The following is a 41,878-nucleotide window of genomic DNA, read 5'->3' as shown; positions in this document are numbered from 1 at the left end:
TTTTCGCATCTTATCGGAGCGCTACCGTAACCGTCGCAGGCGATTTGGGCTACGGTTCAACTTGATCGCAGGCTTGCTGAACTATGAGCTTGCTCATCCAATTTGATTCGTGCAGGAGGTCTATTGATCGATGACTGAGATATCCAAGCGTCGAACCCGACACCATGCACTGAGGGCTGGATGTGTTCTGAGTGTAGTACTTCTATTAGCTCCAGTTGCAGTTTGCGCTCCGCGCAACTCCGTAGGAACCGCAAAATATCGTCCCCCCAAAACGCCTTCTGCACCCAGAGACACAGGGACAAATACCACTCGTGGAGGCAGTTGTAGTAGTGAGTCCATTGGATTGACTCCGCTCGCTCCCCTGAGCCATGTAGGGCGAACGATTTCTCTACGCCCCACATTTATCTGGTTTGTGCCCGATCGACAACCTTATCTGCTGCAATTTCGACTGTTCCGCAACAACGGACAACTGTTATACCGAACTCAGATGCGGAGTCAATCTGGACTCATGCAGTTTTCTCTACCGAAAGAGCAGCCTGAGTTAGAGGTTGGACAATCTTACGTTTGGCAAGTCGCATTGATTTGCGATCCGAACACACCATCGCTCAATGTGGTCGCAACGGCAAAAGTTGAGATCGTTCAACTAACAGCAGCATTGCGATCGCAACTGGAGACTGTTCAGAATCCACAACAGCGCAGTGAGCGATATGCAGAGTCGGGGCTGTGGTATGACGCGATCGCAGAAGCCCGAAAAAGTTCTCGACCTGCGGTACTGAATTTGCTGAATTCTCTTGCTAGTTCGGAAGCTCGATCGCAAAAAAGCTGGAGCGATCGCCTCAAGCAGATCGAAGCAGCTATTACGGTCTCCGCGAATTAGCGCTAACGAGGCTACCAATTTTTCCCACTCCACACTTTAAAGGTGAAAAAATTGCAAAAGGGAAAAAATTGCGATCGCTGCTCACAGACGAATCGATTCCCAGGGGTCAATCTGCATCGCTTAAACAACTAAGAACAATAACAATAGTTACAGCGTCTTATCTTCATCAGAGAAATCCATGCCCCCCACTCAGATTGCTGCTCGTTTCCTACTCTTGATCGCTCTGCTCAGTAGTTTTCCCGCTGCGCTGTCGATGCCTCCGCGTGTTCTCGCTCAAACAACGATCAGTGATTCTAGAAAGACACAAGCAGATCAGTTACGCAAACAAGGCAATCAACTTTTCGCTGTTTCCCGATTCAACGAAGCACTCAATGTGTATCAGCAGGCGTTGAAACTGTATCAGCAGATTGAAGATCGAAGAGGCGAAGGCGCGTCACTCAGCGGCATCGGAGCGGTCTACTTGAGCCTTGGACAGTACCCGAAAGCATTGGTCTCTTATCAGCAGGCATTGAAGGTTCAGCAAACGATGCGCGATCGCAGAGGCGAAAGCCTAACGCTCATCGGTATGGGAACGCTCTACTGGAGTCTTGGGCAGTATTCAAAGGCATTAGGCTCTTATCAGCAGGCATTGAAGATTCAGCAAACGGTGCAAGATCGAAGAGGTGAAGGAGGAGCGCTGACTGGCATAGGAACGCTCTACTGGCAACTTGGACAGTACCCAAAGGCATTAGATTTCCTTCAGCAAGCATTGCAGATTCAGCGAACTGTGCAGGATCGACCAAGCGAAGGCACGACACTCAGCAGCATCGGATTAGTCTACTTGAGTCTTGGACAGGACTCGAAAGCATTAGATTTCCTTCAGCAAGCATTGCAGGTTCAGCGAACGATGCAGGATCGCAGAGGCGAAGGTGCAACGCTCAGCAACATCGCAGCAGTCTATCAAGGACTTGGACAGGACTCGAAAGCATTAGATTTCCGTCAGCAAGCACTGCAAATTCACCGAACTGTGCGGGATCGACTAAGCGAAGGCGCAACACTCAGCGGTATCGGAAGGGGCTACAGTAACATTGGACAGTACCCGAAGGCATTGGATTTCTATCAGCAGGCGTTGCAGATTCAGCGAACTGTGCGGGATCGATCAGGCGAAGGAAAAACGCTTAGCATTATGGGAGCGCTCTTAATTAAATTGAAACAGTATCGTGCCGCAGAACAGTCTCTCTACCAAGCGATCGCTGCTTATGAACAGCTTCGACCTGGACTCCAAGATCCCGACAAAATTAGTCTGAACGAAACTCAAAGAAATCCCTACGACTGGCTGCAAATTGCGCTCGTTGCTCAAAACAAAACGACGGCTGCGCTTGAAGTTGCAGAGCGCGGACGGACTCGTGCTCTCGTCGAATTACTCGCAACTCGACTAGCAGGCAATCCTAATGAGGTTCAAACAATTCAACGTCTAAGTCAACCTCCCACTATTGCCCAAATTCAGCGGGTTGCTAAACAACAGAACGCCACGCTAGTAGAGTATTCAGTGCTTGGGAAAGAGTTATACATTTGGCTTGTTCGTCCCACCGGACAGATTCAGTTCCGCAAAACGCCATACCAATTCTCAAGGGTAGAACTGCAAGAGTTAGTGTCTGTCACTCGTGGCGAACTCCAGCGTGGTGCTCGTCGCTCTAGCACTCCTCTCCCCCAAACGAACAACGATCGATTGAACCGATTTGGCAGCTATCAACTCCGAAAGTTGCACCAATTGTTAATTGAACCGATCGCAGATTTACTCCCCAAAAATCCCAACGATCGCGTCATCTTCATCCCCCAAAACGAACTCTTTTTAGTCCCCTTCCCTGCTCTCATGGATGCCAAAGGGAACTATCTGATCGAGCAGCACACTCTCCTCAGTGCCCCCTCGATTCAAGTCTTGAGCCTCACCCAGCAAAACCAACAACGCCTCAATTCCCGCCGCGATCGCACTGCCTTAGTTGTCGGCAATCCCACCTTACCGAAGCTATCCGAAGTCAATCTCAGTCCTTTACCCGCAGCCGAACAAGAAGCCCGAACGATCGCCCAGTTGTTCAGAACCACACCCATGATTGGGTCTGCTGCTACCGAAGCCGCAGTGGTCAAACAGATGCCACAAGCCCGATTCATTCATCTAGCAACGCATGGTTTACTGACGCGCAACAACGGCGAAGCACCTGGCGCGATCGTCCTTGCTCCGAATCGCCCCAATCAGGTCGATGATGGCTTACTCACCCCGACTGAAATTCTTGGGATGAATCTGACCGCAGAACTCGTCGTCTTAAGTGCTTGTGATACGGCTCAAGGAGATGTCACGAGCGATGGCATCGTTGGCTTATCGCGATCGCTGGTTGCAGCAGGAGTACCGAGTGTAGTGGTGAGCTTATGGAGCATTAGCGATGTGTCTACCTCAGTGTTGATGAGCGAGTTTTATCGCAATTTGCAGAACACTCAACGAAACGATCGTGCTAGGGCACTCCGACAAGCAATGCTAACGACGATGAAGCATCCAGACTTTGCTTCTCCTTACTATTGGGCAGCTTTTACGCTGATTGGCGAAGCGGACTAAACCGCGAACTTCAACTTTCTAGGAGGATATCAATATGCTTAAAACACTTGGAATCGTTGTACCTGTTGTCGTTGCTGGAGTAGGACTCGGCAAAGTGATCAAGGAACCGCTCAACAATCTCATGGGAACGACTGTTGATGCACCCTCGCCTCGATCGACTCCCTCACTTCCCCCTGTCGCTGTGCCGCCGACTGGTGTTCTTGAAAACTACGCCACTAGCACAGCAAGTAACACGAAAGAAACTGCTTCCTCCATAGATGCAGGTTCAGGAAAACTGAGAATCTATTCTGCTCCTTCCAAAGCGCCAGATGGATCTGGATTTCACAAAGAATGCCCTGAAACAGAGAATAGCGCGCTGCTTAAAAAGCAGCATTACTTTGTCAGAGTCGTAGAGTGGAACTCAAATCAGATGGTGCTGACCGCATTTATCCGAGCGGGTGAAAAAGTAGACCTGAAGCTTCCATCTGACAGCTATAAGATTCGATATGCTACGGGAATTGAATGGTATGGAGAAAAACATTTATTTGGGGAAGAAACTCGCTACACTCAGCTCATGGAGAAAGACTCATCGGAACAACCGCTCAAGGTCAAGCTTTCACAACAGAATTGGGACATTGCCTTGTTTCCCTGCGGCGCAGAAGGCAATATGACTCAGGAGCCGATCGACCCAGATCAGTTCTAAAAGAACACGGTTGCTATTGAGTCCTGTTGCACCTTCCGGCAATTCAGCTTGCGCTCATCGACCAATCGAGTCTGTATGTAAAGCGAATAGTTTTTGAGCACCACTTACCTACGATCGGAGAAGAACTGAACAATATTGTCGGAAAGTAATCATGATAATAGAAAAGCAATTTTGCAAAAACCCGATTAGAAGCTTGGTATCTGTAGTTTCAGCAGTTTCTCTTGCATGATGTTTGTAAAGGAGAGTAATCGATGAAATCACTATCTATGCTTGTGACCGCCCTAAATACGTTAGCGGTTTCTCTAGGATTGACCTACTCGGCGCTTGCCCTTGATCCAGAAGTTCTCTATCAACGATCGAGTCCTGCGGTCGTCTCGATCGAGGTTCCAAAGGTCGGTAGTGGAAGCGGATTTATTGCCAATGCTCAAGGGATGATTTTGACAAACAGTCATGTGGTTGGAACGAGCCGACAAGTCATTGTTCGGTTAGCAGATGGATCGACTTACCCAGGAGTGGTTGTGTCTCGCAATCCTCAGGTAGACTTAGCACTCATCCAAATCCGTTCCAAGCGGCGGCTTCCAAGTTTGAGATTTCAACCCGTCCCGCCTAAAGTTGGGCAGAGAGCTTTTGCGATCGGTAATCCGAGAGGCTTAACGCGAACCCTCAGTGATGGAATCGTCAGCCGCATCGATCAATCGGGTCAGATTCAATTCACTGCAACCTCTAGCTTCGGAGGATCTGGCGGACCTTTGCTTGATGATGAGGGCAATGTCATTGGCGTTGTGCGAGGAGGATACCCTGGAACAAATCTCAATTTTGCGATCCCGATCGCGGCTGTCAATCGTCTTCCAGGACGACGAAGCACTGTTGCTCAACAGCGTCAACAGGTTCAAAACTATTTCCTGGCAAGCAATCTTCAAATTCGACAGGGTAACTATCAAAAAGCATTGGCAATTTTGAACGAAGCAATTCGGCGCTATCCAAACGATGAAGGTTTGTACTCCAATCGAGGTGCAGTGAAAAGTATGATGAGAGATTATCAAGGTGCACTGAATGACTATGTGCGGTCAATTCAGCTTAGACCAACCTCGCTCACGTACTCGAATCAAGCTAGAATCTATGCTGTGCTAAAACAACCTCAACAGGCACTGAAAGCGCTAACTGAGGCGATTAGGATCAATCGAGAATGGGGTGAGGGCAATCTTGGTGAGGGATTTTACGATCGTGGTCGAGTTTACAGTCAACTCGGTAATTCCAAGGCTGCGATCGCGGACTTTAAACAGGCGGCAAGGTTCTTCTCTCGAATGAGCAACGTAGAACGATACCGAGCCGCAGTCGATCAAATTACGCTGCTCAACGCTGAATAGTTCTAATTTTGATAGCTTCACGAAGATTGAGAAGTTTCTTGTCTAGGCGACGGTAAGTTTTACGAATCCTGTTGAGCCATGAATGAGGTACTCGCAATCGTAACGGAGCAACGATCGGAAGATACAACCAGTAGTAAGCACGTTTGAAGTGATCCCACTTCGCACAATAATCAGGGTGCAGAAAGTCCGAAACATCGACAACTAATCCCTGTCCCTCTGCCATCATCACATTGCGGGCATGAACATCATGGGGAAATAATCCTTGGCTTTGAGCATAGATCAGTGCCCGATCGATATCTCGAATCACAGAAGGCGGAATTCGTTTGCCATAGTGCAGACAATCATAGAGTGTCATCCCATACAGTCGTTTCAGCACTAACAGATTCTCATGAGCATAGAAACATTCTGAAAACGCTGGATGCGAACCTAAGCGACGGTACACTTCCTGTTCTTCGTCAAATCCAGGGCGATTTGAGGCATAAATCTTGACGACTTGCTCTGGAAAATCAGGGTGAGTGAACACTGCCGCATAGTTCCCTGTGCCCAATACTTGCCAAGGAGAAGGAACATGAGTAACTTCCACGGGATCGTGAGGATCGACGCTATGAATTTCAACAGAAGGCAGGAGCGCTTGATAGATCTGTTCGAGCAGTAAATCGATCGAATGATCCCAGGTTCGCTGCCAAACGAATTGACGGTCTGAGGAATGCGTCATAGACGGACATGCTGAAGTCGCTAAGTACTACAACTCAGCATTCCATGTTTCCGGGTTTTCAGAACAATAATGCTTTGGCGGTAAACCCTACTCGTCGCGTCCGTGGACTTGAGCAGGCGGACTGGTTGCTTCGATCGCGCTAAACGATTCCAAAATTTTGTAAGTATGCGATGCTCCTTTCGGCACGACCCAAGAATCGCCTGACTCAAGCAGAATCATTTGTCCCTCAAGATGCAATTCTGCTTTACCGCTCAGCACATATCCAACTGTTTCATACTCGCGCTGAGTGGGTGGTTTCGCATCCCCTGGCGACTCATTCTCCCAAAGGCGCATCGAAACGGTCTTTCCAGAGGCGAGATACTTTTGTCCCATCTCTCCGATCGGTGAAGATCCAGAATCGACTTTTTGAACAGTGGTGTCGGACATGTGCGGTTTCCTCATTCGCGGCGGCAATGTTTTCAAGTTAGTTCTGGCTAGGAGAAAGTCCCTCTGACTGTAGGCGGATTGTGAAAGGTGCGATCGACGAATCTTTCTGTCGATCGAAGCAATAAAGAGAAGTGTTTGATAGAACCAGGAAGTCTCGCCTTTCAGTCATATCACTATGGTAAAGATCGGTTATCACGCTTCCCACGAGCAATTCAAACCCAGTGAACTACTCCGATACGTACAATTCGCAGAACAAGCAGGATTCAATGCCGCTTTATCTTCGGATCATTTTCATCCTTGGGGCGAGATGCAAGGACAAAGTGGATTTGCTTGGTCTTGGTTAGGAGCAGCCATGCAAGCGACTCCAACGCTGAATTATCGAATTGTGAATGCACCTGGACAGCGATATCACCCGACAATCATTGCTCAAGCTGCTGCGACTCTTGCCGAAATGTTTCCCAGTCGATTCTGGATCACAGTTGGGAGCGGACAGAATTTGAACGAACATATCACGGGCGAGAAGTGGTTGGCGAAACGCGATCGTAATTCTCGCCTGAAAGAGTGTGTAGAAATCATGCGGGCACTTTGGGCGGGTGAAACTGTGACTCACAGAGGATTTGTCACGGTTGAAGATGCGAAACTCTACAGTCGTCCTGAAGTGCAACCTTTGATCATTGGAGCGGCAGTCACCGCAGAAACAGCCGAATGGCTTGGGAGTTGGGCGGATGGGTTGATTACGACTTCGCGACCTCCAGAAGAACTTAAGAAAGTTGTGGATGCGTTTCGACGGGGTGGCGGTGACGGAAAACCGATGCTGTTGAAAGTGCAATTGGGATACGATCGAGATTCGGAGACTGCACTGCAAAAAGCGCATGAACAATGGCGAAATAACATTTTCAAAAATTCGGTGATGACTGAGTTAAGAATGCCTCAGCAATTTGATTCAGTGGGGGAAACTGTCACTCCTGAGGCTCTTACTGAGTCGGTTCGCGTTTCATCTGAGCCAGAGCAACATCTTGAATGGTTGCAGCAAGATATTGAGCTTGGATTTGATGAATTGCTGCTGCATAATGTTACTCGCGACCAAGAGCAATTTATTGAAGTATTTGGAGAGAAAGTCTTGCCTGCGCTGATGTCGAATTAAGATTTTCAGGAACCTCGATCTCTTTAGCTGTGGTGCATTAGATGTTTCCTAAGTTTCTTCCTGCTTCAGTCAATCAGATCGAAGATAGGAACGCGATCGCACTTCTCCAAAAAATTGAACGGCAAATCATTGATCAAGTCGCAACGGCTTATGTTCATTCGGCACGATCGAATACAACTCCGATCGTGCTAATCCCCGGATTCGATAGCTCAGTGTTAGAGTTCAGACGATTGTTTCCCCATCTCGCCGCTCAGAATGAGACTTGGACGATCGATCCGTTAGGGTTTGGATTTACCGAAACAATTTCAACCGTTGAACCCCGATCAATTCGGCAACATCTTCTAAAAGTCATTCAAACCTTGATTGCTCAACCTATCGTGTTAATCGGTGCATCATTGGGAGGTGCAATCTCGATCGATTTTGCGCTGCATCATCCAGAATGGGTGCGATCGCTGGTCTTGATCGATAGTGTGGGATTCTCTGGAAGTTTTCCCGTCGGTCAATGGCTTCCAGAATCATTGTTAGCATTAGGAGCCGATTGGCTGCATTTTCGGAAACAAGCGGCTCTGAGTGCAGCACCTTGGATTAATCGATCGCTCATTGACACGATTCGCTGTTCGTTACTTCATCAAGAAATGGCGGGATGGAAAAACGCGATCGTTTCTTTTTCTCAAAGCGGCGGATATGAAGAGTTATCGATCGACCAAATTCAACAACCGACTTTAATTATTTGGGGAAAGCGGGATGATATTTTGGGCATAAAAGACGCGACTCGATTTCAAAGCGCGATCGCTGGAAGTGAACTAATTTGGGCTGAAAATTCCGGTCACGTCCCGCATTTTGACGAACCGGAATTTGTAGCAGCGCAGATTTTGAAATTCATCCATTCAAAATAATTTCCGCCGCTTCTGCAAGATTCGCTACTCGAAAATGCGGCTCTCGTGTGTCATTCAAAATCCATTCCGTCTCATTGCCGTTTTCAATCAGAATCGATCGACATCCTGCCGTTCTCCCCGCTTCCACATCATTCAAAATATCGCCAATCATCCACGATCGAGCTAAATCAATCTCATGCTCTTTCGCCGCTTTCAGCAACATTCCTGCTTTCGGCTTCCGGCACTCACACTCGATCCGATATTCAGCAAGTTTCCCCTGCGGATGATGGGGACAGTGGTAAAAACCATCCAATCGAATCGGACTGAGCAATTCTTGTAAGCGCTGCTCGACCCCAATCAGAGCCGATTCAGGAAAATAGCCGCGAGCCACTCCGGACTGATTTGATACGACGATGAGTTTAAAACCACGATCGCGTAATTTCCCCAACGCCACCTCAGCAAAATCGGAAAGCGTAATCTTGCTCGGCTCCACATTGTAGGGAATATCAGGGATTAGCGTCCCATCTTTATCGAGAAACACAGCCGGAACCATGAACAAACTCCAAAAAAATTCTGCGAAAGTTACCGATTTGCCCGTGAAGTTTTTAAACTATAAGGAAGCTGCCCGATTTGCATATCTGACGTGGCTCCGAACCCTACTTTAAAGGGAAAATGAGCCAAACCTACTGCAAACTCAGCGGTGTGGGCTAACGTATAAAGCAACGGCAACTGAACCTCTAAGAAACGCCAGAAGGAAAGAACTATGGGATTATTTGACCGCATCAGCCGCGTTGTCCGCTCCAACGTGAATGACATGGTAAGCAAGGCAGAAGATCCAGAAAAGATTCTGGAACAAGCTGTCATCGATATGCAGGAAGATTTGGTGCAGCTTCGTCAAGCCGTGGCGCAAGCGATCGCGTCTCAAAAACGCACCCAACAGCAGTACAATCAAGCACAAACTGAATCGAATAACTGGCAGCAACGGGCACAATTGGCACTGACGAAGGGCGACGAAACTCTGGCACGTGAAGCGCTGACCCGCAAGAAAACCCACACCGAGACGGCAACCGCGCTCAAAACGCAACTGGATACCCAATCCAGCCAGGTAGACACGCTCAAGCGCAGCCTCATCGCTCTTGAGGGTAAGATCTCGGAAGCCAAGACCAAGAAGGATATGCTCAAAGCACGTGCGAGTGCAGCGAAGGCACAAGAGCAACTTCAAGGGATGGTGAACAATATGGGAACCAGTACTGCGATGGCAGCCTTCGAGCGGATGGAGGATAAAGTCTTACAGCTTGAAGCGCGATCGCAAGCCGCAGCAGAATTGGCAGGAGCCGATCTCGAAGCGCAGTTTCGATCATTAGAGTCGGGCGATGTGGATCTGGAACTCGAAGCGATGAAGCAGCAAATGTTGGCAGGTTCGGCGCAACCGCAACAGACCTTACCGGGAACGGCAGCACCGCAATCGCAGACGACGCAGGCTCCGAAAGATGCCGCGATCGATTCGGAACTCGAAGATCTCAAGAAGCAGTTGGATAATCTGTAGGTCGGATGATAAAAAGCGCGATCGTGCTTCTTGATGAGAGAGTGCGATCGCGCTTTTTTGTGAATCGTTTAGATCGAGGCAGATTCGATAATCTTGATAGTGACGTTTCCGCCTTCGACTGCTCGAATAAACAAATCGTAACCGTACAGAAGACTCATCCCAACGAGCGGATCAGTCTCCGCTTCATTTACGGGGATGTTTCGATATTGCCCATCCCAAATGATGGTTGCGACATAAACCTCAAACGTGACTTCACTGCCATCGCCCAATGTTCCACGATCGATACCCGTCCAAGGCAAATCCAGAGCAACAATGATTTCACGCGGTAAGCTTAAAAAACCTGTATACCCTGTATCAATCACAGCATTAATCAATTGGGTTTGACGGTTTGCGTTGCGGATGACCAGCGAAATTGTTGCTTCACAGCTTAAATTGACGACACCTTGCATCATACGGACTTTCTCAAACTCCGCGCACCAAAACGATGCACAGCACGATGACCAATGCGAACGATCCAAGGTTGGGCATCAGGAATCCGCTCGAATAAGCGATCGGTAGCGGTCAAAATTTCGTCTGCAACCTCAAACGCTCCGGTTTCAATGTCGATTGCAACAATTTTGCCGTGATTGCCTTCCTCAACTTGAGGGCGTACTTGAGTTTCATAGATCTCGTCGCCTCGTCGAGCAAATTCTTCTTTCGGATAGCGAGGTTGTCGAGCAGTCATAGGCTTGATTCCGTTTACAGTGCTTGCCTCTCATTTTACTTCGGGCAATTGCTCAACCTCTAATTCCGTAAAAGCGAGATCGCATTTCTCGATAAGGAATAACGCGATCGCGCTTTTTGGGTTCCAATTCTTAGGCGGAGGCAGACTCAACCGGAGTCGATCGCTGGGGTCGTTTACGGGCTGATTTTTTGACGTAGCCGACCGCTTCCGCTTCATTGCTGTCGTCGCCATATTGAGCCAGTACCGATTTTTTCATGCTCAGAACAGCGTTATGAAAATCCCATTCGGCTTGTTGAGCCGTATCAAGTAGAGCGCGGTATTGCGCTTTGGCTTGGATTTCCGCTTCTTGTGCGATTCGCATTTTTTCTTCGAGTTCGCACATGAATGAAATTCTGGCTTCGGGACGAAACGCGACGTAATTCTCGAAGCCTTTTGCGCCTCGAAGTGCTTTGATGTCGTCTTGAAGGACGGCTTCTCGTAGTCGTTTAGTCGTATCTACAGAGGGCATTAGTTTGCTCCTTAAGTTTTGTCTCTTCAATATTCCCGGTAGAAGCCAAACAGGGACAGCGATCGCGATTCTTAACTGCGGAATCGAGAAATCAAGTCGGGAACTGAGAAATCAAAGCGGGAATAGAAGAATCTGGTTGGGAATGCAGGAATCTTGGTGGGAATCGAATTACGGAAGAACGATCGCGAAAACGGAACTAGACAACTGCTCAACATCCTACTAAGCTGCCTAGCTCCGGTTGATTTTCGGAAACTGTTGCCAGCATCGCAGGACGACGACTGGACTCCTCATGCACACCTTGTCAATCTCTCACTGACAAGTTCTGGCGATTAGAAGTACTGGGGCAAGAAAGAGCGAGGCGAAACCCAATCCAGTAGTCAGAATAGCCGCGCCTGAACACGTTGCGAAACGCAGAACGACAGAGCCACGGATAGTTGAACCAGGAGCCGCCACGCAGTACTCTTGCAGCATTTTCTTGATCGCTCTCGGTTTCCCATATGCGACCATCAGCAGGCGCGTTTTCGTAGCTCTCATGCCAAGAGTCTGCACACCATTCCCAGACATTTCCGTGCATCTGATACAAACCAAACGCATTCAGTGAGAAACTCTCTACGTCGATCGTCTGCCCCCGGTAAGTTCCTTTCGCAGCATTCGCATAAGTTTGATTGCCGTCATAATTCACCAATTCAGGCGTAATCGTTTCCCCGAAATGAAAAGGTGTCTTTGTTCCAGCCCGACAAGCATATTCCCATTCCGCTTCGCTGGGTAAGCGATATTGATTTCCAGTTTTACGAGACAAGCGATCGCAACACTCGATCGCATCATCCCAAGTCACACACTCAACAGGTCGATTTACCCCTTTGAAATTAGAAGGATCTGGTTTGAGATCACGATTAATTTTTGGCAGAGTCGAGATCGCCGTCCATTGCGCCTGAGTGACGGCAAACTTGCCCATGTAAAACGGCTCGATCGTCACTTGATGCCGAGGTTTTTCGTTATCTCTTGCTTCTAATTCTCCCTCTGCGGCTCCCATCCAAAACGTTCCACCTGGAATCGAAACCATATTGAGAAAAACGCCTTTTGCCAGTTCTTCTCTGAGATAGCTTGCTTGATCTGGACGACGATCGATTTCTTTTCCTCGATCGTTCACCGTAATAATTTCAAAGCTGAAGGTTGGCAACGATGGCTGTGATGGAACAACGATCGCTGGTTCTGGAGGTGCGATCGCAGATAAAACGCTTTTGACGATCGCCGCTGCATCCTCGTTGCTGAGTTTTAAGGTTTGCTGTAATCGATCGAGTCGCGCCTGAATTTCAGGTGTCACAGCTTGAATTTTCAGATCAATCACAGCTTTGCGGAAAATCTTGAACGGACGAGCAATTTCATTTTCGATTTGCGTTGCTCGATCGACTGGAAGTTCCAAACTTTCCTGTAATCCATTGAGAATGACTCGGCTAATATCCGAAATTTCCCCGCCATCCTGCTTTAGACAAAACAAGACTTCATCACGATACTGCTCCTCCCCCTTCCCCGATTGCTTAATCTCGGTCGTAATCGCTTCTGTTTCTCGAATACTTTGAGCATCAAGGCTTTCGGCTTCCGCTGGTGCGGTTTCTGGCGTTGTCGTCTCTGCGCGTTGGTTTAATAAAGCAGTGACAGCCCCACGAATTCCACGCACCACATCCAAAAAAGCTTCGTCTCGATCGCTCCAAGTGACGATCGGTTTCGCATTCTTCGGTAACGCCTGTAATGCCGCAAAGGGTTCATCATGCCAATCCGCATGGCGCAAAATCACCGGAATCACACAAGCTTTCCCCGTGTTATGACGCTCCATTGCTTGATTGAGTTCTGTGACTGAACAATAGTCAGAATTGAGAAAATCTGGACTAATCAGCAGCAGAATGATATCCGCCAAATTGAGATTGTCATCAATATCTTGCGCCCATTTTGCGCCCGCGACAATTCTGCGATCGTGCCAAGACTCAATCACCTTTTTGCGCTGCAACGTCGCCAAATGAGCCGCTAACTGATCACGCAGTTCCTCATCTCGATGCGAGTACGAGAAAAATAACTTTATCGATCGTGACATTCAAACGATTTTTTGGTGGGGGAATTGACTGTATTGTAATCGTCCTTCTGTTTAAACTGTTACGCGACCTTATCCCAACTCAATGCTCGGATTGAATCGGATGGTCTCTACAAGAATCGTTACAATTAGAGAAAGCGTATCGGAATTGGAACAAGATTTTTCATGGCAGACCAGTTAATTCGAGCCACTGCCGCTGAGGGTGGAATCCGGGCAGTCGGAGTGATCACGACCCGTCTCACTGAAGAAGCAAGACAGCGCCACAAATTATCCTATGTTGCGACCGCTGCACTTGGTAGAACGATGTCCGCTGGACTCTTGCTGGCATCCAGTATGAAGCGATCGGAATCTCGCGTGAATATCCGCATCCGAGGCAATGGACCAATGGGCGGATTAATGGTTGATGCAGGCACAGATGGAACGGTGCGCGGATATGTAGATAATCCTGATGTCGAATTGCCCCCGAATGCGAAAGGAAAGCTCGATGTTGGAGGTGCGATCGGAACCGATGGATATGTTTACGTCGTTCGCGATGTTGGCTACGGATACCCGTATAGCTCCACTGTAGAACTCGTTTCAGGCGAAATTGGGGACGATATCACAAACTATTTGGTGACTTCAGAACAAACGCCCTCTGCCTTATTCTTAGGTGTATTTGTTGATCCGAATGGAGTACAAGCATCAGGCGGTCTCTTGATTCAAATTCTGCCGAAAGCTGCGAGTGATCCAGCATTGGTTGAACTTCTAGAGTCTCGGTTATCAACGCTTCAAGGATTTACGCCCTTGCTCCAAGCGGGTAAAACATTGCCGAGCATTTTCGAGGAATTACTCGGAGATTTGGGATTAGAAATCTTTCCGTCTCAGATCGTGCGCTTCCACTGTGGATGTTCATTCGATCGAGTTCTTGGTGCGCTCAAACTTCTAGGAGAAGCCGAACTGCAAGACATGATCGAAACCGACAAAGGCGCAGAAGCAACTTGCCACTTCTGTGGAGAGGTCTATAAAGCAAACATCGACCAACTCGAACAGTTGATCGATGAATTAAAAGAAGCACAATAATTGGCTTTACTGTAATTGGCTTTACTGTGGGCGGCTCGAAACGGGTTGCCCAGTCTGTTCAGCGTACATCGCTCGAAGCACCAAAGCCGGATCGACCCACTGACTGGAATATTTCAATCCCCAGTGCAAGTGTGGACCCGTAGTTCGTCCGGTCATTCCAACGCGACCAATTCGATCGCCTGCCCCGATCGTTTGACCTTCGTAAATTTTGACATCGCCCGATCGAATAAACTTCCCTTGACCGTCGCGACCCGCTGATCCCTGCATGTGGCAATAGACATGCTCCCAGTCACCCGATTGAATCACGACCGAGGTTCCGCAAGCGCTACCGTCGGACACTTCAACCACTCTTCCCGCCCACCAGTTGCGGATATAGCTCCCTTCTGGGGCTGCCAAGTCCAACCCGCGATGAAACTCTCTCGTATATCCCCCATCTGGTGATGTCCGATAGCCAAACGGAGAAGTATAGCCCTGGAAGTTCTCCACTGGGAAGGATGCCCCCCGCCAAGCGCTTCCGGTAGCCTGTAAATTAGCTTCGATCGCGAGTAATCCGTGCTGTCCCCAAGAAAGCGCGATCGCACCCAGTATCCCAAGCGCCATCACGACCAAAAATCGCTTCAGGGTAAAGCGCGATCGAATCACGAATGACCTCCATAATTGCCGCATTCAGTTCTCCTTGTGTGTGAAGAGTGTTGGCAGACGCAAACCTACTAAACTCACACCGAACTCTGGGAGCGACACTCAGAGCGCAGTGCGGTTAGTCACTGGTATTTAATCACAAAATTTCTTTATAGACTTCGTGATTTCCTGCAAAACTACTTGAAATCTTTCCGTTATATTACGGTTGCCTCACGAAAACTTTATATTTCGCCAGGTAAGTTACGCAGTCGTAAAACAGCTTAAACCGTTCTACGGGGCTGGAATTCTGTAGCTTCATGGACTTGTACGGAGTTCTATCTAGAGCAAATTTGTAAAAGTTTTGTAAGTCTTTCTGAATTCTTACGGACTTAGAGAAATCCTAGCCCAATTGTTTGCATTTGAACTGTTCGTGTGTTATCTTTATTCTCATAAGGTACGAATCCAAACAATCACATCCCAAGGAGGTTTTTATGTTGACTCTTCGTAAAGCGAACGATCGTGGACATGCAGATCACGGATGGCTGAACTCGTATCACACTTTTTCTTTTGCAAGCTATTATGATCCGGCGCACATGGGATTCCGCAAACTGCGCGTGATTAATGAAGATCGGGTTGCTGGCGGCGGCGGATTTGCGCCCCATTCGCACCGAGACATGGAAATCATTTCTTATGTCCTGGAAGGAGGATTAGAACACCAAGACAGCATGGGCAATCAATCCGTCATTCGTCCCGGTGAAGTTCAGCGCATGACCGCAGGAACCGGAGTCACCCACAGCGAATACAACGCTTCCAAAACCGATACGGCTCACTTTCTGCAAATCTGGGTGCTGCCAGAGCGATCGAACTTAACGCCTGGATATGAGCAGAAGTTCTACACCCCAGAAGAGAAGCAAGGAAAACTCCGTTTAATCGCCTCGCAAGATGGACGGGACGGCTCTGTGACAGTGCATCAAGATCTGAGTCTGTATGCAACGGTGTTAGGCAACGGTGAAAAGGTCACGCATGACATTGCTCCGCAGCGTCACCTGTGGGTACAAATTGCGCGAGGAAGCGCGATCGTAAACGGTGAAGTTTTGAGTGCTGGAGATGCTGCCGCGATCGAGGCAGAACCCGCCTTAGAACTGATTGGACAAGAAGATGCAGAGATTCTTGTGTTTGATCTCGCTTAACATTTGTGCGAATGGCATCTGGAATTAGTACACAGATGCCATTTTTTTATCAAGGTTACAGTTTGTGAAAAATCTGAGGTGAATTATTAGAATTTTCGTCTTAATTCCTAACAGTTTAACGACTAAAACTGAGAAAATCCCACCTAAGTTGTATGCCACTGGTTATACATTAGAACAGTGGTTTTACGACTATGTTTAAAAGAGCCTAAAATTGACTATCTCCGTATGGATTTCTAATAGTGGTCGCTTACAAAACTGTACGGCGTATCGACATATTCCTATGCAATTCTGATATTTTCTAAACACTGTGGGAGTTCTTTGATATGACAAATGACATTCGGATCACGCTAATTGAAGATCACGACTTAACTAGAGTCGGTATGAAAACAGCGTTGCAGCAAAGACCCGGTTTCCAAGTTGTCGGAGAAGCGGCAAATGGAACGGATGGTTTAAAGATGCTGACGAACCTCAGACCGGATGTCGCGATCGTAGATATTGGATTACCGGATATCGATGGCATTGAACTCACTCGCAGATTTCGGCAGGCACAAGCCGAGATGGAAGATCAGCCCAACACAAAAGTTTTAATCTTAACGCTACAAGATCAAGAAGATACGGTTCTAGCAGCATTCGCGGCGGGTGCAGACTCTTACTGCATGAAAGATGTTAGTTTAGATCAACTTGTCGATGCGTTACGTGTAACCAAAGAAGGCAACTCATGGATTGATCCTGCGATCGCACGTGTGGTACTGCGTCAGACTCAATCCGCTGCGCCTCGAATGGATGCTATCTCTGAAGCGCAACAAGTGGCGATTACTGCGACTGAACCAGAATACAACCAAATCATTGAAGCGTATCCGTTGACTGAGCGGGAGTTAGAAGTGCTGCAATTGATTGTAGATGGATGTAGCAATGCCGCGATCGCAGAAAAACTCTATATTACAGTGGGAACCGTCAAAACTCACGTTCGGAACATTTTGAATAAGCTGTGTGCCGACGATCGAACACAGGCAGCGGTCAGAGCATTGCGATCGGGTCTGGTGGGTTAGTGATTGGATAGAATTCGCAGTTAGATTTTACAGAGTTTGCGAACTTGTGGATTTTAGCGAATTTGTTTACCCGCTATCTCGCCCGGAAATGAATCTCCGGGCTAATGGAGGGAACCCCTCTAAAGAGGGCTGAAACTACTGTCCGAGGGGGCTTCAGCCTCCTTTCCCCCATTAGCCCGGAGCGTTTACCTCCGGGCGGACTCAATCGCAGTGACAAATGTTCATCGGCGCAAAATTTTGGACGGACTCGGCTTTGCTTAACTGCGAATTCTGTCTTGTGAGCGTACTTTACCGTACTCTAACTATTATCCCTACCTTGATCAAACTCGTGCTGTTGTTTTGACAGATCTCTCAGTTGTCGCCATGCTTTGTCAAACGCATCTCGAACCACCGTATCCAACTCAGCATGGCGGCTTTGATTGTTCATCGTGCTTTCTGCCGCAAGTTCATGATTTGGAGGAACCGTGATATCGAGCCGAACTCGGTAAGGAGAGCGATCGCGGGGACGATCCTGCTCTTTTTCCAGCACGATATGACAACTATTGATATGGTCGCAGGCGCGTTCTAGCTTCGCGATCTTTTCCTGGATCAAAGTCTCGATCGCATTCGATTTTTCAATTCCGCGATAAGTAATCTCTGGTGGAATTTTCACAGTAACTTTCTCCCGTCTCTGATTGTTAGTGCCATGCTCTAGTACAACAATTTCAGCAGCAGCTTTAAAGATACGTGAGGTAGATTTTAGCTGTGATCATTTGCACTGAAATAAGCCCTTTGAGACATTCATCGTTGATCTGTTGCATTCAGAATAAGCTCAGTGAAGTCAAAAGGAACAAGACAATGGCACAACAGCAAAAAGTAGGACGACCCAATGATCAAAAAGCGGATGAGTGGCAACAGGATCTCAATCCGAATCCGATGGCAGGTCAAAATCATGGGCTTCAGCAATCCGATGCAGTCAATGACTACCTAACGGCAGAACAGATCAAGGAGCTTCACAGCTATCTGGAAGACTACACGACGGATGAACTAACGCAAATCGTGATTCTGCCTGAAGGTTCTCGTCTAGAGCAAGGTGCAAAGTACATTGACCTGAAAGACCCGGAGCGTAAGGAAATTACTGTAATGGGAAATATGGAGGCAACCTCGAATAACTGGTACGTGCCAAAGAGTGAAATTGAGTATCCGCTGTGGAATCGCTTGAGAGGCGTAGACAATCCAGAACGAACCGATACGGGCAATTAAAGCAAAAACCCCTTTATTTCTACGATCGATAAAGGGGGTTCTAATGCTAAAGCCTACTGTATGTACACAAGTTGTTTTCGCTTCGGTTGAATCGGCTAAAGCCCCCTAAATCCCCCAAATTTGAGAGGCTTTGAAGGTATAACTTAGATCTTGCACCACTCTCAATAAGCTAGATTGAACAATGATTTCAAGCCCATAGTTCAAGCCCATAGTTCAAGCCCATAGTTCAAGCCCATAGTTCAAGCCCATAGTGTGCAGCGAGATCAAACGAGCAACGCTGCGATCGCGGCTCCTAAAAATGCAACTCCCGCATAAACTGTTAACGAGGAACTACCAAACAGAAACAAGCGAATAACAATCGCAAAAGTCAACTGCTTCAACAACAGCGTGGGTATTCTCTTGAGGAGGTTTCTAGAATTCTGGCAAGGGACTATGTGGAGCAGATAAAGCGGGATGAGCCTGAGCAGTTTATTGCAATTGGGTATTTAGGAAACACGCTATTTCGACCGAGGAACTTGAGCAGAAAATTGCAGCAGATGAAGAAGTGATCGATCGCTATTTTGATCCTGAGATTACACGAGTGGGCACTCCCCGCTTGATGACTTCGCGCAGAGGGCAGGAGGAGAGAGGCAGCGATTTAGAGATTCCTGACTTGATGCTGAATGAGCTTGATCAGATGGCGATCGAACTCAATATCAGTCGGGATGCGGTGATCAAGATGATGCTGAGACGTGCCCTAGATGAACACTATCTGGCGAAGCGATCGACAGTCTGACACAATCGCACTTTCGCAATGGAGATGCTGTGATTGATGCAGTGCAGGAACTAGGCGATCGACAATCTACGACCGCACCTTCAAGAATCGAGCGACATCAGAATGTGATCGTAGAATCAGAGGCGCGATCGTGAATTCGATAATAGAACGATCGCTGTTCCAAGGTGCGCGATGCTTTGTAGATACCGCAAGGGTCGCAGATTGCACATAAAACCTAGATGCCACCATGAGCGCGATCGTGAATTCGATAATAGAACGATTGTAGAATGAGAAGCTCGATCGTACTTCTGAGCATAGCGTGTTCGTGATAGCCGCGATCGAGATTCTGACACTCGTTTGCTAACATAAAGTCAATCCCCCCGTCAGTCTCAGTATGATGACTCCCAAAGAAGAACTGATTCAAGCCATTGATAAATCCCCTGATCAAATTGTGCTTACTCTTTTAGAGATTCTGAGAGTTTTGCAGCGTCAGTCGATGCTGGCAGACCATCAATCTAGGCAAGTGGCGAACTCGAACCATGAGACAATCTCACCCAGGTTGCATCGCAAGCAAGGAGTTCTTGTGATTGAAACGGGGCGGTTAGAAGGGTTTGATATGAATGCGTTCATTGGAGAAATGAGAGAGGAACGCATTCAAAATCAGATTGAGCAGGTCGATTTGTGAACGTTTTGTATGATGCTTCTGTGCTGATTGCGGCACTGTTGATTGAACATGAGAATCATAATCTTGCTCTGTCTCGACTTGAGATGGCGCGTCAAGGTGTAGTGAAGGGATATGTTTCGACGCACAGTTTAGCAGAGCTTTACTCGGTCATGACTCGTTTACCGCTGCCTTTGCGAGTTTTACCGGATGAGGCAGAAGCTGCGATCGTGGATTTATTAGACTACTTGGAGCCTGTGCCTTTGTTTGCTGACGAGTATCAGCAGGCGATTCGACGGATGGTGACATTGAAGCTTGTCGGAGGTGGAATCTTTGACGCAGTGATTGCTCAGGCTGCTCTGAAGGCTGAAGTGGAGCAGCTTTTGACGTTTAACCCCAAAGATTTCACACGATTAGGGGATGAGATCGCATCGATCGTGCAAGTGCCTTCGTAAGTTTGAGTTAACACTTGGCAATGACTTCAGGGGGCGATCGTAGAATCAGAGGGGCGGTCACGCTTCACATAGAACCCAGACACTACCATGAGCGCGATCGACAAACGGCGATCGCACCTTCGAGAATCGAGCGATCGATATAGCGATGGGTGAACTCGTGATGACTGAGGCGTTACAGAGTTGCAAGGGACTTGGCAGAGCAGAGAGCGATCGCCAGTAGTAGAATCGAATGAATTCTTTTGAAGACGGTATGGCATGAGCTTTGATACGACCTGTCGGCGACTGGCTGAACAATTTCCCGAAGACTTTGCAAGCTGGCTGCTCGGCTACCGAGTTCCGCTGACTGAACTGAGTCCGACTGAACTCTCGATCGAGCCAATTCGCGCTGATAGTGTGATTCTGCTTCAGGGACAAGCCGAAATCGTTCATATTGAGTTTCAAACCGAGCCAAAGGACGATATTCCCATGCGGTTGGCAGACTATCGCTTACGTCTACATCGTAAGTTTCCAGAGAAAACGATTCACCAAGTTGTCATCTACCTCCGAGAAACCACGTCTGCGCGAGTATTCCAGAACTACTTTGAGATTGCGGGGATGTATGCCGAATTTAATGTGATCCGAATCTGGGAGGTTGCTGCTGAGGAGCTGCTGCCATTTCCGGGCTTGTTGCCGTTTGTGGGTTTGAGTCGTAGCAATGATCCAATCCGCGCTTTGCGGCGGGCAGTTCGAGGAATTTTGGATATTGAAGATGAGTCACAGCAACATGAAGCGATGGCGGCGGCTTATGTGTTATCTGGGCTAAGATTTGAGGTAGCGGTGATTGCACAAGTCATTAGGAGAGATGTGATGCGAGAGTCTGTGACGTACCAAGCGATATTGCAGGAAGGGCACGAAGCGGGACGGGAAGATCAGACGATCTCATTAGTGACCCGGCTCTTAACTCGGCGATTGGGACAAGGACTTTCAGAGGAAATGCGATCGCGTCTCTCGACTCTCCCGCTCCCAGTTTTGGAAGACCTTAGTGAAGCTTTGCTAGATTTCACGGTGCTGTCTGATTTAGAGAGTTGGGTAGTGGAGCATGGGTAGAGCGATCGACAAACGACGATCGCACCTTCAAGAATCGAGCGATCGCCGTTTGTCGATCACACTTTCGCAATGGAGATGCTGTGATTGATGCAGTGCAGGAACTAGGCGATCGATAAACAACGATCGGTTCTATAATTAAGACTATCGACCCGTCACTAACTGATCTCATGGTATTTTCCCTGCCAGACCGATACATCAGCTTGCTGACCGACTTTGGCTTCAAGCGGGTCTTTGGTACGGAGCCAAATAAGCACCTGCTGATCGATTTTCTCAATACGCTGCTGCCTCAGTACCATCAGATTCGGGATCTGACCTTCAAGAATTCAGAGAAGCTAGGCAATACGTCGATCGACCGTAAAGCGATTTTTGATATCTACTGTGAAGCGCAGAACGGCGATCGCTTCATCGTCGAGATCCAAAAGGCAAAGCAGAATTTCTTCAAAGACCGCAGTGTGTACTATGCCAGCTTTCCGATTCAAGAACAAGCGGAAAAAGGCGAATGGAACTACGAACTCACCTCGGTCTACACGGTCGGCATCCTAGATTTTGTCTTTGATGATCACAAGCATGAAGAGACCTTGCTGCATATTGTGGAACTCAAGGATCAGCACTGCCGGGTGTTCTACGAGAAGCTCAAGTTTATTTACATCGAGTTGCCGAAGTTCAAGAAATCGTTAGAGCAACTGGACAGTCATTTTGACAAACGGTTGTTTCTATTTCGGCATCTAGCTCAGTTAGATGCGCCGCCGCCAACGTTGCAGGAGGAGGTGTTTGAGGAACTGTTTGAGGTGACGGAGATTGCGAACTTCTCCCCGGATGAGCAGCGGAGTTATCAGAGTAGTTTGAAGGCGTACCGAGATTGGTATGCGATCGAGATGACGGCACGGCAGGAAGCAATGGAGCAAGGGCGAGAGCAAGGGCGAGAGCAAGGGGTGATCGCCCTTGTCACGCGCCTCCTCACCCGCCGACTCAAACAGGAACTTTCGGAAGACATGAAATCGCGTCTCTCGGCTCTCCCGCTCCCAGTTTTGGAAGACCTCAGTGAAGCCTTGCTCGATTTCACAGGACTGTCTGATTTGGAAGCTTGGTTAGCAGCACATGAATAGCGCGATCGACAAACAACGATCGCACCTTCAAGAATCGAGCGGTTCCTGCGGAGTTGCGCTTTGCGCTAATCGACAAACAACGATCGTACCTTCAAGAATCGAGCGATCGATAAACGACGATCGTACTTTCGCAATGGAGATGCTGTGATTGATGCAGTGCAGGAACTAGGTGATCGGCAGTCTACGATCGCACCTCCAAGAATCGCGCGATCGAGATCCTAATGTTCTCTTGCTAAAATGAAGTATTCAATTGACTGAATCGATCATGATGACACCCAAAGAAGAACTGATTCAAGCCGTTGAGCAATCGCCAGATAATGTGGTTCAGGCGTTGTTGGAATTGCTTAAAGTGTTGCAATCTCAAAATTCGCCCAAGGCTATCCATTCATCTGAAAGCGTAAGTTATCCACTGCGGGGATTGCCGATCGTGGTTGCGGAGGATTTTGATGAGCCGATGCCAGAACTTTGGGAATCGTTGAGCCAATGATTTTACTGGATACGCATGTTTGGCTGTGGTGGCTTCACGATCAAAATCGACTGTCTCAACAGATGCAGAGGGCGATCGCATCCGAGGAATCAAACAATGGGATTTTGGTGTCTGCGATTTCGGTTTGGGAGATTGCAGTCAAGTTTAGCCTCGGAAAGTTAGGGTTGCCGTTGCCGATCGAGGAATGGTATGCCCTCGCTCAAACCTATCCAGGGACTGTGATTGAGGCGTTAGACCCACGTGATGCGATCGCGAGTACACAACTTCCAGGAGAGTTTCATAAAGATCCAGCAGATCGAATTTTGATTGCGATCGCGAGACGCTATGAAATTCCACCATTAACAGTTGATACTAAGGTTCTAAACTATCCCCATGTTCAAACGCTTTCGTGATGTTGAAGGGAATTGGACAAGGGATAAATCAGGCGATCGACAAACGACGATCGCACTTTCGAGGATAGAGCGACATCAGAATGCAATCGCGTTCCTAAAGTGCGATCGCTCTTCTCACAGGACTCAGATACTGCTACAGGCGAGTCGCGTTTACAGCAACTATTGGGGCACAAATCGTTGGATTAGCTCGATCGACAACCCGTAATACTGGGCGATTTCTGCTACGGTCATTCCTTTCTGTAGAAGTAGAGGGACTGTCATTTGTAGCATCTTTTCTCGTTCTTTCTCTTCTCCTGCCTGTTCAGCCTCTTGGTAGGCGCGAGTTTGTTTCAGATCGCCAAGTCCCAACATCTGCCCAACCTCCTGAAAGTTTAACTGCGGAAATTTATACACGAACACGGTCTCAATCAATTCTATAAAATTCCGCTGAATTGTCACATCCGTAAGCTCTTGTCGAGCGCGCTCAATCAGTGCCCGTCATGCTCGCTGGAGCCTGTTTTTGCTTCATGCCTAGCAGTTGCAGCAGTCCTAAACCGAGAGTGCGCTCTCCTGCCTCTGGTGGTAGTCGATCGAGGTAAATCCGTTGCAGTCTAGGATTGTTCTCGTATTCTGCGTAATGATGCGGCAGTCCAGGATCAAAGCCTTTCTTGGTGAAGATCACCACGGCTTGCCAGGGATGAGCAGGTTGGTAGTCTTTGAGATACAGGTTAATCTCACCAAAGAATCGGTAGTAGAAGTTGTCCTCTTCCCGATAGGCTTGGGCTTCGACGAAGTAGATCGGAAATTGGCGTAAGCGTGGGGGCGGCATGAAGATACCGTCAATGCTGAAGCTCGTTTGTTTGACGGCTTGGGAAGTGAAAGCGTAGGTGGCAGTGCGTGGGTCAGTTTCACCAATCAAGTCGAAGAAAGCATTGGGAGCGAATTTAAAGATTCTGAAGAAGATGGAATCGGTTTTCATGCGATCGCGTCTGACATAGAACTCAGATACTATCACGAGCGCGCGCTGCTACGCAGATACCGCAAGGGTCGTAGAATGAGAGGCGCGATCCCTGTTCCAAGGTACGATCGCGGATTCCATGTGAAATCCGCATACTATCATGAGCGCGATCGACAAACAACGATCGCACCTTCAAGAATCGAGCGGTTCCTGCGGAGTTGCGCTTTGCGCTAATCGACAAACGACGATCGTACCTTCAAGAATCGAGCGATCGACATAGCGACGGGTGGAGTCATGACGATCGATGCGTTGTCTTGGCGGATTTGAAGGGGCTTGGCAGAGCAGCAGACAGTCAAGGAGTGTTAACCAGATATTTGTAAAGGTCGTCTAGTATCTTATTAGCTCCTGAAATACCCTGTACTCGCCAAGCTTCTTGATCAACGACGTAAGTTCGCTTGTTTTTGACGACTTCTAGACTGTTAAATATGGGATTTTGAAAGTAAAAACTTGGTGATCGTTCGTCAACATCAACAATAAATAGGATGTCAGAATCGTATTTATCGATGGTTTCAATGCTAAGATTCCACTCACCATGAGGAACGAATTTATAACGTAGCCCAACATCATCGAAGACATGGGAAATTGGATAGGAGCCTTTACTAATTGTCCAAATGTATCCCTCACCGTAAAAGAGTACAGAAATTTCTATTTGCTGTATCTGATTTCCTAAGCGTTTCTTCAATTCTTCAACTCGTTTCTGGTACTGGTTTAAAACTTCCTCTGCTTTTGTTTCTTGACCTAGTGATTTAGCAACAAATCGAAGATTTTCTTTGAAGTAAGGCTCATTCTCCGAGTTAGTAGCTGGTTTGTCATCTGGAGGAGCGACTGGAACAGTAGGAGCGATCGCTGATAGCAATCGATATTTTTGGTACGCATTGCTGTAGTCTGTTGTCAAAATCAAGTCGGGTTTAAGCAACAGAATTTTTTCTAATGAAGATTGACTCGCATCTCCAACATTCTGAGCTTCTGAAACCTCATGAGGCAATACACCCAGAAGACCTTCTTTCCCACCAAGATTATAAGATGAAAAACCGATCGGCTTGATACCGAGAGCGATCAGAGGATCAAGCGTCGTTGTGGAGTCTAACGCAATAATGCGCTGCGGATTCAGTGGAACACAGGTTTCGCCGAATCTATGCTGAATGACTCGGCACTCTACAAAAGTCTGCAAGGGAGGATGAGGCTTTGGCATGACAGATCGATAACAAGCAGTACTCAGAAGCAGGGAAAAAGCCATGAGTAGAAATAGCTTGATGAAACGATACGACTGCCTTTTGATCACACTTGGTTTTCCTGACTGCAAATTTTCTGTTCTTAGCATAGTTTTGAACTATCACATCAAAACGTTAGAACGTCCAGCCAATCGAACCAGTAATGGTAAGTGGCGCACCTCTCTGAATAAAGTTTCTACCGAAGGCATAACTACCATAATCAATGTCGAACAGGTTGCGAATATTAATTGCTGCATTCAATCCATCTCGGCGGTAGTAGATTGCTGCATCGGTTCGTAAAAAACTTGGCAATTCGGTGGAGTTTGCTAGATCAACCTGTCTTGAGCCAACGTAGAACAATCCGAATCCAATTCCTAAACCTCTCAAGTTTCCTTTCTGAATTTCATAGGTTGTCCAAAGGCTGGCTTGATTAAACGGCACGTTGTCCAAGCGATTTCCAATCGGAGTCGCATTGTCTTTCGTCACTTCTGCATCCGTGTAGGCATAAGAAGCAATAATTTTCCAACCCGGCAAAAGCTCACCCGCAACATCTAACTCAATTCCTTGGCTTCTGACTTCTCCAGTCTGAATTGAAAAGCCGGGATTGTTCGGATCAGGCGTAATCACATTCGTCTTAGTAATGTGATAGGCAGCAACAGTTGCAGAAAGTCTACGGTCTAAGAAGTCTGTTTTGACCCCCACTTCATATTGAGTTCCCCGCGTTGGCTGAAATGCCCCTCCATCTGGATTAATGCTGAACCCGCTACTTGGTTTGAAAGAAGTGCTGTAGCTCGTGTAGAGAGAAATAGTATCGCTGGGTTGATACACTAAACCAACACGAGGGCTAAAGGCTCCATCATTGATCACTGGCTCATTAATGTCATTGCTTCGGATTTCTAAATCGGAAGATGTCCAGTCATAGCGACCGCCAATCAGAAGCTTTACGTTATTGCTTAAAGCAATTTGATCTTGGAGGTAAACTCCATAGCTTCTATTCGATTGACCGTATGCAAAACCGGGAGAGTATTCAGGTCTTGCAATATTGTAATTTGGGTTGAGAATATCTAAATCAGGAACTGTAGCTCTAACTTCTCGAAAATCAAGATCAAGGAAGTTGGCATCAAAACCTGCTAGAAGTTGGTGAGTGATTGAGCCAGTGTTAAATTTTGCAAGTAAGTCAATCTGCCCGAAGTAGCCATTTGCCCACTCGCTAGATTCGCTAACAGATGGGTCTGTCAAAATGCGATCATCAATGAGTGTCTCAAAGAAATTTCGGTTAAGAGTTCGCTGATTTAGAACGATCGCAAGATTGCTACGCACCTGCAAATTTTCACTGAACCTGTGATTTAGATTCAAGCCAATTCTATTCGTTGTGACATCTTGCAAGACTACACTAGGATAGGCAGGATAGAAATTTCGAGGCGGTAAGCTGCCATCGCTAAGTAGAGGAACTTCAAAAATTGGATTATCTGCAAAATACCGGACGTACTCATAGGATAGGTTGAGATCTGTCCGCTCTCCCAATCTCAAAGTAATTGAAGGAGCGATTGTTGTTGTACCAGAACTAACAAAATCCTGATAACTTCTAGCACCTCGATAGCTAGCAATGAACCTATACAGTACATTACGGTCTGCTGTCAATGGACCAGAAAAGTCAATACTAGGTTGATAAAATCCATAGTTTCCTGCTTGAAATGTAGCATTGTAATAAGGAGTGTTGAGGGGTCTTTTAGTAACAGTATTAATTACTCCACCGGGTTCCTGAGCGCTGAATAGAACTGAAGCGGGTCCTTTAAGCACTTCTATTTGCTCGATCGTTCCAATTGATGACACAGAGTAGTAATCATAATCTCGGAAGCCGTTTCTTAGGTTTCCTCCTGAAAACTCACCGAGGTTAAATCCTCTAATGAGGAAAGTTCCACCCGGCGCACCGTAGCTATTTGAGGCATCAAGCACACCGCTCACTGTTTCTACTGCCTCAGTCACCGTTCTCACATTACGATCGCGAATCACCTCCTGCGGCACAACCTGAATCGATTGAGGAATATCCCGAATCGGTGTATCTGTCCGAGTCGCTGTACTCGCATTCGGCACTCGATAACCTCGTTGCCCTTCTCCCGTTACAGTAATCTCTTCTTCAGTTCCTTCCTCTGGTGTCACTGCTAACACTAACCCCTGTCCCGGAACTATCTCAGCGATCGGTAAATCATTCAATCCAGTGATACTAATGCGAATCGTTGTTGCATCTGCTTGGCTCACAGAAACCCGATCGATACCCTCCGCAGGCTTCTCAAACGATCGCTCCTCGCCCAACACCGCATTCGGAACCGTCAAAATCAGCGTATTCCCCTCAGCTTGTTGCGTCGCCGCCAATGCTTGCCCCGCTTCCGTTTCGAGAATCACTTGCAGCCCTTGATCCGTTCGATCGACCCTCACCCCTGTCACCCGAACGATCGCCGCTTCCACCTGCGCCATCCATTCTTTCACCGTTGTGGCAGGTCGATCGATTTGACTCAGTTGCGGCACAGCGATCGCGGTCGATTTCGCCTCAGTTTCAGCCGCAGCAGGCAGCCCCATTCCAACCGAGCATAGACATCCCAAAAGCCACAACTGCACTCTCATCATCCACACCAATTAAGAATCTCTCTCAAGAGACTACAGGGTAAGCCTTGCGAAAAGAAAGCGATTTTGAACGCTCGGCGGAATCATTTTGTTCGCTAGACGGAATTTCTTTGAGCGATCGACTTAACTCGCAATGTAGGATAGGCATCTGGTTTTGGAGTGTCTTATCCTTCATGGATTCATTACGATTTGAGTGAGACGACCAAAAAGCCCAGTTAAATGTCAAAAAACACGGGATTTCTTTTGATGAAGCGGCAACGATTTTCTAAGTAGGAGAGCCAAATTAAACCGCTCGTTGGGTTTGGGTTTCGACTGCGCTCAACCCTCGAAGAATCGGGTGTTGCGCGTTGAGCGGAGTCGAAACGCATCTTACAATTAATCTCACCCATCTACTTATGATCCTCTCTATCTTGAGGATTACGATGAAGCCCATTCTGATCAGGAAGAGCGATTCAAAGTCATTGGCATATCAGACCGTGGGCGTTTATTAGTTGTCACTTACAGTCAACGAGTCGATAGAATACGGATTATTAGCTCTAGACTAGCAACCAACAATGAGCGACGAACTTATGAATCACAATCCTAAACAGGATGCAACCGAAGCAGACGCGATGTCACAGGGATATGACTTCAGTAAAGCCAAACCTGGTCGGCATCGTGGGTTTCAAGGATCGTTAATTCGCGTTTTAGAAAACGGCACAGAACAGACGATCGAGGTAAAACCGAGACAGACTGCTTTTCCCACCGATCGCCCACCAACGCACCCCGGAGAACTGCTCTCTCAAGAGTTCTTACAGCCAATGGGCATCACTCAGCATCAACTCGCAGACGCGATCCATGTTCCAGTTCAACAGATTGACGAAATTGTTAATGGTCGTCAAGGGATTACGCCCAGTACAGCCCTCAGACTCGCTAAATATTTTCAGATGTCTCCTGATTTCTGGCTCAACAGTCAGCTTTGTTGGGATTTGTACCACGCTCATCAAGCCGAATTGACTGAATTGGATACGATTCAACCGATCAGGTAATCCTCGCCGCTTGCATAGATAGACTGAGAGCAGATTCTAATGACGCTTGATCACACTCCAAACCGTTTTATGAATCCACAACCTTTACCCCTGGCAATTCCTCCGCTGGAAAATGGCGATCGCTTAACTCGTCCCGAATTCGAGCGCCGCTACAACGCCACACCTCACCTGAAAAAAGCCGAACTGATTGAAGGAGTCGTTTACGTGCCCGCTGCCCTCCGCTTCAAAAGCCATGCCGATCCCCACAGCAATCTCATCATTTGGCTCGGAAATTATAAAATTGCCACCCCTGGTCTAGAACTCGGCATCGAACCGACCATCCGTCTAGATTTAGACAACTCCCCCCAACCCGATGCAGCTTTGCTCATCAGCGAATCCGCAGGCGGTCGATCGCGCTTAAGCGAAGACGACTACATCGAAGGGGCACCAGAACTTTTAGCCGAAATTGCCGCAAGTAGCGCCGCCATCGACTTAGGCGACAAAAAACGCGCTTATCGTCGCAATGGAGTGCAAGAGTACATCGTTTGGAGAGTCTACGATCGCGCGATCGACTGGTTCCGACTCCAAACCGGAGACTATGTATCCTTGCCAGTGGATGATCAAGGAATTGCCAGAAGCCAAGTTTTTCCAGGCTTGTGGTTAGCGATCGATGCCATGCTATCCGGTGAAATGCAGACTGTTCTCTCAACGCTACAACTCGGCTTAAACTCGCCTGAACATCAAGCATTCAAACAACGATTAGCCTCGTGAGATCTTCCTATTCGCTTACAGTGCAACTGATACTCTTTAGGATTCATGCCGAATTTTTTGCGAAACGCGATCGAGAAATAGCTGCGACTCTCAAACCCGATTGCGGCTGCCACTTCAGTTACTTTCATCTCTCCACTTGCAAGTAACTGCTGTGCCTGCTCCAGTCGATAGTCATGCAAATATCCAAAGACCGTAGTACCAAACACCCGTCGAAATCCCCGTTTCAGTGCATTGTCATTCAATCCCACCAATCGCGCTAACTCAATCAATGAAGGGGGTTGATTGATCCGTTGCAGTAAAATTTTCCGAGCTTCATGAATGCGATCGACCTCATCCATCTGCAACGGTGCTGCAATCATTCTGGATTGTTCCTGTGCGGTCATCAACGCCAACAGCTCCAAAATCTTACTTTCCAAATACATCCGCTTTGTCGCCCCTTGAAATGGGCAGCCCAATAGTTGCCGCAGTGCAAGCTGCATCTCAGAAGTCACCACACCATAGCGATAGAAATAAGCCTGCTCCAACTCTCGAAACAAGTGTTCAAACGATTCAGGAATTTCGCCCTCTGGGTTTGCCACAAATGCCTGATAAATACTGGGTGCAATATGAATATTCACCTCCACCAGCCGTTGTGCGAATACTTCATATAGTCCACCTACTGCCAACCCGCTCCCACACAACCAGTTCATCCCCGCACTCGCTTCATCGATTTCCCGGCTCCGGCAGTGTCCCAACAGAAGAAACCCCATCTGAATCGGATGTTCATGCTCCTCAAATCGCCGCTTCAGATCGCCATGAAGCTGATAATCGTCGATCGACAGATGCAATCCTTCTCGCCATTCAATTTCTCGCCGAAATCCTTGCCCTAATTCAGCTGGAACCTTGAACAACGTATCGAGTGAATCAGTCGGATCAAGCGTTTGTGAAACAGCGTTTGTCTCATCCCACAGCGCATCATAGGCTGACTCAGAAATCGTAATTGCGGTCATGGCAGAGGGGATTATTAATGGTATTAATTCTCAATAAAATATCATATCGGCTTTCTAAGCTGTATTCAAAGCTGCTCGATCGAACTCAACCACGACCGCCGTGATCGTCGGTTAAGTTATAAAGAGCAACGTGATCTCTTACAGCAAACAAGACAGAGCGATCTCTGAACTTTCGGAAATGCGATCGCGTCTCACATAGAACCCATAGACTATCATGAACACAATCACGAACTTTTCTTCAAGCTGCAAGTAGCCTGCACCAAGAAGTAGATACTGGCAATTACAAAACTAAGGAATGTTGACGAGATACTTATAAAGATCATCAATCACAGCGTTCGCTGCCATCAAGTTACCATCTCGTCAAGTTTCTGCATCGACCACGTAAACGCGATTTTGTTGAACAGCTTTTAGGGTTCTCCAGAGCGGTTTTTTCTGCATTTGTTCGAGGTTGGCTTTGTCACTATCAGTGTAGGCTGCAACAAAGATTACGTCACCATCTGCTTTGCTTAGTTCTTCTTCAGATAGATAAATTTCTCCGTATTGAGCATTCACTGCTTGTGCTGCGGGGCATTTGAGTCCAATATCTTCTAGAATGGAACCTGCAAAAGAATCCAGAGATTGACTGCCAATACCATTACAGCAGAAGTAGACAAAAGAAATTGTTTTATCTTTATAGCGATCGCCTAATGCGGTTTGAAGTGCTTTTACTCGATCGTAATAGTCATCCCAAGCTTTCTTTGCAATCTCTTCTTTTCCTAGTGCTTTTGCCATGAAGTCGAATATTGAAGTTAGTACTTGCAATCGGTTGGAACCCCAGAATCAGCGAATTAACAAAAGCAGGAAATGAGAGGGTGGCAATGCGTTGTGGAGTTGCGGGAATGCAAGTTGTGTTGATCATATGCTGAACCACTCGGCAGTTTTCAAAAGACTCCTGCACCAATACCTAAACCCTGCAACCTGCCGGATTGGATTTCGTAGGTTGTCCACAAGTTTAGAGCATGTCTCGGTACATTGATTAATTGATTTCCCACTGTAAAAGTATTGTCTTTCGTGATTTCTGCGTTTGTTAATGCATAGCCAGCGATTATGTTCCATCCCGGTAAAATCTCACCAGATACATCCATCTCAATGCCTTTGCTACGCTGTTCACCAGTCTGGATAGAGAAGCCAGGATTATCTGGGTCTTCTGTAGTGACATTGGAACGGATCAAGTCGAAAAATGCGATCGTTGCAGAGATTGTGCTGCTCAAATCTGCTTTCAAGCCTATCTCATATTGTGTGCCTCACTCAGGTTTGAATTGCGCCCCATCGCGCGTAGTTCCGGTGACTGGGTTAAAGGAACGACTGTAGCTGACGTAGAGGGATACTGTCTTAATAGGGTTATAAACGATGCCTATACGAGGACTAAATGCTTCATCCTGCTGTGATTGGTTAGTTGACCCAAAGAAATTAACATCTTCAGAAGTTTGACTGGCAATGTCAAAGCGTCCACCTAAAAGTAGCTTTAGGTTTTCTGCTAATGCAAGTTGGTCTTGAAGATACAAGCCCAGCGCTTGTGTTCTGCTTTTAGAATCGTTGTAAATTACTGAGGGTTCTGGTATCGAAACTCCATATAAGTAGGTAGTGGTGGAAAAAGGTAACTGTGTAAAGATGAGTAAAGAAAGCTATTGCTAACTGACTCAAACCAATATGGGTTACCGTCTTCGCGTCTTCCTCACTCCTGAACAAGATCGCACCTTGCGAGAATTACGAACCGCTCAACATCTCCCGCAACGAGTTCGCGATCGTGCTGAAGTCATCCGATTGAATTCTCATGGCTGGGTTGTGGAGCGAATTGCGGACTACTTCGATTGGCAACCTCAAACGGTGCGCGAGACACTGCATCGCTGGCAGAAGCAAGGATTAGGAGGACTTTGGGATGCACCGAAACCCGGAGGGCAGCGAAGATGGGAGGAAGCAGACTTCGCTTATCTCGAAAACTGCCTGCGGCAAGACCCGCGCCGCTATAGTGCAAAGCAATTGGCAGAGAAATTAGCTCAAGAACGTGATGTCCACCTGAGTCCAGAACAAGTGCGACAAATTCTGCGTCAAAGGGGGTGATTTGGAAGCGAACTCGAACCAGTCACCGGGAACGACAAGACCCGATCCAACGGCATCTCAAACAAAATGATCTAGACATGCTGGAATGGGCGGCAGCCGATGGGGAGATCTGCTTGAAATACTTGGATGAAGCAGGCTTTTGTTGCTGGAGTCCAGTCGGCTATAGCTACTGGGAACCTCGAAAAATTAAGTCTTTGAGAACAGGTGTTCGAGTTGCAGCGAGAGTGTTGCAACTTTCATTCTCAGATGCTCTAAAAACCGTGTTTACTCACTCGATTTGGACTGCAATCTGGGCTTGATGATACACGAATCGCTTGAGATTGTAAGTCAGATGCTTCAGTCCCAACATCGCGCTGACTGCATCCAGTCCAATCGAGCGCACGAGTTTGCCGCCCATCGTCATGACCCAGTTGCCGAAAACGTGTTCGATTTTGGCACGGGTGCTGGAACGGTCGCGGTTGTCGGCTTGCTGTTGTTCGGTGAGCGGATGATTGCGGTATGCCCGTTCGTGAATGTGGCTCTCAAACTGCAACAGTTCGAGAACGGCTTCAATCGTCTCTGAGCGATAGGCGCTATCCGCCCACACCGCATCAGCTTCGTTCTCATCATCCAACAGTTGTCCTAACGTCTGAGAATCATGCACTGACGCATCTGTAACGGCATAGCGTCGAATAAAACCATGCTCCACATCAATGCTGATGTGACTCTTGTAGCCGAAGTAGCTCTTGCCATGCTTCTTTGTCCATCGCGCATCCAAGTCCCGCTGCTCAAACCGTTTTGGGTTCTGCGTCCATCCCGTCGGAATTTCTCCTTGCTCTAGCTGCTCGGTATCCTCCTTGCGGTTGTGCTGTTTCGGAACCGGGATTAACGTCGCATCCACAATCTGTCCCCCTTTGGCTTGATACCCATGCGTTCTGAGGTAGCTATCGAACTGCTCAAACAATCGGTCAATCAAGCCCAATTCCCGCAACTGTTTGCGGAACAGCCACACACTCGTCGCATCTGGAACAACATCCCCAATCCCCAATCCCAGAAACCGCATGAACGACAGTCGGTCATTCACTTGATACTCTAGTTCGTCGTCGGCGCACAGCCCTGGAGGAGGGTTTCCCTCCGTAGGGGACTGGGTAAGAGACTGATGTTGTACAACTGCTGCAAAATCAACAGCTTGAACATCAAGACCACATCATGCGTTTTGCGTCCCGCTTTACTCTTTCGCGGCTTCTCATGCACGCTTTCTAAACTCGCCCGAAAGCTCTCCCACTCAATCACTTCGCCTAAGCGCACCAGCAAGTCTTTCTTCTGTTCCAGTTTGGCGTGACGCTGTTCGATGTTGTCTTTACCGAATCCTTGCCCCATTGGTGTCGCTCTCCAAGTATTCTGCTTCTAGCCTGTCATCCTTTCTCGCCAAAATCTCTCGGCTTAATCTAATTTTTCGGGGTGCCCTATGGTTTAATGTTCCCCGCTTTGACTAAGCGATCACCTAGCAGCAGCTAAGCTGAACTTTCAAAGCTGTATTACGAGCCTCAGAAGCTTACTACCCAAGCCTTTGAATCTAGGATAGCGAACCCTGAGAACTCAAATTATGAGCTTTGAAAGCTGATCCATTGAGCCTCAGAAGCCCACTTATGGAGCTTCAGAAGCTCACTACCCGAACTTTTGCTGCTAATCCATTGAGCTTTTGAAGCTCAGATCGTGAGTGTTGAAAGCTGATCCATTGAGCCTCGGAAGCTCATCACTCAAGCTGTCGATACTGGTTTAGTCAGGATTAGGAGTCAAGCTATTGAGCTTTGCAAGCTCATTTTCCGATCGCAATTCTTTGACTCTAGTAGAGACAATCAGACAAAAAAGTTCACCTAGAGAGCCTCTGAGCGTTACGGTAGAGAGAGTTGCCCTAGCTCACATTGAGTATGAGTGAATATCAGTACTATGAATTTCAAGCGATCGATCGTCCGTTAACCGCTGCGGAACGATCGCAGATCCAAAAATTGTCCAGTCGCGTCAACCTCACTTCGACACGGGCAAGTTTTGTCTACAACTACTCCGACTTTCCAGGCGATCCCAAAAAAGTGCTGACCCAGTACTTTGATGTCATGTTCTACGTTGCGAACTGGGGAAGTTGGCAACTGATTTGGCGCTTTCCGAAGTCGCTGATTGATCCTGTTGTGTTTCAGCCTTACTGTATCCCTCACGTCATCTCGGTTTCGACCACTTCTAAGTGGGTCATTCTCGACATTGATATCAACGATGAAGCGGGCGATTGGGTAGACGGAGAAGGCTGGTTGTCCCAACTTATGCCTTTACGATCGACGTTATTACAGGGCGATATGCGCTTGCTCTACCTCGCTTGGTTACGCGCAACGAATTCGGTTGAGATTGATCTTGAGGATGACCCGATCGAACCTCCGGTTCCATCCAATCTACACAAGCTATCCGCGCCGCTTCAGGCATTCATTGAACTCGTTGGACTTGATCCAGATTTAGTCACGGCTGCGGCTCAGGCAAGCTCCACCCAAAAATCAGCAGCAGAACCTCCGCTCGAAACTTGGATCTCCTCGCTCTCGGCGGCTGAGCAGCGAGAGTTTCTGATCAAGTTTGCTCGACAAGAACCGCATACTGATTTGCAGTTCATTCAACGCCTGAAAGAATTGGCGAAATCCTCCAGTTCAGGTCAGACCGCTCCAGTGGGTCAGCGTCGATTATCAGAGTTGACGAAAATCGCTGTCAAGTTGCGATCGCAGCGAGAGCAGAAGGAACGAGATGCTGCTCATAAAAAACGACTCAAAGAGCTAGAAATCCTTGCGCCTAAAGAAGCCGAAATGTGGAAGAAAGTGTGGGAATTAGTTGCGCTGAAACGGGTTAAGCCGTATGACGATGCCATTAAATTACTCATCGATTTGCGAGATTTAGCCGATTATCAAGGACGCTCAACCGAGTTTACTCAACAGGTGCAGCAACTTTGGGCGGAGTATGCAAATCTGACAGGTTTTACGTCGCGTCTCAAGCAAGCCAGATTGAGCAAATAGCGATCGGAAAAGCTTTGCCTTGACAATCAACTAACAGAAGCCAGCAGTCCTATCAGCTTGCGTTTCTTGCTGTGTACTAGCCCTAAGTGATCGCGGTAAGTTCGCCATTCTGATTGGCGATTGGATGCGGTGTAAGCGGCTTTGGCACGTTTCAACCACTCGATCGCAGTGGCATATTTATCGCTCTTTCCAGCATTCATAATCTCGTCTGCATTCCGAGTCGCAGTTTCTATCACCCAATCCGGTCGATGATCAAGGACAGCATCCATCACCTGATAGACCCACTCAATTTTGTAAATGTAGCGTTTGTTGACCGTTGAGATCGCCTCATCCAGCAAGTTCTCATGTAGGAAAATATTGACCCTCGCCTCATCATTGCCCCATTCATTCGATTGGCGCAATGCGTCGAGCAGAACGGGCTTCACTCGATTCCACGCTTTGCCTGCGAGGAGTTGCGATCGCTGATACAAGCTGAAAGATGGACGTACCGAGAATGCCGTTTGATAAGCGCGAAGTGCAATTTCAGAATTGTTCAGTCCTTCAGCAAACTCTCCAGTCCAGATCGCAAAGTCATATAGCCCATTGCCTGAATAACCTAATCCTTGTTCAGCAATCTCCAATGCTTCCGTTAAGTGATTCGATTCCCGCAACGTTTTTGCTAAGGCAGAGGCTTCGCCGATCGTAGATAGCTCTGTTCTTGCGAGTGCTACAGCGTTCTCGATGTCACCGGATTCTGCTAATCGAGTGAGATATTGCTGAGTCAGTCCTGCGACTCGCGCTAGATTGAGGTACTCTGATCCTCGATCTTGTCGATCGAGGATTTGGAGCCGAATCAAAGCTAAGTCTCGTGTAAAATCGGGGCGTTCCTCTAGCCAGAACTCAGCTTCTGAGATTGTTCCAGCTAACATTTCTTGCAAGGTTGGATCAGTCCATCCCTGTTCAAGTGCGGCGAGACTCATGCTAAAGTCGTCACTCAGTTCATCTTGCCAAGCCATCAGCATTCCCTGGATATCTGTGATTTGGGTGGCATCCAGTTCTGCGGATAGGATCGCTTCTGTCCAGGCTGAATTCAACTCATCATTGATGCCATAGACCTCACCGCCGTACTCATTCAATTCGTCCCATTCCTGGCTATAGCTTTGGGTGATGGCTTCGAGAATTGCGATCGCACTTTCTCCGTCGCCATTTTCGGAAAACGATCGCGCTTGATCAACCAACTCCAAAAGTTCTTCCCCAAACGGATCATCCTCGCAGCCATCCTCTAATTCTCGGATTCCCTCTCGAAGAATCTACCGCACTTGTCGCCGGAAGGGTGTGACATCGATCGGACTGCGCCGAGGCTTACGAGTCGCCGCAACGGGTTGAGGATTGGTCATCAAATGCACCTGCCGATCCACCAGTTCAATTAGCTCTGGTTGCTCTGCTACCATTTCCTGCACTAGGCGTTGAGTCTGATTCGGGTTTAAGCGATCGAGCAATTGCACCAAGGTCGGACGCGCTTCAATTTTGTCGGGAAGGCGATTACAGGTAAGCAGAGTCGCGATGACGTGCTTACACCAACCCTCGTACTCGTAGGGACAAGTGCAACGTACAGCCGTCACACCACCAGCATCAAACTCAAGCGTCACGCGATAAGGCTTGACTTCTGTTCCTTCGACTTCAGCTTGCAAAATCGCGCCACGCTGCACCACATCAACGACTGAGCCAGCGCGATCGTACTCTTTGCCTCGGCTAAACGAATTCTCCGTTGAATTTTGGCGAATTACGCCTTCAGAAATCGATGGAAATTGCATAGGGCACTGACTTCTCTGAGCATCTGCTTTCAGCCTACCAAACTGAGGAATCAGTTCGGTATCGAGGATAGACCGTCATTCTCTTGCAGCGGATTTGTTTAGAACGATGAAGTGTTCAGGCGATGGGCGACTATGAAAGAAGTGCCAGCATGACCCAACCAACCCAAAAATCACGCTGAACTTCTGCAATTAAGTTTCCGGCAAGGGCAACCTGAGCCAGAGTGGAAGATGGTCGCTCACCTCATGCTCGAACTTGCTGAAAAACGCTTTTTCCTGTGTCGCCGTCATCTTCTCAAGGGGTGGCAACTCCAACGCTTCTCGGAATAGCTCCACGAAATTCACAATTCCGTAATCAGGTCCACGAGACTGACTGCCCATTGTGGCGTTGTCCTTGTAGGTCGGGAGCCGATCATCCCGACTAAATAAGCCAATCTGGTCAAAGGTTTCGCTTGCCCTCGCGTTCGTCCGAAAAGGTTTCTGCTCATTGGGATGGACATCTAGGAATGGGAAATTCACATTTGCCCGCTTTCCCATCGCTTGATTGAATGTCTTAATATGCGCTTCAATGCAGGGTCTATCTTTTTCTGGGTCATCGAAATCTAAATTTAGATCTCCCATCAAAATGTAGTTTGGGAAGTTACTCGATTTTTCCTTCGTTCGCGCCAGCAACCACTCCATGAGAGCATCAAACTCCTGCCGTCGGTCTTCAATCCCTTCTCCAAAGTAAAGGTGAGCGTTGACCGCCATCATTTCATACGATCGAGTGCCCGGATGACCTGCGATTTTGAAACTTGCACAGAATGGCTGACGCACGAAAGTCAAAAAGATCGGGAGTTTGACCTTCGCGTCTTTGCGAAAATTTCAAAACCTATTATCAAGAGAAGGTGCAGACCGAGTGGGCAGATGCCTTTCCCGGACTCGTCAGCTATCAACGCTTCATCGAATGGGTTCCAGGGACTTTAGTGCCGATGTGTGCCTACCTGCGTTCATGCTTTGGCAAGTGTAGCGGCATCAGCTTTATGGATTTCACCTCGCTCCGAGTCTGCCACAACCGCCGTATCAAGCAGCACAGAGTATTTGAAGACATCGCCGCACGCGGCAAAACCTCGGTCGATTGGTTCTTTGGCTTCAAGTTGCATCTGGTGGTGAATGACCGAGGCGAACTGCTCAACATCATGCTGACTCCGGGCAACACCGATGACCGCACTCCAGTTCCCCAGTTGCTGCAACAGTTATTTGGCAAAGTGTTTGCAGACAAGGGCTATGTCTCACAAAAGCTCGCCAAACAACTGCTCAAAACCGCAGGCATTCAACTCATTACCAAGCTCAAGCGCAACATGAAACAGCGATTGATGCCGCTCAATGACCGTTTACTCCTCCGCAAGCGCTCCATTATCGAAACCATTATTGACCAGTTGAAGAACATTTCTCAAATCGAGCATTCGCGTCATCGTTCTCCAGTCAATTGTTTTGTCAATATTCTGGGTGGATTGATTGCTTATTGCCATCAACCCAAGAAGCCGTCCATTGCCATCGACCACAATTTGCTGCTTCCCGCTTAACCCGAACTGACGTTAACTACGGTCAGCAGAAGCAGGCGACCTACGTTTATTTAGCTGCCACCTTGGATGCGGCAACCTGGGGCGCTGAACTCGCTCTCGGCGAAGGACGCGCCAGAATCTACATCGTGGAACCGACGGGACTCATTGAGGATGACCCCAATGTGACGAACCAGAAATTCCCAGGGAATCCAACGAAGTCCTATCGATCGCGAGAGCCGCTGCTGGTCATAGGCGAGGTCATCGATTGGCAAGGGCACTCTCCAGAAGCACTCAAGACCATGAAGGAGAACCTTGAGCAGCTGAAGCAATTGGGTATTGAGGCGATCGAGGACTGAGTTCGGCTCGTCTAGCGTTAAATCTTAAAGGGGCAGAACCATTGAACGGAAGGGCAAACCTGATCCTAGATCAACGTTACGATAGAAGTCAGGTCGAATCTGAGGTTTCGTCAATGCCGTCTCCGTTTCCAGGAATGGACCCGTATTTGGAAAACCCTGATCTGTGGTCAGAGGTCCACAGTCGGTTGATTGTGGCAATTTCTGATGCCCTCGACGACCAACTCAGCGATCGCTACCGAATCGCGATCGAAAAACGGGTTTACCAAACGACACCCGATGACAGCCTTACAATCGGTATCCCAGATATCGCCGTGATCGGTCAATCGCCCCCGTCTGACTCCACCTCCTCCACAACGGCAGTTGCTGAACCGATGACGATTGAACTCCCAATGTTGGAAGAGGTTCAGGAGCGATATCTGGAAGTGCGGGAAGTTGGCTCAGGTCAAGTCGTTACCGTAATTGAAGTGTTATCTCCTAAGAACAAGCGAGCGGGAGAAGGACGACAGGCGTATCTCAGCAAGCGGCAGCGCATTCTGGCGAGCCAAACCCACCTGGTTGAGGTTGATTTGTTACGGACTGGGGAGCCATTACCGATGGTGGGTGCGATCTCTTCTCTGTACAGAATCATTGTCAGTCGCAGCCAACACCGACCGAAAGCAGAACTCTACCCATTTGGATTGCGGCAACCTTTACCCAAGATCGCTGTTCCTTTGCTCCCTGAAGACGAAGAACCTACCTTGGCGATGCAGTCTATCTTAGAACTGGTGTATCGCCGAGGACGATATCATCAAGCCATCAACTACCAACAACCTGCGATTCCACCCATCCCAAAATCCGAAATCGAATGGGCGAAAGCACAAATTGAAGCCAATAACCCTGGCTTCGACAAAGAATGGTGAAGAAAGCCGTTCATCAGTGCAAATCTGAGGCTATACCGTTGAGGATAACGATTGAGGGAATAACAACGATGTCTTGGCACACCTCATGTGGAGATCGAGTCTTGGAAGGATCAGAAGCTGCTTTTTATCTCACCGCAGTGCAGCACGCGATCGAGCATCTCCAAGAGTTGCAAGACATCGAAGAGGAGATAGATGTGGTAACAGGCGCTAGCTTCGCTTCACCGAAGGTGACCGCATCTTCGACTCTGCCAGCTTTAATCAGAAAGTCGTCTTATTGCACACTTGTCTCCAGGCTTTGTTAGACCCAAAAATTGACCCTCCAGAGCTGACCAGCGTTCTAGAAGCTGCCGCGTATTTTCCTTTCGCTTTTCCCAGGCTGGAATTGAAGATGGAGCTTGAATCAGAAGAAGACGAGATTTTTGAGAATGAGGAATTTAAATACTACTACCGAAACATTGCCTGGCAAGTGTTTGATGAATTCGTCTACCCGTGCTGGCAATCCGCGAACACTGCGTGGAGCGAAGCTAGCGAAGAGTTTGGCGAAGACGAGGAGGAAAAAGCCTTCCATCAGCATTCTACTAACTTGACGCTCTGGAAATCAATCATCGATCAAATGGCAAATCGAATCTTTTGGGATCGGGACTGGATGGTCAGCTCATTCGCGCCCGAACTACTAGACGGCATTGAAAAGTCATTCAGTGAGACAACGGGATTGACTGAGGAATATGTGACAAACCGATTACCCAAGGTCACTTCAAAGCAGGTAAAGCAAGCGATCTCAGCGATCAAGAATTGGAAATTGTAAGGGTAAAACGGCTTATACATTTCCGTCGCATAGGCTTAATCCGCCCATAAGCGGGGCAACCATTGCTCTGCTGCAAGTGTCGGAAATCCCAACCGAACGGCTCCTTTCGGAGAATCTGCGACCAG

Annotated in this window: 52 protein-coding genes and 5 pseudogenes; 33 read left to right on the top strand and 24 right to left on the bottom strand. The window is 47.9% G+C overall.

Going from position 1 to position 41,878, the window contains the following annotated elements:
• Positions 1 to 106: pseudogene (locus ACQ4M5_RS37030) on the top strand (IS5/IS1182 family transposase); the annotation flags it as partial.
• A 14-nt stretch (positions 107 to 120) separates the two neighbouring features.
• Here ACQ4M5_RS37030 and ACQ4M5_RS37025 read toward each other — a convergent pair.
• The gene (locus ACQ4M5_RS37025; RefSeq protein WP_430680798.1) at positions 121 to 339 is read right to left on the bottom strand and encodes a hypothetical protein; all 219 of its coding nucleotides are present in this window, start codon (positions 337 to 339) and stop codon (positions 121 to 123) included.
• Positions 340 to 343: 4 nt separating this feature from the next.
• Between ACQ4M5_RS37025 and ACQ4M5_RS37020 the strand changes: the two genes are divergently transcribed.
• The 4 genes from ACQ4M5_RS37020 to ACQ4M5_RS37005 all read left to right on the top strand — a co-directional run bounded on the left by ACQ4M5_RS37020 (position 344) and on the right by ACQ4M5_RS37005 (position 5,513).
• Positions 344 to 877, top strand: coding sequence for a DUF928 domain-containing protein (locus ACQ4M5_RS37020; protein ID WP_430680797.1), 534 nt, complete (start codon positions 344 to 346; stop codon positions 875 to 877).
• 178 nt (positions 878 to 1,055) lie between these two features.
• Positions 1,056 to 3,464 (top strand): CHAT domain-containing protein, encoded by a 2,409-nt coding sequence (locus tag ACQ4M5_RS37015; protein ID WP_430680796.1) that lies wholly within the window; start codon positions 1,056 to 1,058, stop codon positions 3,462 to 3,464.
• Between the two features lie 34 nt (positions 3,465 to 3,498).
• On the top strand, positions 3,499 to 4,146 hold the full coding sequence (locus ACQ4M5_RS37010) for a hypothetical protein (RefSeq protein ID WP_430680795.1): 648 nt from the start codon (positions 3,499 to 3,501) through the stop codon (positions 4,144 to 4,146).
• A gap of 251 nt (positions 4,147 to 4,397) precedes the next feature.
• A complete protein-coding gene (locus ACQ4M5_RS37005) occupies positions 4,398 to 5,513 on the top strand; it encodes a trypsin-like peptidase domain-containing protein (RefSeq protein WP_430680794.1) in 1,116 nt (371 codons plus the stop codon).
• Here the strand turns inward: ACQ4M5_RS37005 and ACQ4M5_RS37000 are convergent.
• Positions 5,500 to 6,228: a serine/threonine protein kinase gene (locus tag ACQ4M5_RS37000; protein WP_430680793.1), complete on the bottom strand. Its 729-nt coding sequence runs from the start codon at positions 6,226 to 6,228 to the stop codon at positions 5,500 to 5,502. The genes ACQ4M5_RS37005 and ACQ4M5_RS37000 overlap by 14 nt on opposite strands.
• 87 nt (positions 6,229 to 6,315) lie before the next feature.
• On the bottom strand, positions 6,316 to 6,654 hold the full coding sequence (locus tag ACQ4M5_RS36995) for a cupin domain-containing protein (RefSeq protein WP_430680792.1): 339 nt from the start codon (positions 6,652 to 6,654) through the stop codon (positions 6,316 to 6,318).
• Positions 6,655 to 6,823: 169 nt separating this feature from the next.
• On the opposite strand from ACQ4M5_RS36995, the gene ACQ4M5_RS36990 reads away from it, so the two are divergent.
• Positions 6,824 to 7,798, top strand: coding sequence for a TIGR03885 family FMN-dependent LLM class oxidoreductase (locus ACQ4M5_RS36990; RefSeq protein WP_430680800.1), 975 nt, complete (start codon positions 6,824 to 6,826; stop codon positions 7,796 to 7,798).
• A 41-nt stretch (positions 7,799 to 7,839) separates the two neighbouring features.
• Positions 7,840 to 8,694 carry an alpha/beta fold hydrolase gene (locus ACQ4M5_RS36985; protein WP_430680791.1) on the top strand — a complete coding sequence of 285 codons (855 nt, stop codon included), beginning with the start codon at positions 7,840 to 7,842 and terminating at the stop codon, positions 8,692 to 8,694.
• Here ACQ4M5_RS36985 and ACQ4M5_RS36980 read toward each other — a convergent pair.
• Positions 8,678 to 9,226, bottom strand: a complete 549-nt coding sequence (locus ACQ4M5_RS36980; protein ID WP_430680790.1) for a D-glycero-alpha-D-manno-heptose-1,7-bisphosphate 7-phosphatase — start codon at positions 9,224 to 9,226, stop codon at positions 8,678 to 8,680. The two genes, ACQ4M5_RS36985 and ACQ4M5_RS36980, sit on opposite strands and share 17 nt — an antisense overlap.
• Positions 9,227 to 9,436: 210 nt before the next feature.
• Here ACQ4M5_RS36980 and ACQ4M5_RS36975 point away from each other — a divergent pair, with 210 nt between their 5' ends.
• The gene (locus ACQ4M5_RS36975; protein ID WP_430680789.1) at positions 9,437 to 10,219 is read left to right on the top strand and encodes a PspA/IM30 family protein; all 783 of its coding nucleotides are present in this window, start codon (positions 9,437 to 9,439) and stop codon (positions 10,217 to 10,219) included.
• 68 nt (positions 10,220 to 10,287) lie between these two features.
• Here the strand turns inward: ACQ4M5_RS36975 and ACQ4M5_RS36970 are convergent, their stop codons facing one another.
• From ACQ4M5_RS36970 to ACQ4M5_RS36955, 4 genes are all read right to left on the bottom strand, one after another.
• Positions 10,288 to 10,671, bottom strand: a complete 384-nt coding sequence (locus tag ACQ4M5_RS36970; RefSeq protein WP_430680788.1) for a clan AA aspartic protease — start codon at positions 10,669 to 10,671, stop codon at positions 10,288 to 10,290.
• Entirely contained in the window at positions 10,668 to 10,943 is a 276-nt protein-coding gene (locus ACQ4M5_RS36965) for a hypothetical protein (RefSeq protein WP_430680787.1), read from the bottom strand. Before ACQ4M5_RS36965 ends, ACQ4M5_RS36970 begins: the two co-directional genes overlap by 4 nt.
• A 130-nt stretch (positions 10,944 to 11,073) precedes the next feature.
• The gene (locus tag ACQ4M5_RS36960) at positions 11,074 to 11,451 is read right to left on the bottom strand and encodes a hypothetical protein (protein ID WP_430680786.1); all 378 of its coding nucleotides are present in this window, start codon (positions 11,449 to 11,451) and stop codon (positions 11,074 to 11,076) included.
• Between the two features lie 301 nt (positions 11,452 to 11,752).
• Complete coding sequence (locus ACQ4M5_RS36955) at positions 11,753 to 13,540, bottom strand: SUMF1/EgtB/PvdO family nonheme iron enzyme (RefSeq protein WP_430680785.1); 1,788 nt, start codon at positions 13,538 to 13,540, stop codon at positions 11,753 to 11,755.
• Positions 13,541 to 13,702: 162 nt separating this feature from the next.
• Here ACQ4M5_RS36955 and hslO point away from each other — a divergent pair, with 162 nt between their 5' ends.
• Positions 13,703 to 14,596: an Hsp33 family molecular chaperone HslO gene (gene hslO / locus ACQ4M5_RS36950; RefSeq protein WP_430680784.1), complete on the top strand. Its 894-nt coding sequence runs from the start codon at positions 13,703 to 13,705 to the stop codon at positions 14,594 to 14,596.
• Positions 14,597 to 14,617: 21 nt separating this feature from the next.
• On the opposite strand, the gene ACQ4M5_RS36945 is transcribed toward hslO, so the two are convergent.
• Entirely contained in the window at positions 14,618 to 15,262 is a 645-nt protein-coding gene (locus ACQ4M5_RS36945) for a M23 family metallopeptidase (RefSeq protein WP_430680783.1), read from the bottom strand.
• Positions 15,263 to 15,705: 443 nt separating this feature from the next.
• Here ACQ4M5_RS36945 and ACQ4M5_RS36940 point away from each other — a divergent pair, with 443 nt between their 5' ends.
• Together ACQ4M5_RS36940 and ACQ4M5_RS36935 are read left to right on the top strand one after the other, a co-directional pair.
• Positions 15,706 to 16,404 (top strand): pirin family protein, encoded by a 699-nt coding sequence (locus ACQ4M5_RS36940; RefSeq protein ID WP_430680782.1) that lies wholly within the window; start codon positions 15,706 to 15,708, stop codon positions 16,402 to 16,404.
• 323 nt (positions 16,405 to 16,727) lie between these two features.
• Positions 16,728 to 17,453, top strand: coding sequence for a response regulator (locus ACQ4M5_RS36935; RefSeq protein ID WP_430680781.1), 726 nt, complete (start codon positions 16,728 to 16,730; stop codon positions 17,451 to 17,453).
• A 298-nt stretch (positions 17,454 to 17,751) separates the two neighbouring features.
• On the opposite strand, the gene ACQ4M5_RS36930 is transcribed toward ACQ4M5_RS36935, so the two are convergent.
• Complete coding sequence (locus tag ACQ4M5_RS36930; protein WP_430680780.1) at positions 17,752 to 18,105, bottom strand: HPF/RaiA family ribosome-associated protein; 354 nt, start codon at positions 18,103 to 18,105, stop codon at positions 17,752 to 17,754.
• 185 nt (positions 18,106 to 18,290) lie between these two features.
• Between ACQ4M5_RS36930 and ACQ4M5_RS36925 the strand changes: the two genes are divergently transcribed.
• Positions 18,291 to 18,695 (top strand): hypothetical protein, encoded by a 405-nt coding sequence (locus ACQ4M5_RS36925; protein WP_430680779.1) that lies wholly within the window; start codon positions 18,291 to 18,293, stop codon positions 18,693 to 18,695.
• Between the two features lie 544 nt (positions 18,696 to 19,239).
• The gene (locus ACQ4M5_RS36920; RefSeq protein WP_430680778.1) at positions 19,240 to 19,470 is read left to right on the top strand and encodes a hypothetical protein; all 231 of its coding nucleotides are present in this window, start codon (positions 19,240 to 19,242) and stop codon (positions 19,468 to 19,470) included.
• Between the two features lie 214 nt (positions 19,471 to 19,684).
• Here ACQ4M5_RS36920 and ACQ4M5_RS36915 read toward each other — a convergent pair whose 3' ends face one another.
• Positions 19,685 to 19,816 (bottom strand): hypothetical protein, encoded by a 132-nt coding sequence (locus ACQ4M5_RS36915; RefSeq protein WP_430680777.1) that lies wholly within the window; start codon positions 19,814 to 19,816, stop codon positions 19,685 to 19,687.
• Positions 19,817 to 19,843: 27 nt separating this feature from the next.
• Between ACQ4M5_RS36915 and ACQ4M5_RS36910 the strand changes: the two genes are divergently transcribed.
• Together ACQ4M5_RS36910 and ACQ4M5_RS36905 are read left to right on the top strand one after the other, a co-directional pair.
• Positions 19,844 to 20,134: a hypothetical protein gene (locus tag ACQ4M5_RS36910; RefSeq protein WP_430680776.1), complete on the top strand. Its 291-nt coding sequence runs from the start codon at positions 19,844 to 19,846 to the stop codon at positions 20,132 to 20,134.
• The gene (locus tag ACQ4M5_RS36905) at positions 20,131 to 20,565 is read left to right on the top strand and encodes a type II toxin-antitoxin system VapC family toxin (RefSeq protein ID WP_430680775.1); all 435 of its coding nucleotides are present in this window, start codon (positions 20,131 to 20,133) and stop codon (positions 20,563 to 20,565) included. The genes ACQ4M5_RS36910 and ACQ4M5_RS36905 overlap by 4 nt, the downstream gene beginning before the upstream one ends.
• A 26-nt stretch (positions 20,566 to 20,591) precedes the next feature.
• Here ACQ4M5_RS36905 and ACQ4M5_RS36900 read toward each other — a convergent pair whose 3' ends face one another.
• On the bottom strand, positions 20,592 to 20,822 hold the full coding sequence (locus tag ACQ4M5_RS36900; protein ID WP_430680774.1) for a hypothetical protein: 231 nt from the start codon (positions 20,820 to 20,822) through the stop codon (positions 20,592 to 20,594).
• Here ACQ4M5_RS36900 and ACQ4M5_RS36895 point away from each other — a divergent pair.
• The 6 genes from ACQ4M5_RS36895 to ACQ4M5_RS36870 all read left to right on the top strand — a co-directional run bounded on the left by ACQ4M5_RS36895 (position 20,821) and on the right by ACQ4M5_RS36870 (position 23,636).
• Positions 20,821 to 21,651, top strand: a complete 831-nt coding sequence (locus tag ACQ4M5_RS36895; RefSeq protein WP_430680773.1) for an Rpn family recombination-promoting nuclease/putative transposase — start codon at positions 20,821 to 20,823, stop codon at positions 21,649 to 21,651. The genes ACQ4M5_RS36900 and ACQ4M5_RS36895 overlap by 2 nt on opposite strands.
• Positions 21,630 to 21,767: a hypothetical protein gene (locus ACQ4M5_RS36890; RefSeq protein WP_430680772.1), complete on the top strand. Its 138-nt coding sequence runs from the start codon at positions 21,630 to 21,632 to the stop codon at positions 21,765 to 21,767. The genes ACQ4M5_RS36895 and ACQ4M5_RS36890 overlap by 22 nt, the downstream gene beginning before the upstream one ends.
• 51 nt (positions 21,768 to 21,818) lie before the next feature.
• Positions 21,819 to 22,757 carry an Rpn family recombination-promoting nuclease/putative transposase gene (locus ACQ4M5_RS36885; RefSeq protein ID WP_430680771.1) on the top strand — a complete coding sequence of 313 codons (939 nt, stop codon included), beginning with the start codon at positions 21,819 to 21,821 and terminating at the stop codon, positions 22,755 to 22,757.
• The gene (locus ACQ4M5_RS36880; RefSeq protein WP_430680770.1) at positions 22,750 to 22,905 is read left to right on the top strand and encodes a hypothetical protein; all 156 of its coding nucleotides are present in this window, start codon (positions 22,750 to 22,752) and stop codon (positions 22,903 to 22,905) included. Before ACQ4M5_RS36885 ends, ACQ4M5_RS36880 begins: the two co-directional genes overlap by 8 nt.
• A gap of 117 nt (positions 22,906 to 23,022) precedes the next feature.
• On the top strand, positions 23,023 to 23,244 hold the full coding sequence (locus ACQ4M5_RS36875) for a hypothetical protein (RefSeq protein WP_430680769.1): 222 nt from the start codon (positions 23,023 to 23,025) through the stop codon (positions 23,242 to 23,244).
• Positions 23,241 to 23,636, top strand: a complete 396-nt coding sequence (locus ACQ4M5_RS36870) for a type II toxin-antitoxin system VapC family toxin (RefSeq protein ID WP_430680768.1) — start codon at positions 23,241 to 23,243, stop codon at positions 23,634 to 23,636. The genes ACQ4M5_RS36875 and ACQ4M5_RS36870 overlap by 4 nt, the downstream gene beginning before the upstream one ends.
• Positions 23,637 to 23,795: 159 nt before the next feature.
• Here ACQ4M5_RS36870 and ACQ4M5_RS36865 read toward each other — a convergent pair whose 3' ends face one another.
• Both ACQ4M5_RS36865 and ACQ4M5_RS36860 read right to left on the bottom strand, forming a co-directional pair.
• A complete protein-coding gene (locus ACQ4M5_RS36865) occupies positions 23,796 to 24,029 on the bottom strand; it encodes a hypothetical protein (protein ID WP_430680799.1) in 234 nt (77 codons plus the stop codon).
• Between the two features lie 70 nt (positions 24,030 to 24,099).
• Positions 24,100 to 24,630, bottom strand: a complete 531-nt coding sequence (locus ACQ4M5_RS36860; RefSeq protein ID WP_430680767.1) for a DUF2887 domain-containing protein — start codon at positions 24,628 to 24,630, stop codon at positions 24,100 to 24,102.
• Positions 24,631 to 24,669: 39 nt separating this feature from the next.
• Between ACQ4M5_RS36860 and ACQ4M5_RS36855 the strand changes: the two genes are divergently transcribed.
• Complete coding sequence (locus ACQ4M5_RS36855) at positions 24,670 to 24,807, top strand: hypothetical protein (RefSeq protein ID WP_430680766.1); 138 nt, start codon at positions 24,670 to 24,672, stop codon at positions 24,805 to 24,807.
• Here the strand turns inward: ACQ4M5_RS36855 and ACQ4M5_RS36850 are convergent.
• The 3 genes from ACQ4M5_RS36850 to ACQ4M5_RS36840 are packed head-to-tail and all read right to left on the bottom strand — an operon-like array spanning position 24,804 to position 28,466.
• Positions 24,804 to 24,929, bottom strand: coding sequence for a hypothetical protein (locus ACQ4M5_RS36850; RefSeq protein WP_430680765.1), 126 nt, complete (start codon positions 24,927 to 24,929; stop codon positions 24,804 to 24,806). The two genes, ACQ4M5_RS36855 and ACQ4M5_RS36850, sit on opposite strands and share 4 nt — an antisense overlap.
• Positions 24,926 to 25,954: an iron-siderophore ABC transporter substrate-binding protein gene (locus tag ACQ4M5_RS36845; RefSeq protein WP_430680764.1), complete on the bottom strand. Its 1,029-nt coding sequence runs from the start codon at positions 25,952 to 25,954 to the stop codon at positions 24,926 to 24,928. Before ACQ4M5_RS36845 ends, ACQ4M5_RS36850 begins: the two co-directional genes overlap by 4 nt.
• 25 nt (positions 25,955 to 25,979) lie before the next feature.
• Positions 25,980 to 28,466 carry a TonB-dependent siderophore receptor gene (locus ACQ4M5_RS36840; RefSeq protein ID WP_430680763.1) on the bottom strand — a complete coding sequence of 829 codons (2,487 nt, stop codon included), beginning with the start codon at positions 28,464 to 28,466 and terminating at the stop codon, positions 25,980 to 25,982.
• A gap of 454 nt (positions 28,467 to 28,920) precedes the next feature.
• On the opposite strand from ACQ4M5_RS36840, the pseudogene ACQ4M5_RS36835 reads away from it, so the two are divergent.
• The 3 genes and pseudogenes from ACQ4M5_RS36835 to ACQ4M5_RS36825 all read left to right on the top strand — a co-directional run.
• Positions 28,921 to 29,052, top strand: a pseudogene (locus tag ACQ4M5_RS36835) (hypothetical protein); the annotation flags it as partial.
• Complete coding sequence (locus ACQ4M5_RS36830) at positions 29,021 to 29,494, top strand: HigA family addiction module antitoxin (RefSeq protein ID WP_430680762.1); 474 nt, start codon at positions 29,021 to 29,023, stop codon at positions 29,492 to 29,494. The pseudogene ACQ4M5_RS36835 and the gene ACQ4M5_RS36830, both read left to right, overlap by 32 nt.
• 39 nt (positions 29,495 to 29,533) lie before the next feature.
• Positions 29,534 to 30,244, top strand: a complete 711-nt coding sequence (locus ACQ4M5_RS36825; protein ID WP_430680761.1) for a Uma2 family endonuclease — start codon at positions 29,534 to 29,536, stop codon at positions 30,242 to 30,244.
• Here the strand turns inward: ACQ4M5_RS36825 and ACQ4M5_RS36820 are convergent.
• The 3 genes and pseudogenes from ACQ4M5_RS36820 to ACQ4M5_RS36810 all read right to left on the bottom strand — a co-directional run bounded on the left by ACQ4M5_RS36820 (position 30,214) and on the right by ACQ4M5_RS36810 (position 32,834).
• Entirely contained in the window at positions 30,214 to 31,233 is a 1,020-nt protein-coding gene (locus tag ACQ4M5_RS36820) for a helix-turn-helix domain-containing protein (protein WP_430680760.1), read from the bottom strand. The genes ACQ4M5_RS36825 and ACQ4M5_RS36820 overlap by 31 nt on opposite strands.
• 360 nt (positions 31,234 to 31,593) lie before the next feature.
• Positions 31,594 to 32,004, bottom strand: coding sequence for an ABC transporter substrate-binding protein (locus ACQ4M5_RS36815; protein WP_430680759.1), 411 nt, complete (start codon positions 32,002 to 32,004; stop codon positions 31,594 to 31,596).
• Positions 32,005 to 32,153: 149 nt separating this feature from the next.
• Positions 32,154 to 32,834, bottom strand: a pseudogene (locus ACQ4M5_RS36810) (TonB-dependent siderophore receptor).
• An 88-nt stretch (positions 32,835 to 32,922) separates the two neighbouring features.
• Between ACQ4M5_RS36810 and ACQ4M5_RS36805 the strand changes: the two are divergent.
• A complete protein-coding gene (locus ACQ4M5_RS36805; protein ID WP_430680758.1) occupies positions 32,923 to 33,333 on the top strand; it encodes a helix-turn-helix domain-containing protein in 411 nt (136 codons plus the stop codon).
• A complete protein-coding gene (locus ACQ4M5_RS36800; RefSeq protein WP_430680757.1) occupies positions 33,330 to 33,632 on the top strand; it encodes a hypothetical protein in 303 nt (100 codons plus the stop codon). Before ACQ4M5_RS36805 ends, ACQ4M5_RS36800 begins: the two co-directional genes overlap by 4 nt.
• Here the strand turns inward: ACQ4M5_RS36800 and ACQ4M5_RS36795 are convergent.
• A pseudogene (locus ACQ4M5_RS36795) lies at positions 33,602 to 34,692 on the bottom strand (IS5 family transposase). The gene ACQ4M5_RS36800 and the pseudogene ACQ4M5_RS36795 overlap by 31 nt on opposite strands.
• A gap of 551 nt (positions 34,693 to 35,243) precedes the next feature.
• Between ACQ4M5_RS36795 and ACQ4M5_RS36790 the strand changes: the two are divergent.
• Complete coding sequence (locus tag ACQ4M5_RS36790; RefSeq protein WP_430680756.1) at positions 35,244 to 36,359, top strand: hypothetical protein; 1,116 nt, start codon at positions 35,244 to 35,246, stop codon at positions 36,357 to 36,359.
• Positions 36,360 to 36,385: 26 nt separating this feature from the next.
• Here ACQ4M5_RS36790 and ACQ4M5_RS36785 read toward each other — a convergent pair whose 3' ends face one another.
• From ACQ4M5_RS36785 to ACQ4M5_RS36775, 3 genes are all read right to left on the bottom strand, one after another.
• Positions 36,386 to 37,582 carry a hypothetical protein gene (locus ACQ4M5_RS36785; RefSeq protein ID WP_430680755.1) on the bottom strand — a complete coding sequence of 399 codons (1,197 nt, stop codon included), beginning with the start codon at positions 37,580 to 37,582 and terminating at the stop codon, positions 36,386 to 36,388.
• Positions 37,583 to 37,648: 66 nt separating this feature from the next.
• A complete protein-coding gene (locus tag ACQ4M5_RS36780) occupies positions 37,649 to 38,152 on the bottom strand; it encodes an SWIM zinc finger family protein (protein ID WP_430680754.1) in 504 nt (167 codons plus the stop codon).
• A gap of 189 nt (positions 38,153 to 38,341) precedes the next feature.
• Positions 38,342 to 38,965 carry a hypothetical protein gene (locus ACQ4M5_RS36775; RefSeq protein WP_430680753.1) on the bottom strand — a complete coding sequence of 208 codons (624 nt, stop codon included), beginning with the start codon at positions 38,963 to 38,965 and terminating at the stop codon, positions 38,342 to 38,344.
• A gap of 44 nt (positions 38,966 to 39,009) precedes the next feature.
• Here ACQ4M5_RS36775 and ACQ4M5_RS36770 point away from each other — a divergent pair.
• The 5 genes and pseudogenes from ACQ4M5_RS36770 to ACQ4M5_RS36750 form a co-directional block, all read left to right on the top strand.
• Positions 39,010 to 39,714: pseudogene (locus tag ACQ4M5_RS36770) on the top strand (IS982 family transposase); the annotation flags it as partial.
• Positions 39,618 to 40,049 (top strand): NAD(+)--rifampin ADP-ribosyltransferase, encoded by a 432-nt coding sequence (gene arr, locus ACQ4M5_RS36765; RefSeq protein WP_430680752.1) that lies wholly within the window; start codon positions 39,618 to 39,620, stop codon positions 40,047 to 40,049. The pseudogene ACQ4M5_RS36770 and the gene arr, both read left to right, overlap by 97 nt.
• Before the next feature lie 113 nt (positions 40,050 to 40,162).
• Complete coding sequence (locus tag ACQ4M5_RS36760) at positions 40,163 to 40,948, top strand: DUF4058 family protein (protein ID WP_430680751.1); 786 nt, start codon at positions 40,163 to 40,165, stop codon at positions 40,946 to 40,948.
• Positions 40,949 to 41,016: 68 nt separating this feature from the next.
• Complete coding sequence (locus ACQ4M5_RS36755) at positions 41,017 to 41,250, top strand: hypothetical protein (protein ID WP_430680750.1); 234 nt, start codon at positions 41,017 to 41,019, stop codon at positions 41,248 to 41,250.
• Between the two features lie 86 nt (positions 41,251 to 41,336).
• Positions 41,337 to 41,753 (top strand): hypothetical protein, encoded by a 417-nt coding sequence (locus tag ACQ4M5_RS36750; protein ID WP_430680749.1) that lies wholly within the window; start codon positions 41,337 to 41,339, stop codon positions 41,751 to 41,753.
• Positions 41,754 to 41,878: the final 125 nt, after the last annotated feature.

Source organism: Leptolyngbya sp. AN10 (assembly GCF_050565645.1).
GTDB lineage: Bacteria > Cyanobacteriota > Cyanobacteriia > Leptolyngbyales > Leptolyngbyaceae > Leptolyngbya.
This window is presented reverse-complemented; position numbering and strand designations above follow the sequence as displayed.

Coding starts and splice junctions, on each gene's coding strand:
- ACQ4M5_RS37025 (WP_430680798.1), bottom strand. CDS start 339: ATGGACTCACTACTACAACTGCCTCCACGAGTGGTATTTGTCCCTGTG.
- ACQ4M5_RS37015 (WP_430680796.1), top strand. CDS start 1,056: ATGCCCCCCACTCAGATTGCTGCTCGTTTCCTACTCTTGATCGCTCTG.
- ACQ4M5_RS37010 (WP_430680795.1), top strand. CDS start 3,499: ATGCTTAAAACACTTGGAATCGTTGTACCTGTTGTCGTTGCTGGAGTA.
- ACQ4M5_RS37005 (WP_430680794.1), top strand. CDS start 4,398: ATGAAATCACTATCTATGCTTGTGACCGCCCTAAATACGTTAGCGGTT.
- ACQ4M5_RS37000 (WP_430680793.1), bottom strand. CDS start 6,228: ATGACGCATTCCTCAGACCGTCAATTCGTTTGGCAGCGAACCTGGGAT.
- ACQ4M5_RS36995 (WP_430680792.1), bottom strand. CDS start 6,654: ATGTCCGACACCACTGTTCAAAAAGTCGATTCTGGATCTTCACCGATC.
- ACQ4M5_RS36985 (WP_430680791.1), top strand. CDS start 7,840: ATGTTTCCTAAGTTTCTTCCTGCTTCAGTCAATCAGATCGAAGATAGG.
- ACQ4M5_RS36980 (WP_430680790.1), bottom strand. CDS start 9,226: ATGGTTCCGGCTGTGTTTCTCGATAAAGATGGGACGCTAATCCCTGAT.
- ACQ4M5_RS36975 (WP_430680789.1), top strand. CDS start 9,437: ATGGGATTATTTGACCGCATCAGCCGCGTTGTCCGCTCCAACGTGAAT.
- ACQ4M5_RS36970 (WP_430680788.1), bottom strand. CDS start 10,671: ATGATGCAAGGTGTCGTCAATTTAAGCTGTGAAGCAACAATTTCGCTG.
- ACQ4M5_RS36965 (WP_430680787.1), bottom strand. CDS start 10,943: ATGACTGCTCGACAACCTCGCTATCCGAAAGAAGAATTTGCTCGACGA.
- ACQ4M5_RS36960 (WP_430680786.1), bottom strand. CDS start 11,451: ATGCCCTCTGTAGATACGACTAAACGACTACGAGAAGCCGTCCTTCAA.
- ACQ4M5_RS36955 (WP_430680785.1), bottom strand. CDS start 13,540: ATGTCACGATCGATAAAGTTATTTTTCTCGTACTCGCATCGAGATGAG.
- hslO (WP_430680784.1), top strand. CDS start 13,703: ATGGCAGACCAGTTAATTCGAGCCACTGCCGCTGAGGGTGGAATCCGG.
- ACQ4M5_RS36945 (WP_430680783.1), bottom strand. CDS start 15,262: ATGCGGCAATTATGGAGGTCATTCGTGATTCGATCGCGCTTTACCCTG.
- ACQ4M5_RS36940 (WP_430680782.1), top strand. CDS start 15,706: ATGTTGACTCTTCGTAAAGCGAACGATCGTGGACATGCAGATCACGGA.
- ACQ4M5_RS36935 (WP_430680781.1), top strand. CDS start 16,728: ATGACAAATGACATTCGGATCACGCTAATTGAAGATCACGACTTAACT.
- ACQ4M5_RS36925 (WP_430680779.1), top strand. CDS start 18,291: ATGGCACAACAGCAAAAAGTAGGACGACCCAATGATCAAAAAGCGGAT.
- ACQ4M5_RS36915 (WP_430680777.1), bottom strand. CDS start 19,816: ATGTTAGCAAACGAGTGTCAGAATCTCGATCGCGGCTATCACGAACAC.
- ACQ4M5_RS36910 (WP_430680776.1), top strand. CDS start 19,844: ATGATGACTCCCAAAGAAGAACTGATTCAAGCCATTGATAAATCCCCT.
- ACQ4M5_RS36895 (WP_430680773.1), top strand. CDS start 20,821: ATGAGCTTTGATACGACCTGTCGGCGACTGGCTGAACAATTTCCCGAA.
- ACQ4M5_RS36900 (WP_430680774.1), bottom strand. CDS start 20,822: ATGCCATACCGTCTTCAAAAGAATTCATTCGATTCTACTACTGGCGAT.
- ACQ4M5_RS36885 (WP_430680771.1), top strand. CDS start 21,819: ATGGTATTTTCCCTGCCAGACCGATACATCAGCTTGCTGACCGACTTT.
- ACQ4M5_RS36880 (WP_430680770.1), top strand. CDS start 22,750: ATGAATAGCGCGATCGACAAACAACGATCGCACCTTCAAGAATCGAGC.
- ACQ4M5_RS36875 (WP_430680769.1), top strand. CDS start 23,023: ATGATGACACCCAAAGAAGAACTGATTCAAGCCGTTGAGCAATCGCCA.
- ACQ4M5_RS36870 (WP_430680768.1), top strand. CDS start 23,241: ATGATTTTACTGGATACGCATGTTTGGCTGTGGTGGCTTCACGATCAA.
- ACQ4M5_RS36855 (WP_430680766.1), top strand. CDS start 24,670: ATGAGAGGCGCGATCCCTGTTCCAAGGTACGATCGCGGATTCCATGTG.
- ACQ4M5_RS36845 (WP_430680764.1), bottom strand. CDS start 25,954: ATGCTAAGAACAGAAAATTTGCAGTCAGGAAAACCAAGTGTGATCAAA.
- ACQ4M5_RS36840 (WP_430680763.1), bottom strand. CDS start 28,466: ATGAGAGTGCAGTTGTGGCTTTTGGGATGTCTATGCTCGGTTGGAATG.
- ACQ4M5_RS36830 (WP_430680762.1), top strand. CDS start 29,021: ATGAGCGACGAACTTATGAATCACAATCCTAAACAGGATGCAACCGAA.
- ACQ4M5_RS36825 (WP_430680761.1), top strand. CDS start 29,534: ATGACGCTTGATCACACTCCAAACCGTTTTATGAATCCACAACCTTTA.
- ACQ4M5_RS36820 (WP_430680760.1), bottom strand. CDS start 31,233: ATGACCGCAATTACGATTTCTGAGTCAGCCTATGATGCGCTGTGGGAT.
- ACQ4M5_RS36815 (WP_430680759.1), bottom strand. CDS start 32,004: ATGGCAAAAGCACTAGGAAAAGAAGAGATTGCAAAGAAAGCTTGGGAT.
- ACQ4M5_RS36805 (WP_430680758.1), top strand. CDS start 32,923: ATGGGTTACCGTCTTCGCGTCTTCCTCACTCCTGAACAAGATCGCACC.
- ACQ4M5_RS36790 (WP_430680756.1), top strand. CDS start 35,244: ATGAGTGAATATCAGTACTATGAATTTCAAGCGATCGATCGTCCGTTA.
- ACQ4M5_RS36780 (WP_430680754.1), bottom strand. CDS start 38,152: ATGCAATTTCCATCGATTTCTGAAGGCGTAATTCGCCAAAATTCAACG.
- ACQ4M5_RS36760 (WP_430680751.1), top strand. CDS start 40,163: ATGCCGTCTCCGTTTCCAGGAATGGACCCGTATTTGGAAAACCCTGAT.
- ACQ4M5_RS36755 (WP_430680750.1), top strand. CDS start 41,017: ATGTCTTGGCACACCTCATGTGGAGATCGAGTCTTGGAAGGATCAGAA.
- ACQ4M5_RS36750 (WP_430680749.1), top strand. CDS start 41,337: ATGGAGCTTGAATCAGAAGAAGACGAGATTTTTGAGAATGAGGAATTT.